This window comes from Aurantimonas sp. E1-2-R+4 (assembly GCF_036549515.1).
Classification (GTDB): Bacteria; Pseudomonadota; Alphaproteobacteria; order Rhizobiales; family Rhizobiaceae; genus Aurantimonas; species Aurantimonas coralicida_A.
In genome coordinates this window covers 1-54,342 of record NZ_JAZHLK010000018.1, presented here as the reverse complement: position 1 = coordinate 54,342, position 54,342 = coordinate 1, and the positions used below count along the sequence as shown (strand labels likewise).

The 54,342-nt window shown below is 65.4% G+C and carries 59 protein-coding genes and 1 tRNA gene (1 of these 60 only partly in view); 16 read left to right on the top strand and 44 right to left on the bottom strand.

Features of this window, described 5'->3' with window-relative positions; all coding sequences use genetic code 11:
- The 3 genes in view from cbiB to VQ045_RS10365 are tightly spaced (each overlapping or abutting the next) and all read right to left on the bottom strand, a layout consistent with a single transcriptional unit that may run on beyond the window.
- Window positions 1-925: the 5' portion of an adenosylcobinamide-phosphate synthase CbiB gene (gene cbiB, locus VQ045_RS10375; RefSeq protein ID WP_331830041.1), read on the bottom strand. The gene continues 53 nt to the left of window position 1, outside the view; only the first 925 of its 978 coding nucleotides appear in the window; the start codon lies at window positions 923-925; its stop codon lies beyond the left edge, outside the window.
- Window positions 925-1,956 (bottom strand): threonine-phosphate decarboxylase CobD, encoded by a 1,032-nt coding sequence (gene cobD, locus VQ045_RS10370; protein ID WP_331830040.1) that lies wholly within the window; start codon window positions 1,954-1,956, stop codon window positions 925-927. Before cobD ends, cbiB begins: the two co-directional genes overlap by 1 nt.
- Window positions 1,956-3,257 (bottom strand): cobyrinate a,c-diamide synthase, encoded by a 1,302-nt coding sequence (locus tag VQ045_RS10365; RefSeq protein WP_331830039.1) that lies wholly within the window; start codon window positions 3,255-3,257, stop codon window positions 1,956-1,958. The genes cobD and VQ045_RS10365 overlap by 1 nt, the downstream gene beginning before the upstream one ends.
- A gap of 50 nt (window positions 3,258-3,307) precedes the next feature.
- Between VQ045_RS10365 and VQ045_RS10360 the strand changes: the two genes are divergently transcribed.
- The gene (locus VQ045_RS10360; protein WP_331830038.1) at window positions 3,308-4,441 is read left to right on the top strand and encodes a cobalt-precorrin-5B (C(1))-methyltransferase; all 1,134 of its coding nucleotides are present in this window, start codon (window positions 3,308-3,310) and stop codon (window positions 4,439-4,441) included.
- Window positions 4,425-5,183, top strand: a complete 759-nt coding sequence (locus VQ045_RS10355) for a cobalt-precorrin-6A reductase (protein ID WP_331830037.1) — start codon at window positions 4,425-4,427, stop codon at window positions 5,181-5,183. Before VQ045_RS10360 ends, VQ045_RS10355 begins: the two co-directional genes overlap by 17 nt.
- Before the next feature lies 1 nt (window position 5,184).
- Here VQ045_RS10355 and cobM read toward each other — a convergent pair whose 3' ends face one another.
- The 10 genes from cobM to VQ045_RS10305 all read right to left on the bottom strand — a co-directional run bounded on the left by cobM (window position 5,185) and on the right by VQ045_RS10305 (window position 14,166).
- Window positions 5,185-5,964 carry a precorrin-4 C(11)-methyltransferase gene (gene cobM, locus VQ045_RS10350; protein ID WP_331830036.1) on the bottom strand — a complete coding sequence of 260 codons (780 nt, stop codon included), beginning with the start codon at window positions 5,962-5,964 and terminating at the stop codon, window positions 5,185-5,187.
- The gene (locus tag VQ045_RS10345; protein ID WP_327650854.1) at window positions 5,961-6,326 is read right to left on the bottom strand and encodes an HVO_A0114 family putative DNA-binding protein; all 366 of its coding nucleotides are present in this window, start codon (window positions 6,324-6,326) and stop codon (window positions 5,961-5,963) included. The genes cobM and VQ045_RS10345 overlap by 4 nt, the downstream gene beginning before the upstream one ends.
- Complete coding sequence (locus tag VQ045_RS10340) at window positions 6,319-6,606, bottom strand: toxin-antitoxin system TumE family protein (protein ID WP_327645488.1); 288 nt, start codon at window positions 6,604-6,606, stop codon at window positions 6,319-6,321. Before VQ045_RS10340 ends, VQ045_RS10345 begins: the two co-directional genes overlap by 8 nt.
- A gap of 32 nt (window positions 6,607-6,638) precedes the next feature.
- A complete protein-coding gene (gene cobJ, locus VQ045_RS10335; RefSeq protein ID WP_331830034.1) occupies window positions 6,639-8,462 on the bottom strand; it encodes a precorrin-3B C(17)-methyltransferase in 1,824 nt (607 codons plus the stop codon).
- Window positions 8,459-9,286 carry an SAM-dependent methyltransferase gene (locus tag VQ045_RS10330; protein ID WP_331830033.1) on the bottom strand — a complete coding sequence of 276 codons (828 nt, stop codon included), beginning with the start codon at window positions 9,284-9,286 and terminating at the stop codon, window positions 8,459-8,461. The genes cobJ and VQ045_RS10330 overlap by 4 nt, the downstream gene beginning before the upstream one ends.
- The gene (gene cbiE / locus VQ045_RS10325; protein ID WP_331830032.1) at window positions 9,283-10,506 is read right to left on the bottom strand and encodes a precorrin-6y C5,15-methyltransferase (decarboxylating) subunit CbiE; all 1,224 of its coding nucleotides are present in this window, start codon (window positions 10,504-10,506) and stop codon (window positions 9,283-9,285) included. Before cbiE ends, VQ045_RS10330 begins: the two co-directional genes overlap by 4 nt.
- 2 nt (window positions 10,507-10,508) lie before the next feature.
- Window positions 10,509-11,186: a precorrin-8X methylmutase gene (locus VQ045_RS10320; RefSeq protein ID WP_331830061.1), complete on the bottom strand. Its 678-nt coding sequence runs from the start codon at window positions 11,184-11,186 to the stop codon at window positions 10,509-10,511.
- An 881-nt stretch (window positions 11,187-12,067) separates the two neighbouring features.
- Window positions 12,068-13,219 (bottom strand): sirohydrochlorin chelatase, encoded by a 1,152-nt coding sequence (locus tag VQ045_RS10315; RefSeq protein WP_331830031.1) that lies wholly within the window; start codon window positions 13,217-13,219, stop codon window positions 12,068-12,070.
- A 255-nt stretch (window positions 13,220-13,474) separates the two neighbouring features.
- Window positions 13,475-13,915 carry a type II toxin-antitoxin system VapC family toxin gene (locus VQ045_RS10310; RefSeq protein WP_327645493.1) on the bottom strand — a complete coding sequence of 147 codons (441 nt, stop codon included), beginning with the start codon at window positions 13,913-13,915 and terminating at the stop codon, window positions 13,475-13,477.
- Window positions 13,915-14,166 (bottom strand): type II toxin-antitoxin system Phd/YefM family antitoxin, encoded by a 252-nt coding sequence (locus VQ045_RS10305; protein ID WP_327622830.1) that lies wholly within the window; start codon window positions 14,164-14,166, stop codon window positions 13,915-13,917. Before VQ045_RS10305 ends, VQ045_RS10310 begins: the two co-directional genes overlap by 1 nt.
- A gap of 107 nt (window positions 14,167-14,273) precedes the next feature.
- On the opposite strand from VQ045_RS10305, the gene VQ045_RS10300 reads away from it, so the two are divergent.
- Entirely contained in the window at window positions 14,274-15,788 is a 1,515-nt protein-coding gene (locus tag VQ045_RS10300; RefSeq protein WP_331830029.1) for a cobyric acid synthase, read from the top strand.
- On the opposite strand, the gene VQ045_RS10295 is transcribed toward VQ045_RS10300, so the two are convergent.
- The 7 genes from VQ045_RS10295 to VQ045_RS10260 form a co-directional block, all read right to left on the bottom strand.
- On the bottom strand, window positions 15,763-16,608 hold the full coding sequence (locus tag VQ045_RS10295; RefSeq protein WP_331830028.1) for an SDR family NAD(P)-dependent oxidoreductase: 846 nt from the start codon (window positions 16,606-16,608) through the stop codon (window positions 15,763-15,765). The two genes, VQ045_RS10300 and VQ045_RS10295, sit on opposite strands and share 26 nt — an antisense overlap.
- Before the next feature lie 111 nt (window positions 16,609-16,719).
- Window positions 16,720-16,881 (bottom strand): DUF3096 domain-containing protein, encoded by a 162-nt coding sequence (locus tag VQ045_RS10290; protein WP_327622836.1) that lies wholly within the window; start codon window positions 16,879-16,881, stop codon window positions 16,720-16,722.
- 44 nt (window positions 16,882-16,925) lie between these two features.
- The gene (locus tag VQ045_RS10285; RefSeq protein ID WP_331830027.1) at window positions 16,926-17,705 is read right to left on the bottom strand and encodes a 3-hydroxybutyrate dehydrogenase; all 780 of its coding nucleotides are present in this window, start codon (window positions 17,703-17,705) and stop codon (window positions 16,926-16,928) included.
- A gap of 528 nt (window positions 17,706-18,233) precedes the next feature.
- On the bottom strand, window positions 18,234-20,183 hold the full coding sequence (locus VQ045_RS10275) for a methyl-accepting chemotaxis protein (RefSeq protein WP_331830026.1): 1,950 nt from the start codon (window positions 20,181-20,183) through the stop codon (window positions 18,234-18,236).
- Window positions 20,174-20,389 carry a hypothetical protein gene (locus tag VQ045_RS10270; protein WP_327625649.1) on the bottom strand — a complete coding sequence of 72 codons (216 nt, stop codon included), beginning with the start codon at window positions 20,387-20,389 and terminating at the stop codon, window positions 20,174-20,176. The genes VQ045_RS10275 and VQ045_RS10270 overlap by 10 nt, the downstream gene beginning before the upstream one ends.
- Window positions 20,390-20,690: 301 nt before the next feature.
- Window positions 20,691-21,623 (bottom strand): C40 family peptidase, encoded by a 933-nt coding sequence (locus VQ045_RS10265; protein WP_331830025.1) that lies wholly within the window; start codon window positions 21,621-21,623, stop codon window positions 20,691-20,693.
- A gap of 13 nt (window positions 21,624-21,636) precedes the next feature.
- Window positions 21,637-23,037 carry a leucyl aminopeptidase family protein gene (locus VQ045_RS10260; protein WP_331830024.1) on the bottom strand — a complete coding sequence of 467 codons (1,401 nt, stop codon included), beginning with the start codon at window positions 23,035-23,037 and terminating at the stop codon, window positions 21,637-21,639.
- 130 nt (window positions 23,038-23,167) lie between these two features.
- On the opposite strand from VQ045_RS10260, the gene VQ045_RS10255 reads away from it, so the two are divergent.
- Window positions 23,168-23,986, top strand: a complete 819-nt coding sequence (locus VQ045_RS10255) for a tetratricopeptide repeat protein (RefSeq protein ID WP_331830023.1) — start codon at window positions 23,168-23,170, stop codon at window positions 23,984-23,986.
- Window positions 23,987-24,115: 129 nt separating this feature from the next.
- Here VQ045_RS10255 and VQ045_RS10250 read toward each other — a convergent pair whose 3' ends face one another.
- The 9 genes from VQ045_RS10250 to VQ045_RS10210 form a co-directional block, all read right to left on the bottom strand.
- Window positions 24,116-25,108: a type II secretion system F family protein gene (locus VQ045_RS10250; protein ID WP_327625653.1), complete on the bottom strand. Its 993-nt coding sequence runs from the start codon at window positions 25,106-25,108 to the stop codon at window positions 24,116-24,118.
- A gap of 66 nt (window positions 25,109-25,174) precedes the next feature.
- Window positions 25,175-26,185 carry a type II secretion system F family protein gene (locus VQ045_RS10245; protein WP_331830022.1) on the bottom strand — a complete coding sequence of 337 codons (1,011 nt, stop codon included), beginning with the start codon at window positions 26,183-26,185 and terminating at the stop codon, window positions 25,175-25,177.
- On the bottom strand, window positions 26,185-27,681 hold the full coding sequence (locus VQ045_RS10240; protein ID WP_327625655.1) for a CpaF family protein: 1,497 nt from the start codon (window positions 27,679-27,681) through the stop codon (window positions 26,185-26,187). Before VQ045_RS10240 ends, VQ045_RS10245 begins: the two co-directional genes overlap by 1 nt.
- A 34-nt stretch (window positions 27,682-27,715) precedes the next feature.
- On the bottom strand, window positions 27,716-28,993 hold the full coding sequence (locus tag VQ045_RS10235; RefSeq protein ID WP_327625656.1) for an AAA family ATPase: 1,278 nt from the start codon (window positions 28,991-28,993) through the stop codon (window positions 27,716-27,718).
- Window positions 28,987-29,709 (bottom strand): CpaD family pilus assembly protein, encoded by a 723-nt coding sequence (locus tag VQ045_RS10230; protein ID WP_331830021.1) that lies wholly within the window; start codon window positions 29,707-29,709, stop codon window positions 28,987-28,989. The genes VQ045_RS10235 and VQ045_RS10230 overlap by 7 nt, the downstream gene beginning before the upstream one ends.
- Window positions 29,710-29,729: 20 nt before the next feature.
- Window positions 29,730-31,334, bottom strand: a complete 1,605-nt coding sequence (locus VQ045_RS10225) for a type II and III secretion system protein family protein (protein WP_442872946.1) — start codon at window positions 31,332-31,334, stop codon at window positions 29,730-29,732.
- The gene (gene cpaB / locus VQ045_RS10220) at window positions 31,331-32,152 is read right to left on the bottom strand and encodes a Flp pilus assembly protein CpaB (protein WP_331830020.1); all 822 of its coding nucleotides are present in this window, start codon (window positions 32,150-32,152) and stop codon (window positions 31,331-31,333) included. The genes VQ045_RS10225 and cpaB overlap by 4 nt, the downstream gene beginning before the upstream one ends.
- A 123-nt stretch (window positions 32,153-32,275) precedes the next feature.
- Entirely contained in the window at window positions 32,276-32,797 is a 522-nt protein-coding gene (locus VQ045_RS10215) for an A24 family peptidase (RefSeq protein ID WP_331830019.1), read from the bottom strand.
- Between the two features lie 154 nt (window positions 32,798-32,951).
- A complete protein-coding gene (locus tag VQ045_RS10210) occupies window positions 32,952-33,122 on the bottom strand; it encodes a Flp family type IVb pilin (protein WP_327648533.1) in 171 nt (56 codons plus the stop codon).
- A gap of 234 nt (window positions 33,123-33,356) precedes the next feature.
- On the opposite strand from VQ045_RS10210, the gene VQ045_RS10205 reads away from it, so the two are divergent.
- The 7 genes from VQ045_RS10205 (at window position 33,357) to VQ045_RS10175 (ending at window position 40,087) form a co-directional block, all read left to right on the top strand.
- Window positions 33,357-33,821 (top strand): pilus assembly protein N-terminal domain-containing protein, encoded by a 465-nt coding sequence (locus VQ045_RS10205; protein WP_331830018.1) that lies wholly within the window; start codon window positions 33,357-33,359, stop codon window positions 33,819-33,821.
- A 302-nt stretch (window positions 33,822-34,123) separates the two neighbouring features.
- Window positions 34,124-35,317 (top strand): phosphopentomutase, encoded by a 1,194-nt coding sequence (locus VQ045_RS10200; protein ID WP_331830017.1) that lies wholly within the window; start codon window positions 34,124-34,126, stop codon window positions 35,315-35,317.
- A gap of 53 nt (window positions 35,318-35,370) precedes the next feature.
- Window positions 35,371-36,366, top strand: a complete 996-nt coding sequence (locus VQ045_RS10195; protein WP_331830060.1) for an adenosine deaminase — start codon at window positions 35,371-35,373, stop codon at window positions 36,364-36,366.
- 36 nt (window positions 36,367-36,402) lie between these two features.
- A complete protein-coding gene (gene upp / locus VQ045_RS10190; protein WP_331830016.1) occupies window positions 36,403-37,032 on the top strand; it encodes a uracil phosphoribosyltransferase in 630 nt (209 codons plus the stop codon).
- 190 nt (window positions 37,033-37,222) lie between these two features.
- Complete coding sequence (locus VQ045_RS10185) at window positions 37,223-38,008, top strand: hypothetical protein (RefSeq protein WP_331830015.1); 786 nt, start codon at window positions 37,223-37,225, stop codon at window positions 38,006-38,008.
- 273 nt (window positions 38,009-38,281) lie between these two features.
- Entirely contained in the window at window positions 38,282-38,812 is a 531-nt protein-coding gene (locus VQ045_RS10180) for a retropepsin-like aspartic protease family protein (RefSeq protein WP_331830014.1), read from the top strand.
- 198 nt (window positions 38,813-39,010) lie between these two features.
- Window positions 39,011-40,087, top strand: a complete 1,077-nt coding sequence (locus VQ045_RS10175) for a tellurite resistance/C4-dicarboxylate transporter family protein (RefSeq protein WP_331830013.1) — start codon at window positions 39,011-39,013, stop codon at window positions 40,085-40,087.
- Between the two features lie 298 nt (window positions 40,088-40,385).
- Here the strand turns inward: VQ045_RS10175 and deoA are convergent, their stop codons facing one another.
- From deoA to VQ045_RS10135, 8 genes are read right to left on the bottom strand one after another with little or no spacing between them, the layout of a single operon-like run.
- Window positions 40,386-41,702: a thymidine phosphorylase gene (gene deoA, locus VQ045_RS10170; RefSeq protein ID WP_331830012.1), complete on the bottom strand. Its 1,317-nt coding sequence runs from the start codon at window positions 41,700-41,702 to the stop codon at window positions 40,386-40,388.
- On the bottom strand, window positions 41,702-42,463 hold the full coding sequence (gene deoC / locus VQ045_RS10165) for a deoxyribose-phosphate aldolase (protein WP_331830011.1): 762 nt from the start codon (window positions 42,461-42,463) through the stop codon (window positions 41,702-41,704). Before deoC ends, deoA begins: the two co-directional genes overlap by 1 nt.
- The gene (locus tag VQ045_RS10160; RefSeq protein WP_442879847.1) at window positions 42,456-43,262 is read right to left on the bottom strand and encodes a purine-nucleoside phosphorylase; all 807 of its coding nucleotides are present in this window, start codon (window positions 43,260-43,262) and stop codon (window positions 42,456-42,458) included. Before VQ045_RS10160 ends, deoC begins: the two co-directional genes overlap by 8 nt.
- Entirely contained in the window at window positions 43,259-43,654 is a 396-nt protein-coding gene (locus VQ045_RS10155; RefSeq protein WP_327625672.1) for a cytidine deaminase, read from the bottom strand. The genes VQ045_RS10160 and VQ045_RS10155 overlap by 4 nt, the downstream gene beginning before the upstream one ends.
- Window positions 43,655-43,657: 3 nt before the next feature.
- A complete protein-coding gene (locus tag VQ045_RS10150; protein WP_331830010.1) occupies window positions 43,658-44,626 on the bottom strand; it encodes an ABC transporter permease in 969 nt (322 codons plus the stop codon).
- On the bottom strand, window positions 44,626-45,768 hold the full coding sequence (locus VQ045_RS10145) for an ABC transporter permease (RefSeq protein ID WP_331830009.1): 1,143 nt from the start codon (window positions 45,766-45,768) through the stop codon (window positions 44,626-44,628). Before VQ045_RS10145 ends, VQ045_RS10150 begins: the two co-directional genes overlap by 1 nt.
- Complete coding sequence (locus tag VQ045_RS10140) at window positions 45,765-46,214, bottom strand: VOC family protein (RefSeq protein ID WP_331830008.1); 450 nt, start codon at window positions 46,212-46,214, stop codon at window positions 45,765-45,767. Before VQ045_RS10140 ends, VQ045_RS10145 begins: the two co-directional genes overlap by 4 nt.
- On the bottom strand, window positions 46,211-47,743 hold the full coding sequence (locus VQ045_RS10135) for an ABC transporter ATP-binding protein (RefSeq protein WP_331830007.1): 1,533 nt from the start codon (window positions 47,741-47,743) through the stop codon (window positions 46,211-46,213). Before VQ045_RS10135 ends, VQ045_RS10140 begins: the two co-directional genes overlap by 4 nt.
- 144 nt (window positions 47,744-47,887) lie before the next feature.
- On the opposite strand from VQ045_RS10135, the gene VQ045_RS10130 reads away from it, so the two are divergent.
- From VQ045_RS10130 to VQ045_RS10120, 3 genes are all read left to right on the top strand, one after another.
- Window positions 47,888-48,349: an acyl-CoA thioesterase gene (locus VQ045_RS10130; RefSeq protein ID WP_442879846.1), complete on the top strand. Its 462-nt coding sequence runs from the start codon at window positions 47,888-47,890 to the stop codon at window positions 48,347-48,349.
- Entirely contained in the window at window positions 48,346-48,567 is a 222-nt protein-coding gene (locus VQ045_RS10125) for a SlyX family protein (protein WP_327625677.1), read from the top strand. The genes VQ045_RS10130 and VQ045_RS10125 overlap by 4 nt, the downstream gene beginning before the upstream one ends.
- Before the next feature lie 96 nt (window positions 48,568-48,663).
- Window positions 48,664-48,879, top strand: a complete 216-nt coding sequence (locus tag VQ045_RS10120; protein WP_331830006.1) for a hypothetical protein — start codon at window positions 48,664-48,666, stop codon at window positions 48,877-48,879.
- A gap of 183 nt (window positions 48,880-49,062) precedes the next feature.
- On the opposite strand, the gene VQ045_RS10115 is transcribed toward VQ045_RS10120, so the two are convergent.
- The 4 genes from VQ045_RS10115 to VQ045_RS10100 all read right to left on the bottom strand — a co-directional run bounded on the left by VQ045_RS10115 (window position 49,063) and on the right by VQ045_RS10100 (window position 52,392).
- The gene (locus VQ045_RS10115) at window positions 49,063-50,004 is read right to left on the bottom strand and encodes a nucleoside hydrolase (RefSeq protein WP_331830005.1); all 942 of its coding nucleotides are present in this window, start codon (window positions 50,002-50,004) and stop codon (window positions 49,063-49,065) included.
- A gap of 174 nt (window positions 50,005-50,178) precedes the next feature.
- The gene (locus VQ045_RS10110) at window positions 50,179-51,174 is read right to left on the bottom strand and encodes a BMP family lipoprotein (protein ID WP_331830004.1); all 996 of its coding nucleotides are present in this window, start codon (window positions 51,172-51,174) and stop codon (window positions 50,179-50,181) included.
- Between the two features lie 208 nt (window positions 51,175-51,382).
- A complete protein-coding gene (gene msrA / locus VQ045_RS10105; protein ID WP_331830003.1) occupies window positions 51,383-52,054 on the bottom strand; it encodes a peptide-methionine (S)-S-oxide reductase MsrA in 672 nt (223 codons plus the stop codon).
- A gap of 44 nt (window positions 52,055-52,098) precedes the next feature.
- Window positions 52,099-52,392, bottom strand: coding sequence for a hypothetical protein (locus VQ045_RS10100; RefSeq protein WP_331830002.1), 294 nt, complete (start codon window positions 52,390-52,392; stop codon window positions 52,099-52,101).
- A gap of 354 nt (window positions 52,393-52,746) precedes the next feature.
- Here VQ045_RS10100 and VQ045_RS10095 point away from each other — a divergent pair.
- Both VQ045_RS10095 and VQ045_RS10090 read left to right on the top strand, forming a co-directional pair.
- Window positions 52,747-52,836 (top strand) — tRNA-Ser (locus VQ045_RS10095).
- Between the two features lie 265 nt (window positions 52,837-53,101).
- Window positions 53,102-53,293 carry a DUF7697 family protein gene (locus VQ045_RS10090; protein ID WP_331830001.1) on the top strand — a complete coding sequence of 64 codons (192 nt, stop codon included), beginning with the start codon at window positions 53,102-53,104 and terminating at the stop codon, window positions 53,291-53,293.
- On the opposite strand, the gene VQ045_RS10085 is transcribed toward VQ045_RS10090, so the two are convergent.
- The 3 genes from VQ045_RS10085 to VQ045_RS10075 form a co-directional block, all read right to left on the bottom strand.
- Entirely contained in the window at window positions 53,283-53,663 is a 381-nt protein-coding gene (locus tag VQ045_RS10085; RefSeq protein ID WP_331830000.1) for a type II toxin-antitoxin system VapC family toxin, read from the bottom strand. The two genes, VQ045_RS10090 and VQ045_RS10085, sit on opposite strands and share 11 nt — an antisense overlap.
- Window positions 53,663-53,875 (bottom strand): AbrB/MazE/SpoVT family DNA-binding domain-containing protein, encoded by a 213-nt coding sequence (locus VQ045_RS10080; protein WP_327626411.1) that lies wholly within the window; start codon window positions 53,873-53,875, stop codon window positions 53,663-53,665. Before VQ045_RS10080 ends, VQ045_RS10085 begins: the two co-directional genes overlap by 1 nt.
- Window positions 53,876-53,885: 10 nt before the next feature.
- On the bottom strand, window positions 53,886-54,342 hold a 457-nt coding region (locus tag VQ045_RS10075; protein ID WP_331829999.1), incomplete at its 5' end, for a hypothetical protein.

Genomic DNA, 54,342 nt, shown 5'->3' with positions numbered 1-54,342 from the left:
CGGCGGTCCGGAACAGCCCGATCGCAGCCGCGATGTCGGCCGGGCGCGCCCTGCGCCGGCCCGCCGGATTGAGCATCGGCGCCTCGACTTCGAGATTGCCGTAGCGGCGCGGGCCGCCGAGCGACAGGCCAAGGGCGGCGGCCATCGCCGACTCCGGCCAGCCGGCATTGGGCGAGCGATGCAAAGGCGCATCGCGCCGCGCGATTGACAGGGCGGCGCGGACTTCGGCCAGGCCGCGATCGCGCATCCCCGCCGAAAGCGCGATCAAGAGCGCCGTCAGCCGGGCGGCCGGCCAGTTCATCCAATCGTCCAGCTTCGCCGAGGCCCAGCCGAAGGCGCGATAGCGATCGTTCATATGCCCGATCATCGAATCGGCCGTGTTGACGGCCTTGTAGGCAAGCAGGCCCGGAAGGCCCAAAATCAGATACCAGAGAAACGGCGCGACGACGCCGTCGGAGGCGTTTTCCGCCAGGCTCTCGATCGCCGCGCGGCACACGCCGGCCTCGTCCAGCGCCTCAGGATCGCGGCCGACGATCATCGCGACGGCGCGGCGCCCTGATTCCAGTCCCTTTTCGCCGACCGCGCGTTCGATCGCGCGAACATGGTCGATGAGGCTTTTTTGAGCCAGGAACACGGCGAGCACGAGTGCCTCGAGCAGCCCGCCCAAAAGACCCAGGCTGGCGAAGATCGTCGACAAGAGAAGGCCCGCGAGTAAAGCGCCGACGACGAACAGACCGGCGGCGATGATCCCGTTGCGCCACCGGCCCGATTCCCCGAGCCCTGGCCGGTTGAGAGTCCGGTCGAGCCGGTCGATCACCCACCCGAACAGCACCACCGGATGCGGCACCCGACGCCAGAGCCAGTCGGGGTCGCCGATAAGGCGGTCAAGGGCCGTGCCCAGAAACAGGATCGCGACGCGCGACATCACCGTTCGCCGCCGATCTCGTCGAGCGCTTCCGCCAGCGCGGCCCGCAGCCGCGCGGCATCGTCGGGGCCGGCCGGATTGCCGATCCGCAACCAGTCGGGCCGCTCGGCGAAAGGCCGCGTCAAGATGCGCCGACGGCAGAGCGCTTCGAACAGCGCGCCGGCTCGCTCGTGGCGGATCGTCGCGAACAGGGCGGTTCGCCCGATCAGCGGCGTCCGACGGTCCAGCACCGCCTCGAAAAGCCTTTCGGCCTGACGGCGAATACGCTGGCGGGTGGCCTGGATCGCCGCGTCATTGCCGAGAAGCGCCTCGGCGCAAACCAGCGCCGGCCCCGACACCGCCCACGGCCCGAGCCGCTCGGACAATTGCTCGGCGAGGTCGAGCGTGGTCAGCGCGAAGCCGAGGCGAAGCCCGGCAAGGCCGAAGAACTTGCCAAAGGAGCGATGGATCAAAAGGCCAGGCCGGCCGGCTTCCGAGGCCAGACTCATGTCGGGCGTGACGTCCATGAAGGCTTCGTCGACCACGAGAAGGCCGCTGCGCGCCGCCATTCGCTCGTAAAGCTCGAACAGTTCGGCCCGCGAGAAAACCCGCCCGTCCGGATTGTTCGGATTGACGACGACGGCGATTTTCACGGTGTCGGCGATATCGTCCGGCCGGTCGATTCCCACCACGCAATGCCCCGCCGCGGCGAAAGCACGCCGATGCTCGGCATAAGTCGGCTCGACGATCGCGACTTCGGTCGGCGGCAGGAGGAACGGCAGCAGCGAGATCAGCGCTTGCGAGCCCGGCGCGGCGACGATTCCGGCGTCGGCCGGCGCGCCATAGGCCAGGCGCGCGGATTCGAGAACGGTGCGTTCCAGGCCGGATTCCGGCAGGCGTGAGACCGCTTCGGGCGGAAACGCCGGCAGTTCCGCCGCGACCGGATTGATGCCTGTGGACAAATCCAGCCAGTCCTTGCGACGCCCGCCATGCCGGGCGATCGCGGCGTCGAGGGCGCCGCCATGGCGAAGGGCGCTGGCGTCCGGCCGCATCAGGATTCCCTGTCGATGACGTGGAGAAAGGAGCCGCTGACACGCCCCCGGCGAAGGCCGTGACGGCCGAGATCGAGGCCGCGCGCGTCCGACGCCTGGAACAACGCCTCGCCGGGCCCTTCGGCGACGATCGACGCATAGTGAAACTCATGCGCCCGCAACGGACCAGCCCAAGGCGCGCCATCGACCGGCTCAAGCCGGCGATAGCCGAGGTGCAGCTTGCGCCGGGCGAAGCTGGTTTCCAGCGGCAGCAGGCCGAGCATCGGATGAGGCGTGCCGTCGGAGTTGGTGAGTGTCTCGCCGAGCACCATATAGCCGCCGCACTCGCCATAGATCGCGACGCCGCGCTCCGCCGCCGCTCGTGTCCCTGCCAGGAAAACGGAGGCCGCCGCAAGACGCCCGGCATGGAGCTCCGGGTAGCCGCCCGGCAGATAGATCGCGTCGGCCGACGGGTCCGGTGCCTCGTCGGCCAGCGGCGAGAAAAACGACAGCGCGGCGCCGGCATCCCGCCAGCCGGCGAGAAGATGCGGATAGGCGAAGGCGAAGGCTGCGTCCCGCGCGACGGCGATCGTCTGGCCGAGCGGGGCGGCGGACCCCGTCGGGGGAGCGGCCACCGCCGCTTCCGGGCCTGCACCCGCGAGCGCCGTCAGCGCGGGCTGGTCGCAGCCTTGCGCGATCCAGTTCGCCGCGCGCTCGATAAAGGCCTCCAGATCGCCGTGTTCGCCGGCCTGGACGAGGCCGAGATGGCGCTCGGGCAGCGCGAGATCGGGCTGGCGTGGAAGCACGCCGAGAACCGGAATGGCCAGCGGCGCCAGCGACTCGCGCAGCAGGCTTTCATGCCGGTCGGACCCGACGCGGTTGAGGATCAGCCCGGCAATCGCGACGTCGGCGCGATGGGTCGCGAACCCCCGGACCAGCGCGGCGACCGAATGGGACTGTTTGGCGCAGTCGACGACGAGGACGATCTTGAGATCCAGCATCGCCGCCAAATCGGCGGCCGAGCCGCTGCCGTCCGCGGCGCCGTCGAACAGCCCCATCATCGCTTCGACGACGAAGGCCTCGCCTTGCTGGCGTGCCTCGCCGGCAAGGCTGGCGATCAGCGCCGGTCGCATCGCCCAGGGGTCGAGATTGACGCAAGTGCCACCGCTCGCCGCGGCGTGAAAGGCCGGATCGATGTAGTCGGGACCGGCCTTGGCCGAGCGGACGGCGACGCCCGCGCGCCGCAGCGCGCGCAGCAGCCCGAGCGTCACCGTCGTCTTGCCGGCGCCCGAATGCGGCGCCGCGATCAAGAGCCCCGTCATCGGCGGGCCTCCGGCTTCCCGTCACGGCGGACGACGCCTATAAGCCGGGCATGGGCTTCAATCTCGGTGACGACAGGGCGGAAGGACGCGGCGAAAGCAAGCCGGCCGGCGAATTGCGCCGCGGCTGGACGACGGGCGCCTGCGCCACCGCCGCGACCAAGGCGGCGCTTTCCGCGCTTTTGACCGGGGACTTTCCCGATCCGGTGGAGATCGTGCTGCCGAAGGGCGAGACACCCGCCTTCGCGCTCAACCGGACCGTTCTTGAAGCCGGCCGGGCGATGGCCGCAATCGTCAAGGACGCCGGCGACGATCCGGATGTGACGCATCTCGCCGAGATCGTTGCAACTGTCCATTTCGGCGCGCTGGGTTCCGGCATCGTCTTTTCCGCCGGTCTCGGCGTCGGCACCGTAACCCGCGCCGGGCTGCCGATTCCGCCCGGCGAGCCGGCGATCAACCCGGTGCCGCGCCGGATGATACAGGCCGTGGTCGAAGGCCTCTGCGCCCGTCACAATCGCCCGGCCGACGTCGCCGTCGAAATTTCCGTCACCGACGGCGAGGCGCTGGCGCGGCAGACCTGGAATCCAAGGCTCGGCATCGTCGGCGGGCTGTCCATCCTCGGCACCACAGGCATTGTTCACCCGTTCTCCTGCTCGGCCTGGATCCATTCGATCCATAGCGGTGTCGACGTGGCCCGCGCGGCCGGGCTCACCCATGTCGTCGGCGCCACCGGGTCGGCCAGCGAGGACGCCGCGCGGGCACTCTATCCGGAGCTGTCCGACATGGCATGGCTGGACATGGGCGATTTCGCTGGCGGCTTGCTCAAGTATTTGCGCGCCCATCCGGTCGACCGCGTCACCATCGCCGGCGGCTTCGCCAAGCTGACCAAACTGGCGCAGGGCGCGATGGACCTTCACTCCGGCCGCAGTCAGGTGGATTTCACCTTCCTCGCCGACCTCGCGGGGGATCTTTCGCCGGATAAGGCCGACGCGCTGCGTCCAACGATCCTTGCCGCCAACACCGCCAAGGCGGCGCTGGAGCTTTGTACCGACGAGGGGATCGATTTGTCCGCCGCCATCGCCGAGCGCGCGCGCCAAAGCGCCACCGGTATCCTGCGCGGCGCGCCGGTGACGCCGCACATCGTCGTCGTCGATCGGGAGGGCACGGTCCTTGCCCGCACCGACTGAGACCATCCTCATCCTCGGCGGCACCGCCGAGGCCAACCAGCTGGTTAGCCGGATTCGCATCATGCGACCGGATGCAAGAATCGTGCTGTCGCTCGCCGGCCGAACCGCAACACCGGTCCTCCCCGAGGGCTGTGCGGTCCGCGTAGGCGGCTTCGGTGGCGCCAACGGTCTCGCGACATTTCTCACCCAGGAAGGCATCACCCATCTCGTCGACGCGACGCATCCCTTCGCCGCCGGCATCTCGCGCAATGCGGCACGGGCGGCCGAAGTCGCCGACGTGCCGCGTGTCGCGCTGGTCCGTCCTGCTTGGGAGCCGCGAGTCGGCGACCGCTGGACCCGCGTCGCCTGCCTTGGCGATGCCTGCGATGCTTTGCCGGCAAAGGCGCGGCCGCTTCTGGCGCTGGGCCGGCAGCATCTGGCGCCCTTCGCGCGCCGGTCCGATCTCGACCTCGTGGTACGGATGATCGATCCGCCGGACCCTCTGCTGCCATTTCCGGCCGAGATCGTTCTGGGTCGGCCTTCGCCGGACGCCGACGAGGAGGCGGAATTGCTCCAGCGGCTCGGCGTCACCCATCTCGTCTGCCGCAATTCCGGCGGCGCGGCCTCATACGCCAAGGTCGAAGCCGCGCGACGGCGCGGCCTGCCGGTGATCATGATCGAACGGCCGCCCAGCGCTCCGCCGCCGGTCGCCGGTTCCATCAACGAAGTGCTGACCCTCCTCGGCATACCCCTCTCCGCCTAGATCACGAGGCGAGCGTCTTGCGCTTCGGCCGCAGCACATGGACGTGGCCGGCGTCGTAAAGCTTGGAATCGATGAAATCCTTGGCGCCCAGCGCCCGGCCGACGAAGATCAGCGCGGTGCGCGTCAGCTTCGCCGCGCGCGCCTTTTTGTGAATGTCGCCGAGCGTGCCGTGGATGAAGGCCTCGTCCGGCCAGCCGACCCGGTAGGCAATAACCGCCGGGCAATCTTCGCCATAGGCGGGCAGCGGCACGAGCTCGCGCTGGATGTGCGGGATGTTGCGCACCGACAGATGGATCACCAGCGTCGCGCCGCTCCGCCCGAGGGTCGACAGTTCCTCGCCTTCCGGCATCTTCGACGATTTCATCGCGGTGCGGGTAAGGATCACCGTCTGGCAGATTTCCGGGACCGTCAGCTCCTTTTGCAGAGCCGCCGCCGCCGCCGCGAAGGCCGGTACACCCGGCGTCACGTCGTAGGGAATGGCGAGCGCATCCAGCCGGCGCATCTGCTCGGCGATCGCCCCGTAGAGCGACGGGTCGCCGGAATGCACCCGCGCAACGTCGAGGCCAGCCTCGTGGGCCGCCCGCATCTCGGCGATGATCTCGTCGAGCGTCATCGGGGCGGTATCCAGCACCCGCGCGCCCTCGGGCGCCGCCTTGACGACCTCCTCCGGCACCAGCGAGCCGGCATAGAGGCAGACCGGGCAAGTCTCGATCAGCCGCAGGCCGCGAACGGTGATTAGGTCCGGCGCGCCGGGTCCTGCGCCGATAAAGTGGACGGTCATGCGGCCTCTTCGATGGATAGTTCGGCCGTAATTTTCGACCAGGGAACGCGGATCAGGCCCTTGTCGTCCCGATCGATCAAGCCAAGCTCGAGAAGCGCCGAGACGTCGGAATGGACCCCGCGATAGTCACGCCCGAGCAGTCGGGACAGAGCACGGATCGACGTCGGCCCGCCTTTTCGAAGGGTGCGGAGCAGAGTCCACCGGTTGGGCGTCAAAGCCTTTAGCAGCGTTTCGGCATCCTCGAATCCGAGGTGAGCGGCAGGCGACGGCGTGAAATCGCCAGCGTCAATGCGGCGAGCGGCGGACCTTGCCTCGTCGAAGAACTCATCGAGAGACGAAACCTTGATGATGACTTCATCCATGTTTCAGCTCCTTCTCGATGTCTCGCTGGAAATCCAAAAGCAGTGTCGCGATATCGATGAAAACGTAAGGTTCTTCACGGCCTCGATAGTGTCGGTGATCCCCCTTACCGCGTTCATTGTCGTAACCGATGATCCGTTCGTTCGGCCGTCCGTAGAAGAGCGAATATTTAAGTCCATGCGGCCGCTCGGATGTGGGCGCCGGCAGGCGCCAGATGGTGATTTCAACGATGGCGCCGCTCCGCAAGGTCTCCTTGCGGCGATCGAGTAGCCGCGCCTTCATGATGCTATTTCTGACATATGCTTGAATTCACATCAAGCCGCATCGATCTGCATCCCCGTTCCGGCTTTTCCCGCATAGCCGCGCGGCGTATAGGCCCATTCGCGCCCGTCACCGGTGGTCACCAGCCGCGTCTCGGACGAGCCGACGATGACCACGGTCAGCATGTCGACATCGTCGATGTCGAGCTCAGCGAGCGGCACGAAACGCACCCGCTCGCCCTCACGCCCGAGATTGGTCGCCAGGATCACGGGCGTTGCGGCGGGGCGATGCTTCAACAGTTCGTCGCGGGCGAAGGCAAGCTGCGTGCGGCGCTTTTTTGACACCGGATTGTAGAAGGCGATGACGAAATCGGCCGCCGCCGCCGCGCGCACCCGCCGCTGGATGTCGTCCCAGGGCGTCAAAAGGTCCGACAGCGAGATGGTGCAGAAATCATGGCCGAGCGGCGCGCCGGCGCGGGCGGCCGCCCCTTGCAGGGCGGAGATGCCCGGCGAGCACTGGATGGCGATCCGCCGCGCCGCGTCCGACACCCCGCCCTTGTCGATGAGTTCGAAGACCAGCGTCGCCATCGCATAAATGCCGGCGTCGCCGGAGCAGACGAGGGCGACGGCGCGGCCTTCGCCGGCCAGCTCCATCGCGTGGCGCACCCGCGCCTCTTCCTTACCGAGGTCGAAATCGTGCCGCGTCTTACCATTCGTCAGCGGTCCGAGCAGGTCGAGATAGAGCGAATAGCCGACGAGATCGCTCGCCGTCTCGACCATGCGGCTGACTTCCGGCGAGCGCCATTCCTCGCCGCCAGGGCCGATGCCGACGACGAACAGCGTGCCGCGCGCGCGGCCGATCCGCGCCGGATCGAGGGGCCGTGGCGCCCGGCCGAGCGCCGCCGTCACCCGCCGGCTCTTGCGCTTGGCGACGACGAGCCGGCCGTCGGCGCCAGCGGTGGCGAGCGCCGCGCCCTCGGCGACGCCATGGCAGCCGGTCTCGGCGAAGACGATGTCGGACGGATTTTCCAGGCGCCCGGCTTCGGCTTCAAGCTCCAGAGCGGTGAAGAAGCGCGCGGGAACGCCGTAATGCTCGGCGACGGCGTGGATGGCCGCTTCGTCGGCCTTGAGATCGATCGAGGCAACGGCGGCGAGCGATAGCGGGCTGATACCGGCCTCGGCGAAAACGCTATCCGCCAGATCGATGGCCTCCTCGGTCGGCGCGCCGCGTTCGCTGCCAATGCCGAGGATGTGCGTTTGCGGACGATAGAGCAGTTCGCCGGCGGCGGGCGCGCGCGCTTCTTCCATGACCGTCAGGCGGACGGTGCCGTCGGGCGCGAACGGAAGGCGCGAGCCGGACAACCACTCCGCCTCGCCGTCGAGCCGCGCGGTGGCGCCGGCGACGAGATCGGCCATCGCCGGTTTGGCGCCTTCGGGATTCTCCAGCCGCCAGCCAGGCGGCGGCGCGTCGAGCGCGACACCGAAGCGCAGGTCGCCGGCGGTGGTGATCGCGGCAACGCCGCCCAGATCGTCGGCGATCGTGCGGGCCAGATCGTTGGCGCCGTGATGGCCGCCGAGCAGCGGCACGGCGACCGAACCGTCCTCTGCGAGGGCGACGACCGCGGGCTCCGCCTGTTTGTCGGCGATGAGCGGCGCAAGGATGCGGATCAGCGCCCCTGTCGCCATCACCGCGACGATGGGCCGGCCCTCGCGAAACAAGGCGCGCAGATGTGGCCCCGCCTCATCGAAGACGATTGCGGCGTCCGGGCAGCGCCTGGCCGGGCCATGCACCGCGCCGCCGATCAAGTCCGCTACCCGCTCGGCCAGCGCGCGGGGTGCTTCGGAAAGAATGACGATTGCGGCGGTCTTGTCGGTCATCGGATGGGCTCCCGGCAAAGGGCCGCGTCGCGGATCGCCGGCTCGCTGCCGCGATACCCGAGGATCATCGAAAAATACGGGGCATCGCCCGAGACGTCGCGAAGCGGCAGCAGCCGCTCTTCGGGCAGCGACACCCGTTCGGCATAGGCGCAGCGGTCGAGCAGCCCCAGCGTCTCGATCAGCGCCTTCACACGGGAAAAATGCCGCCCGAGCTTCATGATGGCGAAGGCCTCCGCCGCTTCGATCCGGGCACTGAGCGCGACATCGTCGAGCGGTCCGGGAATCACGGTCAGGACATCGTTGCGGGCCGCGAGCGGCCGTTTCAGCGCCGCCGAGGCGGCCATCACCGAGGACACGCCGGGGACCACCTCTGTGGGGAAACGGCCAGCAAGGCGCTCGAAGAGATACATGAAGGAGCCGTAGAAGAACGGGTCGCCCTCGCACAGGACGGCGACGTCGAGGCCTTCCGCAANAAGGCGCTCGAAGAGATACATGAAGGAGCCGTAGAAGAACGGGTCGCCCTCGCACAGGACGGCGACGTCGAGGCCTTCCGCAAGCCGTGCGCCGATCCGCTCCGCCGCCGCGTCGTAGATCGCGGCGGCGGGAAACCGCTCGACGCGCATCGGCACGATGATCGGGACTTCTTCCTGTTCGGCCGAAAGATACGCCGCGACGATGGCGCGCGCGAAGCTCGTGCCGTGATCGGGCGCCGGATAGGCGACGACCGGTGCCGCCTTGAGCAGGCGCAGAGCCTTCAGCGTCATGAGTTCCGGGTCGCCCGGCCCGACGCCGAGACCGTAGAGCGTGCCGGTCGCCGCGCTCATGGCGCATCGCCCTTGGTGACGTGCCAGTGGACGACCGGCATCGCCGGCTTGAAGCCCCGATAGGGACCGACCTTTTCGGCCCGCTCGACCCCGATCCGCATCAATTCCCCGCCCAGCTTGGCATGCAGCGCGATCAGGATCGCTTCCGATTCCAGCGTCACCGCATGGGCGACCATCCGGCCGCCCGGCGTCAGCGCGTCCCAGGCCGCGTCGAACACGCCGTCGGTGAGGCCGCCGCCGATGAACACCGCGTCGGGCGGCGCCAGCTCCGCGAAGGCGGCCGGCGCCTCGCCCGCGACGATCGCGAGTTCCGGCACGCCCAGCGCGGCGGCGTTCTCGGCGATCATCGCCCGACGTTCGGCCACCGGCTCGATCGCGACGGCCGACATGCCGGCGTCGGAACGCAGCCATTCGATCGAGATCGAGCCCGACCCCGCCCCGACATCCCAGAGTTGTTGGCCCGGTAGCGGTTCGAGCGCGGCGATAGCGAGCGCCCGCAGCACCCGCTTGGTCATCTTGCCGTCATGCACGAAGGCATCGTCCGAAAGCCCCGCCATCAGGGATCGCGACGTCGCCGCCCGGCCCGTCACGCACTCGACCGCGACGGTGTTCAAATCGGCGATATCGGCGAGGTCGAAGCCGGCGGCGGTGGTCGCACGGACGCGTTCGCGTTCGCCCCCAAGATGCTCCAGCACGACGATCCGGCTCGGCCCGAAACCTCGTCCGGTCAGGAGCCGCGCGATGGCCTGCGGCGAGGACGCATCCTCGGCATAGATCAGCAGCCGCGCCGAGGGGGCCAGATAGCGATTGACGGTCTCGACCGGCCGGCCATGCACCGTCAGGCAGCGGCAGTCGGCCAGCGGCCAGACCAGGCGGGCCGCCGCGAGCTGAAACGCCGACGGCGCCGGGATGACCCACATGTCCTCAGGCGAAAAATGCCGCGTCAGAGTCGCGCCGACGCCGAACCACATCGGGTCGCCGGTGGCAAGCACCACGGTCGGCGTGCCGGTAGAGGCTTTCAGCGCCGCAACCGAATCCGCGAAGGGCTTAGCCCAAGCGACGGTCCGGGCAGGCGAATCGCCGAGCATCGCCAGATGTCGCTCGCCGCCGAAGACGGTTTTTGCGGCCTCGAGCGTCGCGCGCGCTTCGCCGGGGAGCGTGGCAAGCCCGCTGTCCCCGATACCGATCACCGTCAGCCACGGCCGGGCCGTCTCCGCCATCGTCAGTTAAGACCGCTTGCCAGCGCGTTCACTGCCGCCGCCGCCATGGCGCTGCCGCCGCGACGCCCCGTCAGCGTGACGAAGGGCACGCCGTGGACGTCGCGCGCAAGCTCGGCCTTCGATTCTGCCGCACCGACGAAACCGACCGGCAGGCCAATGATCAGGGCGGGTCGGGGCGCGCCTTCCTCCAGCTTTTCCAGCAGGCGATAGAGCGCCGTCGGCGCGTTGCCGATCGCCACCACCGCCCCTTCCATCAAATCGATCCACAGATCGACCTGCGCGGCGGAGCGGGTGGTGCCCTCGCGCTCGGCGATACGCCGGGTGCGCGGGTCGCCCAGCCGGCAGACGATCTTGTTCTGGCGCGGCAGCTTGGCGGAGATGATGCCGTGCGACACCATTTCGGAATCGCACAAGATCGGCGCCCCACTTTCGAGCGCCGCGCGCCCCGCCTCGATCGCGCCTTCGGACAGAACCAGATTGGAGAGAATGTCCGGCATGCCGCAGGCGTGTATCAGGCGGATCGCCAGATCATGACCGACCTCCGGAATGGGCGACAGGTCTGATTCCTGGCGGATCAGCCGAAAGCTCTCGGCGTAGATCGCGGCCGGGTTGCGGATGTAGGAGAGGCGCGCGCCGGGGGCGAGATAGGGGTCGGACTCTTCGGCGGTGGTCTCGACCAGCCGATGTCCCAGCCCGGCGATCCAGCCCTCCTCGGACAACACCGCGGCGGACTCGGCCTCGGAGAGATCGGCCGGTGCCGACAAGACTTCGCCGAGGCGCCCTTCCGCGTCGAAGCGCGCGAAGATGTCGGCGAGCGCTTCGACCTGCGCCTCGTCGAGGCAGGACTTGTCGCCCTGCTCGACCGGCACCAAGCCGGGATAGATCTCCGCCAGCACGATCGGCGCGGCGAGATCGTCCGCAAAGCCCGTCTCGAACGGCCAGACGGCCAGAAGTTCCGCGAATTCCGGATCGCGCCTGAGATGCTCCAGCCGGGCGAGGCCAGTGATCACCTGGCTGCCGACACTGCCGGCAAAGGCGAGCTTCCACACCGGCTGCGCCTTGATCGCCCGGCGTTCGGCGAGACGCCGCTCGGCGAGCCCGGTCGGATAGGGCTCGGGCTTGGCGACCGGCAGGCCCGGAATCTCCTGATGCATCGGCCGCCCCCAATACATCGGCGCCGTGGCCAACGCCTCGCGGTTCAGCCGGCCGGCGACCTCGAAGCGGTTGGAAAAATTGTCGTCGCGATCCTTGAGCGCGTCGGCGAAGAAGCCCCACAGTGCCCGCCAGTCCGGCGCACCGGCGATCGCGGCGGTGGCGCCGGCCGGATAGCCGAAGGGAAAATCGAAGCCGGCGAAGACCCGCTTGTCCTCGGCCAGCGCGTCGCGGAAGAACTGGCGCAGCTTCGCCATCGCGGCACTGCGGGTCGGCGGGTTCACCGTCTCGATGAGGCGCGTCTCGGCCCCGTCGCGCTCGGCAAACGCGATCCAGATCGAATCCTTGCCGGTGGTCGGCGTGTTGGACGCGGACCAGTCGACGATCGCGTAGCGGTCGAATAGCGGCTTCATGGCTTGCTCACCGCCCTCTGCATCGCCCCGGCTTTCATAGACTGCGGACCGAGCGGATGGTCGGCCTGCGGATAGGGATGGTGGTGATGGCCGGCGTCACCATGCGAATGGCCGTGGTCATGATCGTGATGATGGGCCTGCCCTCCTTCATGCGTATGGTCATGGTCGTGATGGACATGGCCGCCCGCACGGGCGATTTGATGACCGTGGTCATGCCCCTGCGCCGCCGCGCGGCAGGCGCCGGTGCAGACGGTGTCGCAAAGCGGGCAGTCGGCCGAGGAGCCAAGGCCCTCGACGTGATGGTGATGGCTTTCCTGGGCGAGCCCGACCTCCGCCTCGAAGCCGAGCACCTGCTCGCGATATTTGCACATCTGGCAGTTCATGTTGTTGGTGCCTTCGAGGATCTCGTTCAGGCGATCGACGAAGGTTTCCACCACAAGGTCATGGGCGGCGAGATAACCAGCCTTGAGGAACCGGATTTCGGGATGGCGGGCCGCGACATTGTCGGTCTGGTCGTAGATCCGCCGCACCAGCACGCCGGTGAACAGGAAATAGGGAAAGACGACGATACGCCGGTAGCCGAGCCGGCTGGCATGGTCGAGGCCGGGTTCGACCAGCGGGAAGGTGACGCCCGAATAGGCGGTCTCGCCCCAGCCGAAGCCGAGACCTTCCCACAGCATCCGCATGACCTTGGAAACGTTGGAGTTGGCGTCGGGGTCCGAGGCGCCGCGCCCGACCACGACCAGCATGGTGTCGTGCAGCGGCTCGCCCTCGCGCCAGCCGTCGGCGACGAGGCACGCCTTGATCCGATCGCCGGCGGCCCGGATCATCTTCGGATCGATGCCGAGTTCGCGGCCATATTCGATCTGAAGGCCGTGGGCGGCCGCATAGGTGTTGAGGACCGAGGGAATATCGTTCTTGGCGTGACCGGCGGCGAACAGCATCCCCGGCAGCGCCAGGACGGTGTCCGCGCCGCTTTCCCGCAGGCGGTCGAGACCGTCGCGAATGACCGGCTTGGCGAATTCCAGATAGCCGTGTTCGACACGCCAGTCCGGCAGGCGCGCGCGGAGCTTGTCCGCCAAGCCGCCGAACTCGGTCATCGCGCCCTGGTCGCGGCTACCATGGCCGCACAGCATCAGAGCCTTCATGATCGGCCTCCGTTCATCTCGTTTCGACGCCGGAGGAGCCGGGCCCGGCGAATCCGGAGCACGGTTCGGTCCGACAGTTCCGTCTTGGCCCCCTGCTTGGGTCGGCCGCACCGGAATGTGTTTCAGCCCGTAACCGGGCACCGTCAGTTTCGTCAAAACCGGTAGACCGGGAGGGCCACACGGTCAAACGGAGTCTGCGAAAGCGGGTGTCGCCCGGCAACCGCCAAATCGATCTGGGCACGCGCGGCAAGCCGCTTATCGCGGGCGCGGACCGGAGCGATCCGCCTGCCAGGGATCGATGATCTCGACGCCGAATGGTACGAAATCGCCAATATTGCGGGTGACGACAGGAAGTTTCAGCTCCAGCGCCGTTGCCGCAATGAGCGCGTCGTTCGTGGACGCGCTGTTCGGCGTCGGAAGTGTCGCGCAGCGACGCGCGATCGGCAGCGTCACATCGATGACGCGGTTATCCAGCAGCGGCAGAACCAGCGCCTCGAGCCATTCGCGCAGCAGTCGCGCGAAGTTCGCGTCCCGCCTCTCCTGGCGCAGGATGCCGAACTCGATTTCGAGGATCGTCACGACCGACACGCCGAAATCCTCCGGCGCGATTGCCGCGATGAAGCCCCTGAAATGATCGTTGGTCCGCTCAGGCCGCCGGCTGTCGGAAATAACGTTGGTGTCGAACAGATAATGCATCAGCCAAGATCGACGTCCCGGGTCGCGATGTCCACGCGCTCGGGGGAGAAATCGAAGTCGGCTTCGGGACGAGGATCGGCCAGGAAGTCGAGAAGCGTCGGCCGCTGGCGTGATAGCCGCCGGTATTCCGCCTCGGACATCAGGACGAAGGCCGGCTCTCCGCGCTCGGTGATGCGAACGGGAGCCTTCCGCGCCGCTTCCTTGACGCGGCCATGTTGCTGATTGAACGCGCGACTGCCGAAGGTCTGCATGGCTGCCCCATCTGTATTACGTTTTCTCAAATGTAATACAGACATCCCGGACGATCAAGCTCGGGCCGGGCACTGGACTTGTGCCGCGCGTCGGGCGAGGAGGGAACATGCGCCAGACCGCCGCCATCATGCTGCAGGGCACCGGCTCCGACGTCGGCAAGACGGTGCTCGTCGCCGGGCTCTGCCGACTGTTCGCCCGGCGCGGCCTCGCCGTTCGCCCGTTCAAGCCGCAGAACATGTCGAACAACGCGGCCGTCGCCGCCATTCCCGGCACGGCGGACTTCGGCGAGATCGGCCGTGCACAATGGCTGCAGGCGCTGGCCTGCGGCACGCCGCCGACCGTCGACATGAACCCGGTGCTGTTGAAGCCGCAATCGGAGACCGGCAGCCAGATCGTGGTTCGCGGTCGCGTCGCCGGCGAGGCCAGGGGCCGCGACTACCAGCGGCTGAAACCCGCACTCCTTCAGCACGTGCTCGACAGCTTCGCGGCGCTCTCGGCCGAGGCCGATCTGGTCATCGTCGAGGGCGCCGGCTCGCCGGCCGAGATCAATCTTAGAGCCGGCGACATCGCCAATATGGGCTTTGCCACCGCCGCCAAGGTTCCGGTGATCCTCGTCGGCGACATCGATCGCGGCGGCGTCATCGCCTCGCTCGTCGGCACCCATGCGATCCTGACCGAAGACGACCGGGCGATGGTGGCGGGCTTCCTGATCAACAAGTTCCGCGGCGACGTCTCGCTGTTTGACGATGGGCTTGCCGCGATCACCCGGTTTACCGGCTGGCCGTCCTTCGGCGTCGTGCCGCATCTGAGCGCCGCCGCAAAACTGCCGGCCGAGGATTCCGTCGCGCTGGAACGGCTGTCGCGCGGCGGCCAGTCAGGCAAACTCAAGATCGCCGTCCCGCTGCTTGGCCGGATCGCCAATTTCGACGATCTCGATCCGCTGGAGGCCGAAGCAGGCGTCGAGGTCGCGTTCATACGACCCGGCGAAAGCCTGCCGACCGACGCGGCGCTGGTGCTGGTTCCGGGCTCGAAATCGACCATCGCCGACCTTGCCGGCTTCCGGGCCAATGGTTGGGACCGGGACCTTGCCACCCATCATGCGCGCGGCGGCCATGTCGTCGGCCTGTGCGGCGGCTACCAGATGCTGGGGCGCCTCGTCCGCGATCCGGACGGCATCGAGGGGGCGGTGCGCGAAGCGGAAGGGCTCGGCCTCCTCGACGTCGAAACCGTGATGGAGCCGGAAAAGACCGTGCGCGAGGCCCGCGCGACAACCCCCGACGGCGAGCCACTGGAAGGGTACGAGATCCACCTCGGTCGAACGAGCGGCCCGGACTGCGCCCGGCCGGTGTGCCTCATCGACGGGCAGCCGGACGGCGCGACATCGGCCGATGGCCGCGTCTTCGGCACCTATCTGCACGGGTTGTTCGGGGCCGACGACTGGCGCCGGCGCTATCTGTCGCGCTTCGGGCTGGAGGCCGCCGGACCCGGCTACCGTGCCGGCGTCGAGGCCGCGCTGGATGAGATCGCCGACGCGTTGGAACGGGTGGTGGATGTGGAGGCGCTGCTTACCATAGCGAAAGCCACAGCTGGCCGTCCTACGTCCGCACCGTCCAAGCCTTGAACTTCTCGGCCCAGTCCTGGTGCCAGCGCGACAGCGGCGGGCGGTTCTCGACGAGGTCACCAGCCGCCCAGGCGATGCGCTTTTCGTCCATCTCCCGCGTCACCTCACCATCCGGGCAGAGGATGTAGAAATCCTCGGTCCCGAGCCTTTCCAGCATGAACTCGACGGTCTGCTCAGCCGTCCATGCCGCATCCGGCTTCTCGGCGCGGCCCTTTTGGGTCAAGGGCGTGAACACGAAGCCGGGGATCATCAGGCGCGCCTCGATCCGGCAGCCTTCGCGGTTGCGCAGATCATGCTGCAGCGCCTCGGTAAACGCCTTCACCCCGGCCTTGGCGACATTGTAGGCGGGGTCGCCCGGCGGCGTGGTGATGCCCTGCTTGGAGCCTGTGACGACGATCAGTCCCGGCTCGCCCTCCGCGACCATCCGCTCGCCGAAGATTTGAGCGACATGGATGACCCCGTGCAGATTGGTGCGCAGCACCATGTCCCAATTGGCGACTCGCCCGAAGATGTCGCTGCCGGGCTGGATACCGGCATTGTCGAAGACGAGGTGAATCGTCCCGAAGCGCCCGAACAGGTTCTTCGCCAATGCCTCGACCGCCGCGCGGTCGCCGACGTCGGTGTTCGAGGTCAGCACGCTGCCGGACGGGCTCAGCGCCGAAACCGATTCCTTCGCCTCGGCCAGGCGCTCGGCCGCCCGGTCGACGAGGCAGACCGTCATGCCGGCTTCGGCGAAGCGCTTGGCTGCGGCCAACCCGATACCGGAGGCGCCGCCGGTGACGACGGCGATCCGGCCTTCAGCGATCACGGGATGGGTCATCACGATCTCCTTTCGCGTGAGTTCGCGGCGAACGGCGACGGCGTTCCGTCTTCCGCCCGTCAGTTTCGCCGTATCATCGCAGATGACCTGCCGACGCGCTGGCGCCGCACCTCAGCCGGCTGTGCCGAAGCGGGTCAAGAAGTCGGGGAACATCGCGGTCAATCCGACGAAGATCAGATAGAACGCGACGATGTAGCTGAGCAGCCGTGGCATGATCAGGATCAGGATGCCGGCGACCAGCGCGACGATCGGCTGGAGGGTGATGATTTCCATGGGAGACTCCTTCTTTCGGCGAGAGAGATAGGACGCGCATCGCGTCAGGCCATGTGCCAGCCATGGCTCGGCACGATCGACTGGCCGGTGAGGGCGTTCGAGGGGAAAGCGGCGAGGAACACGGCGACCGCGGCGACATCCGCCATCGTCGTGAATTCCTGGTCGACTGTTTCCCCGAGCATGATCCGGTCGACGACCTCCTGCTCGGAAATGCCAAGATCGCGTGCCTGCTCGGGGATCTGCTTTTCCACGAGCGGCGTTTTCACAAAACCGGGGCAGATCGTGTTGGCGCGCACCCCATGTTTGGCGCCCTCCTTGGCCATCACCCGGGACAGTCCGAGAATGCCGTGTTTGGCCGCGACATAGGCGCTTTTCAGCGCCGAGGCCTCGTGGCTGTGGGCCGAGCCCATGTAGATCAGCGCGCCGGATTGTTGCGGATACATGTGTTTCACGCAGGCCTTGGTCAGCAAGAACGACCCGTCGAGATGGATCGCCACCAGCTTGCGAAACTCGGCATAGGGAAAGTCCTCGATGGGGTGGACGATCTGGATGCCGGCGTTGGAGATCATCGTGTCGATGCGGCCGAATCGGGCCGCGACGTTGTCGACGCCAGCGTTCACCGCGCTTTCGTCGGTGACATCCATCGTCACCGCCATCGCTTCGGCGCCGGCCGCTTCCAGTCCCACGACAACCGCGTCGGCCCCGGCCCTATCGATGTCGCAGACCGCGACCCTGGCCCCCTCCCGCGCAAAGGCGAGGGCGATTTCCTTGCCGATGCCCGAGCCGGCACCGGTGATGACGGCGACATTGCCTTCCAATTGCATGACCGCGCTCCCTGCTTGTCAGTCCGCGGACATGGAAAGGCCGGCGAGAACTTAAAGGCCCCGCCGGCCCGCTAACCGAATTTATCGATGATCCGACCAGGCGGTCCCGGCCGGGATCAGAACTCTTCCCAGCTGNGCCCATCAGCGCCAAAATGCCGAAAAGTTCATTGCCCCTGCATCGAGGGCCGCGTAACGTTCAACCCGGCATCGCCGCTCAACGAAGTTCAACAAACTTCGGGACATCCCCCACGCCGCCGCCATCTCCGATCCCGATGCGTTGGCCCCGGAGGTCATGCGTCAGATCGCGGCGCATGAGCGCGGCGAGACGCTGCGCGGCGTGGTCGATCGCGCGGCGGGCTACTGAACCCGCGCCGCGGCGGCGGCGTCATGTCCGCTCGATCCTGGATCCAGAAACAGCCGAGGACCCGATCGGGTGATCGGATCCTCGGCATCGCTCATTGAGGAATTGGCCCTTCGAACCAGGGGATGACCGACGGACGCCGCCGATCATCCAGGTTGGAAAGAGGATCAGAACTCCTCCCAGCTGTCGGATTCGGCCTTGGGGGCACGGGCGGCGCCGCCCGTTCCGGTGGTCTTCATCTGCGGCACGCCCCGCGACGCGGTCGCCGGCCGTGCCCGGTTGGCGGCAGGGGCGGCGTTGCCACCCGACCGCGATGCCTGACCCCGCCCAGAGCCGGCCGAGCCGGCGGTCTTGAACTGCGCCATCGCGCTCGCCAGTTCCTCGGTCTCGTTGGTCAAGGTCTGGCTCGCCGCCGTCGCCTCTTCCACCATCGCCGCGTTCTGCTGCGTCACCTTATCCATCTGATCCGCCGCGCCCGACACCTCGCGCAAGCTCGTCGCCTGTTCCTTGGCGCTCACCGCGATGCTCGCAATCAGCTCGGCCATCGAACTGACCTCCGCGACGATCTCGTCCAGCGACTTGCCTGAGGCCGTCACCAGCTCGACGCCGCTTTCCACCTGGCTGCGCGACGTCGCGATCAGCGTCTTGATCTCCTTGGCCGCTTCGGCCGAGCGCTGGGCCAGTCCACGCACTTCCTGGGCGACCACCGCAAAGCCCTTGCCGGCTTCGCCGGCCCGCGCCGCCTCGACGCCCGCGTTCAGCGCCAGAAGGTTGGTCTGGAAGGCGATTTCGTCGATCACCGAGATGATCTGGTTGATCTGCTCGGAGGACTTTTCGATCTGGCTCATCGCCGCCACCGCCTGGCCGACGATCTCGCCGCCCTTTTCGGCTTTGCCGCGGGCGGTACTGGCCGCCGTCTGCGCCTTGCCGGCGCCCTCGGCGGTCTGGTTCACCGCCGTCGTCACCTCGCCCAGCGCCGCCACCGTCTCTTCCAGGCTCGCCGCCTGCTGCTCGGTGCGCTGCGACAGGTCGTTCGAGGCCGTGTTGATCTCCTGCAGGCCAGACCGGATCGAGCCGATCGAGGTCACCACATTGCCGATCGCATCCTCCAGCTTGCCGACACTAGCGTTGAATTGATCACGTACTTCGCTGAAGTCGTGGCCGATGCTGTCGTCCAGTCTGACCGTCAGGTCGCCGTCGGCCAGCCTTTCGAAAGCCGGCCCGAGGTTCTGGATGAGAAGGTTACGCGCATTCGTCGCGGCATTTTCTGAGGTCGTCGCGAGTTCCAATTTGGAGCGACGTTCAGTCTCCAGCGCATCGGCCTGGAGCTGACGCTTCTCGATCTCCGCTGACTTGAAGATTTCAAGCGCCCGCGCCAGATCGCCGATTTCATCAGGACGATCGGCTCCCGTCACGACCACATCGAGATCGCCCGAGGACAGCTCGTTCATAGCCGTCGACATGGCGGCCAACGGGCGCACGACCCGCCGAATGATAAAGAAAATACCGCCGGCCAGAATCAGGAGCGCGAGAAGCCCGCTAACGATCTGTCCCGTCGTGCCAAGCGTGCTTTCCGACGCCGCTTCATTCTCCAACTCGACGCCTCTGGCATTCGCGGTTGCGACGAGTTCATCGATGATCGCCCGATGCGCATGATACGCCGCCGACACAGCCTGGAACGCCTTGTCCCGAGCCGACACGTCCCGAGCCGCCAGCGCAGGAAGAAATTCGCTATCGACGGTATTCCAGAATTCCTGTGCGTAGCGGTGCGTATCGACGGTGATCAGCTTCTTGATATCGGCGCGAAGGTCGGAGGCCAGCCAATACTCATGCCGCTCGTCGTAGACCTTCTTCAGGTCGGACAAGCGCTGTTCGACGCCGGCAGGTTGGGTATAACCGGCGTTCGCCGAGACGACCTCCAGATAGGGCTCGATGATATATTCCGGCGGTGGCAGGATATCGGCAAGGAGATCCTTGCTTTGCACAATATGTCCGTAGAGAGGACCATTTACCTTCAAACGCTCGAGAACGCCGAAGCTGATCAGCGATGAAATGATGAACGCACCGCCGACCACGGCCGCGAAGACGTATAGCGTGCTTCCGATTTTCAAGCGCATGGGAAAATTTCCTTACGAGGGATAGAGATCCGGCTGTGAGTTCCAAATTTATGCGCCGTATTCTGCGCGATCTCGATCGCGCCAGCGTAGCCCGCGCGAATCCTCTGGTTGACGGCGAAGATGGCGACGAGGTTCAGCATGCCAGAAATACAGATCGCGTCGATTATTCCTATTCGCGAGGAAAACTTCATATCCGAAAGTTTCATTATTTTCAGTCTCCCTTAGAATACCATATTTCTCGGATTTACTTTCTGAAGCGCAGTTAATCGACGCCCGATCTCGCAAGAACAGATTATGAGGGATTACGCATAGGTGCCTAACAATTCCTTACCTGGAGAGGTGAAGCCCCCAGCGCTCCGGCAATTTCCCCGCGGTAGTTTGACGCAGGACCACCTCAGCAAATTTTTTTGAACTCCTCGGAATCGCTTCCCGGATTACTGAGGGGAATTTGAATCATGATCCGGATCGCCCATCGGGGGGGGATAACTGGTTGAAAGCATATTGCAATTACGCAGCGGGGCTCGTGTCCATCCGCCTGATGCTGGTCACCGCCGCCCCCTTCGCCTCCAGCCGCGCGATCGCGGCGGCCAGCGGCTCGATCGCGGTCAGCATGTGATGGGCGTTGGCGTGGAGGAGCCGTGTGCCGTCCAGCATGATGCCGACATGGCCCTTCCAGAAGACGAGGTCGCCGCGTTCCCGTGCGGAATGGGAAAAAGTGGAAACCGGTTTTCCGCTCGCATCCTGCGCCGACTGACCTAACTCGCAGCCGGCGATGTGGGTGCCCAGCGCGCGCCCCTGCATGTCGGTGTCGCGCGGCGCGGCGATGCCGGCCATCTGGCACGATATCTGGACAAGACCGGAGCAATCGATGCCCGACGCGCTCTTGCCGCCCCACAGATAGGGCACGCCGACAAACCGCTCGGCAACCGCCACGAAATCCTGCTCCATGGTTCCGAGCGGCTTCAGATGCTGTTCCACCACGGCGCCATGGGGCTGGGTCATCGCGTAGCGCGCGTTGTGATCCTCGGCCGCGCCGGTGACGGTGACCAACGCGCCCATCGGAAGATCGTGCAGCGGCGGCAGCTTGATGTCGGGACCGGGAAACAGCAGCGTCCGGGGCACGCAAACTCGGTGGGTCGGTGCGGCGCCGAGGTGGCCGATCGCCACGCTCGGAACGTAACCGACATAGCCGTCCGTGCCGAGCTGCACCCAGGACCAACCCTCGGCGTCAATCTCGAAGACCGTCACCGGTTCGCCGAACAGCGCCTCGGTGTCGAGCGGCGCGTCGGGCGAGGGACGACGGCGCACCGGCGCCAGCGGAGTGAGGATGCGGCATTCCTCGCCGCGGACGAAGCGCGTGGCTTCCACCCGCCCCTGCAATCGGACATCGGCGAGATCATCGCGGAACGCGTTGAGACGGGAATCGAGAGGCGATGTCATGGCGTCAGTTTCCTCACCGTGCCGGAAAGCGCGTCTTGAGAACCGCGAACAGCGCCCGGATCGCCTGCGCCTCACCGCCGACCGGCCCGATCGGGCTTGGCTTCGGCCGCCAGCCATAGACGTCGAAATGCGACCAGCTATTGGCCTTTTCGACGAAGCCTTGCAGGAACAGCGCCGCGGTCACCGATCCGGCGAAGGCGTCGCTGGTGATATTGTTGGTGTCGGCGATCTTGGAGGCAAGGTTCGCCGCATAGGGTTGCCAGAGCGGCATTCGCCAGACCGGGTCGGCGACATCGAGGCCGGCTTGCGCGATCTCGCCGGCGAGCGCGCTATCGTCCGTATAGAACGGCGCGATGTCGGGTCCGAGCGCCACCCGCGCCGCGCCGGTCAGCGTCGCCATGTCGATCAGGAGATCCGGCGCTTCCTCGTCGGCCAGCGCCAGCGCGTCGGCCAGCACCAACCGCCCCTCGGCGTCGGTGTTGCCGATCTCGACCGTCTTGCCCTTGCGGCTGGTCAGGACATCGCCCGGCCGGAAGGCATCGCCCGAAATCGCGTTCTCGACAGCCGGGATCAGCACGCGCAGGCGCACCGGTAGCTTGGCCGCCATCACCATGCGGGCGAGGCCGAGCACGTTGGCGGCGCCGCCCATGTCCTTCTTCATCAGCAACATGCCGGACGCGGGCTTGATGTCGAGGCCGCCGGTGTCGAAGCAGACCCCCTTGCCGACCAGGGTCAGCTTCGGATCCTCCGGCCGGCCCCAGCAAAGATCGATCAGCCGCGGTGCCGACGCGCTCGCCCGGCCGACGGCGTGGACCATCGGAAAGTTCAGCTCCAGCAGCGCGTCGCCCTCGATCGTGTCGACGCGCGCGCCGAACCCGTCGCCGAGCGAGCGCACGGCGCCCTCCAGTTCGGCCGGTCCCATGTCGCTGGTCGGCGTGTTGATCAGATCGCGCGCGAGAAAGACGCCCGCCGCGATGCTCTCGATGTCCGCCTTGTCGGAGCCATCGGCGGCAAGAAAGCGGACGTCGCCGCCGTCATCCGCTTTCGACGACCGGTAGCGGTCGAAGCGATAGCCGCCGAGAATGAGCGCCAGCGAGGCGAGCGGCCCGCCGACGGCGGTCTCGTCGGCAAAATACCACTCCCCTGCCGGCAGCTTGCCGGCGAGCGCCCCGCCCAGCAGCGCGCGGCGTTGCAACGCGCCCTCTCCGGCGCCGCCTTTGCCGAGACCGAGAACCGCACCGGCGACGTTGCCTTTCGTGTCCGGCACGATCAGCACGGCTCCCGCCTCGGCCGAGAACCGCGCGGTTTCCGCCCAATGGGCGGTCGCGGCCGGCAGGGCTGCAAGCCCGGCCTTGTCCGCGGTCCAGACGGGCAAGGCGGCGGCGGTCCTGGCGCTGACGAGGGTAACGGTCATGGGGCCGGGTTCCTTGTTTCGGCGGCGACGGATTAACCGGCCGTTAGGGTTAACAAATTATTCTCTCCGCCACGGGCCGTAGCATCAATGCCGGCCAAACAGTCATCCGCGGGCGAAACGGGAGCAGTTCATGGTCGGGCGCGAAACTAGACCGATTCGTCGATCGAGACAGGGGCTTCTCGTCGGTGCCGCCCTGGTTCTCGCACTCACCCAGGGGTGCGCGTCGGTTTCCAACGAGATTACGGGCTCCGTCAGCAAGCCGGCGTCCGGCCGCACGGTGGCGCAGATGTCGTCCGGCGAACTGCAGAACGCGGTGGCCTCCTATGGCCAGGCCTATGAAAAGAATTCCAAGGACAAGGCGACGGGCCTCTCCTATGCCGCCACCCTGCAGATGGCCGGTCGCAACGACCAGTCCCTGGCAGTGATGCAGCAGGTGGCTATCGCCCACCCCAAGGATCGCAACGTGCTGGCCGCCTATGGCAAGGCGCTGGCGGCAGCGGGCGATCTGCCGAAGGCGCTGGAGACCGTGCGCCGTGCCCAGACGCCGGACTATCCGGACTGGCGGCTTTATTCGGCGGAGGGCGCCATCCTCGACCAGCTGGGCCAATCGGACGAGGCCAGGGTGCTGTATCGCAAGGCGCTGGACATGGCGCCGGACGAGCCGACAATTCTGTCCAATCTGGGAATGTCCTACCTCTTGGCGAACGATCTGCCGGCGGCCGAAAAATACCTTCGCGCGGCGGCCGCACGGCCCGGCAGCGACAGCCGCGTGCGCCAGAACCTGGCGTTGGTCGTCGGCCTGCAGGGCCGCTTCGCGGAAGCCGAGACGATCGCCGCGGCGGAGCTTTCGCCCAAGGAGGCGCAGGCCAACGTCACCTATCTCAAGGAGATGCTGGCCCAGCAGAACACCTGGTCGATGCTGAAGGACAAGGACGGCGGCAAGAGCTGACGCCGCTCCGCCACGTACAAGAAAATGCAACGAAAGGGCGGAGCGCGGGCTTCGCCCTTTTTTCGCGTCGTGGACCGCCAGTTGCCGGAAAGCGCGACGCGACGATGGCGGCGCCTTGCCGCGCCTGGCCTATTGCGTCTCCATCACCTGGATGATCGCCGGGCCGATAATGACGGCGAACAGCACGGGCAGGAAGAAGATGATCATCGGCACCGTCAGCTTGGGCGGCAGCGCGGCGGCCTTCTTCTCCGCCAGGTTCATGCGCATGTCACGATTTTCCTGCGACAGCGTACGCAGCGCGGTGCCCAGCGGCGTGCCGTAGCGCTCGGCCTGGACGAGCGCGGTGCAGACGGAGCGCACGCCCTCGAGGCCGGTCCGGGCGGCGAGGTTGTCGTAGGCGACCTTGCGATCCGGCAGATAGGACAACTCGGCGCAAACCAGAACGAGCTCTTCTGCCAGCGCGATCGACTGGATGCCGATTTCCTCGGCGACCCGGCGGAAAGCGGCCTCGATGGAATTGCCCGATTCCACGCATATCAACAGAAGATCGAGCGCGTCCGGCCAGGCGCGGGTAATCGAAAGACGGCGCTTGGTCGCCTGGTTGCTGACGAACAGGATCGGCGCGTAAAATCCCAAATAGGCGACGCCGATACAGCCCAGGACGCGAAACATCGTCGGCTGCGTCGCAAAAAGCCCGAGACCGAAAACGTAGAACACGGCAAGGGCCAGCATGAGCAGGGGCATGATCGCGCGGGCGAAGAGGAAGAGGGTTAGCGGTCGCTGGCCCCGATAGCCGGCGACCCGCAGATTGGCGACCGTCTTGTCGTCGACCAGCGCCTTGCGCAGGTTCAGGCTGCTGACGACCAGCGCGACGATGCCGGTGCTGTCCTGGTGCCGCAAGCCGCCGCTACGGCCCTGTTCCTTTTCGATGGCCAGCCGCGCGCGCTCTCGCGCCCTCACCTGCTCGCGCTCCAGCGCCACCGCCTTCATACGGCTTTTCAGCTGGTTACCGGCGAGCAGCGGCAGGGTGATCGTGACGAGGGTAGTGAACACCGCGACCGCGATCACCACGCTGACGACGAGCGACCCCGAGACGCCGAAATATTGAAACACCGATTCCATCGTCGGATGCTGCCTTTCTACCGGTCTCTTGTGGCCCATGGCCAGGCGCCGGCGATCGGTCGCCGGTCAGAAGTCGAAATTGATCATTTTCTTCATGGTGAAGATGCCGAGCGCCATCCAGATCGCCGAAGCAAGGAGAATGATCTTTCCGGTATCGGTGGTGAAGAGGATCGAGATGTAGTCGGGGGTCGTTAGGTAAACGAGACCGCCGACGATGATGGGCAGGGAGCCGATGATACCGCCTGAGGCCTTCGCCTCCATCGACATCGCCTGAATCTTGCCCTTCATCTTCTTGCGGTCGCGCAGCACCTTGGACAAATTGCCCAGCGCCTCGGACAGATTGCCGCCGGCCTGCGCCTGGATGGTGATGACGATCGAGAAGAAATTGGTCTCCGGGATCGGCACGCTTCGATAGAGCCGCTCGACGGATTCGGAGATCGAAACGCCCATTTGCTGCGTCTCCATGATCTTCTGGAACTCGCTGCGCACCGGTTCCTGCATTTCGCTGGCAACCATCTTCAGCGTGTCGTTCAACGGCAAGCCGGATTTGACACCGCGCACGATGAGATCGACGGCGTTCGGAAATTGGTCGACGAATTTCTGCAGGCGCCGCTTTCGCGCGCGGGCGAGCATGAAGCGGGGAAGTCCGAGCCCCGCGAAGATCGCGACCCCCAGCGTCAAAATCCACGACAGGCCGAAGAGTAGCGCGGCCAAGACGCCCAGGATCGCCAGGGCGACGCTGATCGCCGCGAAATGCCCGACCGTCAACGGAAGTCCCGCCTGCTCCAGCCGGCGCTTCAAGGTGAGCTTGCCGGTATGCTTGTCGCGCTCCTTCTGACGGTCTTCCAGATCCTTCAGCGAGGACTGGATCGTCTTGCGTCGCTTGGATTGCTCCTGAAGCCGGTCGCGCGCCACTTTCAGCGAGGCGCGGTCGCCTTCGTCGCGCGTATATTGAGAACGCCGGATCTCGACCTTCTTCTCGGCCGCGATGCGAGGCTGCAGGAAGGCATAGGCGAGACCGCCGGCCGCGACCATCGACAAAAGAATGAAGAGGAGACCCGCCGCCGACGTCAGCATCACGTGTCCCTCGCCGGCTCGGCGGCGTTACTCGCGTCGAGCGCCGCCGCGAGGCGTTGTTCCTCGTTGTAGTAGCGCGCGCGATCCCAAAATGCCGGCCGTCCAACCCCGGTCGAACGATGGCGGCCGAGGATTCGGCCCTGCGCGTCCTCGCCGACCATGTCGTAGACGAACAGATCCTGGGTGGTGATCACGTCGCCCTCCATGCCGAGCACTTCGGTGATGTGGGTGATCCGGCGCGAGCCGTCGCGCAGCCGCGCGGCCTGGACGATGACATCGACGGAGCCGACGATGATCTCCTTGACCGTCCGCGAGGGCAGTGAAAAGCCACCCATGGCGATCATCGATTCCATACGGTTGAGACATTCGCGCGGCGAGTTGGAGTGGATCGTGCCCATCGAGCCGTCATGGCCGGTGTTCATCGCCTGCAGGAGATCGAAGACCTCGGGTCCGCGCACCTCGCCGACGATGATCCGCTCGGGACGCATGCGCAGACAGTTCTTGACCAGATCGCGCATGGTGATCTCGCCCTCGCCCTCGATATTGGGCGGGCGGGTTTCCAGCCGGACGACATGCGGCTGCTGCAACTGCAGTTCGGCCGAATCCTCGCAGGTGATGATGCGCTCGTCTTCGTCTATGTAGCGGGTCAGGCAGTTGAGCAGCGTCGTCTTGCCCGAGCCGGTGCCGCCGGAAATGACGACGTTGCAGCGCACCCGGCCGATGATCTGCAGGATCTGCGCGCCCTCCGGCGAAATGGCGCCGAAATTGACGAGCTGGTCGAGCGTCAGCTTGTCCTTCTTGAACTTGCGGATCGTCAGGGCCGCGCCATCGATCGCCAGCGGCGGCGCGATGACGTTGACGCGGGAGCCGTCCGGCAGGCGCGCGTCGCAGATCGGCGAGGTTTCGTCGACGCGTCGGCCGACCTGGCTGACGATCCGTTGGCAGATGTTGAGCAGCTGCTGCGTGTCGCGAAACCGCACATTGGTCTGCTGGACCTTGCCCGCGACTTCGATGAAGGTCTGGCGAGCGCCGTTGACCATGATGTCGGAGATGTCATCTCGGGCGAGCAGCGGCTCCAGCGGTCCGTAGCCGAGCACATCGTTGCAGATATCGCTGAGAAGATCCTCCTGCTCGGCGATCGACATCGCGAAATTCTTGATCGAGACGATGTCGTTGACGATGTCCCGGATCTCCTCGCGGGCGCTCTCGACATCCAGCTTGGCGAGCTGCGAAAGGTCGATCGTATCGATCAGCGCCGCGAAGACCTGGGTCTTGCGCTCGTAATAATTGTCGGATCGCGCCATCGGCGCGCTCTCGGCATGTCGAGGCGCCTCGACATGCGTCCCGGCCGGCGGCGTTTTCGCACGTGCGGGTGGTTCGGCCGGCCGAGCGCTGTCTGCCGGCGGCGCGGCCGGCTTCGGAGGCGCCGGCTTCGGAGGCGCCGCCACGGCGGCCGCGCCGTCGAGCGGCTTGTCGTTCCCGCGCTTTCCAAACATGATGATGCTGCTCCAGAAGGTGGTTTGGCTGCGCCTATTTGCGACGGAGACGGTCCAACAGACCCGATTTTCTTTGTTTCTTTGGCTCGCCGCGCCCGGTCAGGACATGGGCAATCTGATGGAAGGCCTCGACGGCGGCGTGCTTGGCGTCGATCTCGGCGATCATCTGACCGTTATTGGCGGCATTGCCGAATGCCAGCGGATCGAACGCAATCTGGGCGATCGGCTCGAGCCCGAGCGGCTCGGAGAATTCCTCCGGCGAGATTTCGGGCCGCTTGGGGATCGCCAGCTGGTTCAGGATGAGATGCGGCGCAGGATCGTTCGGCCGCAGCTTCTTCAGCATGTCGACGAGGTTTTTGGCATTGCGCAGATTGGCGAGATCCGGCGTCGCGACGATGACGATTTGGTCGGCATCCGCCAGGACGCTCCGGGTCCAGTCGTTCCAGACATGCGGCACGTCGAGCGCGACGATGGGCGCGCCTCGCTGGGCCGTTTCGATCAGCGCGGTGAAGGCATCGGCGGAAAAGTCGTAGGTCCGGTCGAGAACGGACGGCGCCGCCAGCAAAGACAGGTGTTCGGCGCATTTCGACAGCAGCCTGTCGAGCAGCACATCGTCCATTCGTTCGGCAGAAAACACCGCTTCCGCGATACCCTGGGCCGGGTCCTGGTCGAAATTGATGTTCGCCGTGCCGAACGGCAGATCCAGATCGGCGAGCACCACATCGTTCGAAAACAGCTTGGAAATGGACCAGGCGACGTTATGGGCGATCGTCGAAGACCCGACACCGCCCTTGGCGCCGACAAAGGCGATCGAACGGCCGAGCGGCTCGGCGTCGGGGGCGGTGAACAGCGCCCCGATTACGGTCATGACGTCGGCGATCGAGATCGGTGCGACGAGATATTCCGAGATGCCCCGGCGCACGAGATCGCGATAGAGCGAGACATCGTTGTAGTGGCCGATGATGACCACCTTGGAGCCGGGGTCGCAGACCTCCGACAAGGCCTCGAGTTCGACGAGAAGTTCACCCGGCGGCAGCTTCGATTCAAGCAAGACCAGATTGGGCGTCGGCGCCCCGGAAAAATGCTCGACCGCCGCGCGAATGCCGCCCATGTTGACGCGCAGATGCGTCTTCGCCATGCGGCGATCCTCGCCGGCCTTTTCGATCGGCTTGGAGACCCCGTCGGTTTCGCAGAAGGCCTGGATCGATATCCGCGGCATCGGCCGGACCTTGTCCAGCCCGACGCTCGCGTCCTCCACGTCGTCCGGTGCGTCGAACGACACGTCGTCCCTGATCGTCTCCGCGGTTACCATTGGTAGTCAGCCTCCGTGTCGTTCGGCTGCGCCATCGTCCGCTCGCCCTTGCGATATTTCTCGAGAATCGTGGTCCGCCGTTCGGCGTCGCTCGAATCCATGCCGCGCGGCGACAGAAGATCGCGCGGATCGGCGATCTGGGCGGCGAGATTCTGCTGGCTGGCGCAACCGAAATTGAAATAGTTCTTGTTTTCGGAGGTGTTCCCGAGATCCTCGGGCCAGCGGCCACAGGGACCGGTCTTGGCGACCAGCGACGAATAGGCGAGGCGGATCGGCGTCGGTCCGCTCGCCCCCGCCGCCGAATAGGGCTGAACGAAGATCCGGTCGCGGGCGATCTTGCGTCCGCGCAAGGCCTTGACGATGCCGTCCGACAAACGGTCTGCGGCGTATTGATTGGCCGATCCCATCGGCAGCAGCACCTGGATCGTGTCGGCGCCGGAAGCGCGGAACCGGTCGGCGAAATCCTCGACGCGGCCGCGATCGGCATAGGATAGGCTCGCGTCGGAGGCGACGACCGGAATATCGACCGCCGTCTGGGCCTCCGAGACCACGATCGGATGGCGCGTGCGATAGTCGTCCGGGATGGAACCGACCTCCACATGCTGCACATTGGCGCATCCGCCGGCGATCAGCAGCGCGCCGAGCGCCAGGATCGTGCTCGCACGCAGACGGACCGACCGTCGGTCACCGCCCCGGCATTCGAAAAGGTCTTTCATCTGCGATCTCCTCGAACCGGTCATTTGTAGATAAAGCCGACGACGCCGTGATACCGGCCGGGGGGCAGCTTGGTTTCCATATGGCCGTAGACGCGATTGATCCGACCAAGGAAGTTGCCGGCCCCGTCGCTGGAAAAGCCGAGGCCATCGTCGGGCCGCGCCAGCGCCTGTCGCGCCACCGGCCGCACCAGATAAGGCGTCACGATGATGACGAGTTCGGTCTCGTAGCGCTGGAAGTCACGGCTGCGGAACAAGCTGCCGAGGATGGGGATCTTGGAAAGGCCCGGCGTTCCCGAAATGACCTGGCGCACTTCGTCGCGGACGAGGCCGGCGATGACCAGCGAGCCGCCCGAGGGAAGCTCGACCGTGGTGTCGGCGAGGCGCTTGCGGATGCCGGGCGGCGTCACCCCCGGCGCGACCCCGCCTGGAAAGCTGAACGGGCTCTCGAAGGTCGGCTCCGACACGCTGGTGCGGATCTTCAGGCTGATGCGACCGGCGGAGAGCACCACCGGGGTGAAGTCGAGGCCGATGCCGTAATCGATCTTCTCGGTGTTGTATTCGACCGAGGCCGCCTCGGTGTCGTACCCGACGATATTGCCCGCCGCGTTGAGGATCGGCGTCCGCTTTTCCGCCTTCTCCGACTTGCCTTGGGGGATATTGAACTCGCCACCGACCTTGAAGCTCGCCTTTTCGCCGGAAATCGCGGTCAGGCTGGGTTCGGCCAGCGTGCGCATCACACCGGCCTGTTCCATGGCGTTGATCTGACTGGTGATGTCGAACCCGCCGATGCTGCCGGCGGTTTTCGCTAACGTGTTGCTGATCGCCTTACCCAGGCCGAAAGGATTGTCGATGTTGGCATAGGAAATGCCGTCCGACGCGCTGCCGCTGAATCCGAGCTGCTTGACGACCGAGCGCTGCACCTCGGCGACCGTCACCTTCAGCGTCACCTGATCCTGACCCTGGATCTGCAATAGATTGACGATCTGGCTCTGGCGCCGGTCCTCCTGGGCGAAGGCGACGTCGCTGTTGCCGCCACCGGCGCCGCCGGTCGCGGTTGCCGACTGGATATACTGGCCCGTCGTACCCTCGCCGCCGGTGACGAAGATGCGCGCCAGCCGTTCCACCTTGGCCGCGTCCTGGGGCGTCTGGACCATACCGGTGAGGACGACATTGTCGTTCAGCATTTCGATCGTGACGTCGGAGGACGGCACATATTTGCGGATCGACGCCTCCAGTCCGCTGATATCTCGCTCGATTTTCAGGTCGATCGAGGCGATCTGGCGATTCTGGCGATCGAAGACGACGATGTTCGTCTGGCCGATCTGCTTGCCGAAGATGTAGATGCGGCGCGCATCCCTTGTCACCGCGTCGGCCACCGCCGGATTGGCGACGAGGATATCGTGGGCGTCGGCCGCCAGCACGATGACCTTGGTCTTGTTGAGACCGAGATTGATTGTCTGGCTCGCCTGCCGGACGTTGACGACGGTGGGTTCGGCCGACGCGGGGAGCGGCGCGAAGACGGGCGTCAATGCGGTCGAGACGCCGGCAAGTCCCACGACGGCCCGGCGGAGCAGGGCAAGCAAGATGTCGGATCGGTTGGAAGAGCTCATCGACCTGCCTGTCATTTGGACGTTGTGATGTCGGTGGACTGGCCGTAGCGCACGACCTTGATCTTGCCGCGCTGGGAGTTTTCCTGGGCCAGCAGGAAGGCGGCGTAGCCGGGTGAGCCGGGCACCGAATCGGCGAGGGAGCGCAGCGACAGCACCAGCCGGTCGGCGATCTGCTGGGCGGCGGTCAGCGCTTCGGCCTGATCCGGATCGACCTCGAGCGTTGCCGTCGATCCGACGACGACTTTCTCCCCGTCCTTCTCCTCGATCGTCTGATCGATCGCGAGAACACGGAGGTTGCGCAGCACCGTTTCGGTCGTGACTTTCTCGGCGCGACCGTCCGAACTGGCTGTCCGGCGGGTCATGATGATGTCGACATGGTCGTTCGGGAGCACGAAGCCGCCGGCGGATGTATCCGCCGCGATCTGGATGGCGACGGCGCGTTTACCCGCCGGCAGAATCGCCGACATGAAGCCGCGATCGGCGCGGATCAGCTTGGATTCGCGCACCGGTTCGCCGGCGAAAAAGGACTGTCGGGCGATCGAGCCTTCGAGCTCCTCGATCGCGTCCGGGCGATCTGATCGCACGATCAGCGTCGGCCCGATGCCTTCCTCCGGCCACTTCTGCCAGCCGAGGACGGCATTGATCGACCCACCCATCGCGACCTCCGTCGTGGTGACGAGCACGTCCGCAAGCTTGATCGGAGGTTCGGCCGGAGCGGCCGTAATGATCACCGGTTCGGCCGGCGCAGGCTGTGCGAGATTGAGAGCGACGAAGCCGGCACCTGCAGCCGCGACAAGGGCGACCGCCACGACCGCGATGCGTGCAAGATTCATCGGACAACTCCCGCCAACTGGGCCGCACATTCGCGGCTGTTCGCATCGGTTATCGCCGACAAACCCTCAATGTATGGTTAACGAACTCTGACAGCGCGGCGTGGGCCGGCGTCTGTGGCCCGGTCAGAACGGATTGCGTGCCCATCCGCCGAGCGCGATGTCCATCCAGACGCTGTCGGAATAGACCGTGAGGCCGGCGGCGCCGAGGGCGATGCCGTAGGGAACACCTGTATCCCGCTCAAGCAGGCGGTCGATGAAGTCGACGCCGGTGACCGGAGCGAAGACCACCCGGGACAGCAGCAGTCCCAGGGTCAGGAACCCGCCGAAAATCGAACCCAGAAGGAGATACTCGATGAGATCGGCCGACGGGCCGAACCACATGGCCGTCACGGCCATGAGCTTTGCGTCGCCGCCGCCGATCCAGCCTGCCGCGAACAATCCGAATGTGACGGCAAGGCAAATCAGCCCGACACCGAGATGCAGTGCAATTTGGCCGAATGGCATGCCTAGCAGCAGCGCGATCGCCAAGAATCCCAGAACGAGCGCCACCGAAACGCGGTTCGCGATCGTCATCGAGACGAGATCGGAACTGGCGGCATAAATCATTGCGAAGGGGAATAAGGTCAGAATGGCGACTGTCAGCATTCCTAACCCCAATCTTGCGTTGGAATCCCCGCTTGCGGAGACCGGCGACCATCGGGAACCAGGAGGTTTATCAACCTGCGAAGGCCCGGGTCGCTCCCTTAAATGGAGACGGGGACCGGACGTCCCCGTCTCGCATTCAGGTAGCGCATTGCACTTACTTCGGCGCGATGTTCGTGCCGATGGTCGTGAAGGTGCTCGTCAGATTGGTGCCGACCGTGGTGACGGCGGCGATGATGGCGGTACCGATCAGAGCGGCGATGAGGCCGTACTCGATCGCGGTAGCGCCGGACTCATCGTTGATGAAGCGCATGAAATGCTTGGACATGGGAACTCCTTAAATCCGATTGGCAGCAAACCCGCCGACTGTTTTCGTCGATCGGATAGGGGGACGTTACCCCCACGATGTTGCAATCGGCTTAAGGTTTTTGGTTGATTTTTTATTACATTCGTTTTCCTAAATAATACTTAAAAAAAGCTTACGAAGCCTAATTAATCCTCCGTTTACCGCATTGTCGTATAGATCACGCTGATGGTAATCCGAGTAACCGGGACACGTCTCATGAATCGCCTTCTCCGCCTCGTGTTGCCTGCCATGATCCTGGGCCTTCTCTCCGTCGGAGCGCATGCCAACGATCACGGTGCGATCCTCGGCGTCGCTGTCGACCATGCCAGAATCATCGAAATCGACCGTCCCGCCGCGACGGTCATCGTCGGCAACCCGGCGATCGTCGATGTCGAGGTGCTGAGCTCGGAACGCCTCGTCCTGACCGGACGCAGTTATGGCATTACCAATATCGTCATTCTCGACCAGGCCGGCGACATGATCCTCGATGAACAGGTCGCGGTGCAGACCTTCGAGAACAACACGGTCCGCGTCTATCGTCAGGCGAGCCGGATCACCTACGCCTGCGCGCCGAAATGCGAGCCGACCGTGACGATCGGCGATGATGCCGGCAGCTTCCAGCAGGCGAACGAGCAATACGTCACGCGTCAGGCGATGGCGAACGAAGCCGCCGCGCGCTAGTGGATTGAATTTGACATTCGATACCCATGTGCGGCGGGCTCGTAATCAAATGTCAAATTTGAAAAATCCACTAGAGTCGTAAATTTGCTAGTGGTCCTTTGATTTCGACATTTGCTGCCAGGGTGCTCCGAGCGGGATGCAAATGTCGAAAGCGGATCACTAGGCAGCGGATCGACAAAGACCCAAGACCAGTCTCCTGATGGAATTTTCGGGGCGCCTCGGCGCCCCTATCCAATCGAGCCCGACGAACTATCTTCGCCACGGAAGGATTCACGGACATCCACCGCAGCGGAGACAGGCCTTTGGCGCGCGCGATTCTCATGGTTCTCGATTCCTTCGGCATCGGCGGCGCGCGCGATGCGGCAAGCTTCGGCGACGCAGGGGCTGACACGTTCGGCCATATCCTCGCGGCGGCGAAGCGCGGCGAAGCCGATCAGGACGGCCTGCGAAGCGGCCCCCTCGCCCTTCCCAACCTTCGCCGGCTCGGCCTCTACCGCGCCGCCGGTCAATCATCGAGCGAGGCATGCATCGGCCTTTGGGGCTCCGCAGGGGAAGTTTCACACGGCAAGGACACGCCTTCCGGACATTGGGAGATCGCCGGGGTTCCGGTGCTCTTCGACTGGGGCTATTTCCCGCAGGAGATTCCCGCCTTCCCGGCGTCCCTCATCCAGCAGATCGCCGATGATAGCGATATCCCCGGCGTTCTCGGCCAATGCCATGCATCGGGCACGGAGATCATCGGGGAACTTGGCGAAGACAGCATCCGCACCGGCAAGCCGATCTTCTACACCTCGACCGACAGCGTTTTGCAGATCGCGGCGCACGAAACCCATTTCGGCCTCGACTGCCTCTACGACCTCTGCGCCAACGCGCGCCGGCACGTCGATCCCTTGAATATCGGCCGGGTCATCGCCCGGCCCTTCGTCGGCGAAACCTCGGACAGCTTCCGCCGCACCGCCAACCGGCGCGACTATTCCGTGCCGCCGCCGGAGCCGACGCTGCTTGACCGCGCCGTCGACACCGGCCGGCGGGTGATCGCGATCGGCAAGATCGGCGACATCTTCGCCCATCAGGGCATTTCGGAAGTGCGGAAAGGCGACGGCAATAGTGCACTGTTCGATGCCATGCTCGGCGCCCTCGACGACGCGGCGGACGGCGATCTGATCTTCGCCAATTTCGTCGATTTCGACATGCTCTACGGCCACCGCCGCGACGTCGCCGGCTATGCCGCAGCGCTGGAGGCCTTCGACGCCCGCCTGCCGGAACTGGAGGCCAGGCTCCGGCGCGGCGACATCGCCATCGCCACCGCCGACCATGGCTGCGATCCGACCTGGCGCGGCTCCGACCACACCCGCGAGAACGTGCCCGTGCTGGTCTTCGGCCCCGACGTCGCCCCGGGCAGCATTGGCCATCGCGAGACCTTCGCCGATATCGGCGAAAGCATCGCCGCCCATCTCGGCCTGCCGGCCGGCCGCTACGGAACCAGCTTCCTTTGAGCAACGACAACGCCCCGGCGGTCGCCCACGCCGGCCGGGGCGGCACAGTGCCCATGGCGGAATTGCACTGCCATATCGAGGGCACGGCCGATCCCGCGCTGGTCCTCGAATTGGCGCAACGGCACGGCATCGCCCTTGGCGGCATCATCCGCGACGGCGCCTATGTCTGGCACGACTTCACCAGCTTCCTCGCCGCTTACGACCGCGCCGCGACGGTGTTTCAGAGCGAGGACGACTTCGCCCGGCTCGCCGAGGATCATCTGACGCGGCTCGCGGGCGCCGGGGCGATCCATGCCGAGTTCTTCATTTCGCCCGATCATGCCGAGGCCGGAGGAACCGCGCCGGAGACCTATCTGGCGGGCCTCGGCGAAGGCGTTCGCCGCGCCAGCCGTGCCACCGGCATCGAAGCCCGGATGATCGTCGTCGGAGTCCGGCATCTGGGCGCCGAGCGGGTTGAAGCCGCCGCGCGCTTTGCCGTCGCCGGCGCCGTGTCGGAGCCGCTTCTGACCGGCTTCGGCCTGGCCGGCGACGAGCGCAGCTTCGCGCCGCGTGACTTCGCCAAAGCCTTCGACATCGCCCGCGATGCCGGTCTCGGCCTGACCGCCCATGCCGGCGAACTGTGCGGCGCGGACAGCGTGCGCGAGACCATCGCGGCGCTGAAACCGCAACGCATCGGCCACGGCGTCCGTGCCATCGAGGACGACGATCTCGTCAGGCGGATCGCGGCGGAGGGCATCGTGCTCGAAGTCTGTCCGGGCTCCAATCTGGCCCTCGGCATCTTTCCCGACGCCGCCGCGCACCCGCTTCGCCGCCTGGTCGAGGCGGGCGTCAAGGTGACGCTGAACTCCGACGATCCGCCCTTCTTCGCCACCGATCTTGGCGCCGAATACCGCTTTGCCGAAGATGCCGGGATCGGCCGGGCCGGGCTGCTCGCCTTGACCCGCAACGCCATCGAGGCCGCCTTCGTCGATGCGGAGACCCGCCAGCGGCTTCTCGACAGGCTGATGCTTGCGGCCATTTCGCTTGGCGCGCCGCCGTCAAACCATTAGAGCTTCGGCCAATCCGCAGGCAGAAAGCGAGGCCCCATGAACGGCGTCACCGTCATTGACCACCCGCTGGTCCAACACAAACTCACCATCATGCGCAAGAAGGAGACCTCGACGGCAAGCTTTCGCCGGCTGCTCCGCGAGATCTCGACGCTGCTCTGCTACGAGGTGACGCGCAATCTCGACCTCACCACCATCCGCATCGAAACGCCGATGGAGGCGATGGACGCGCCGGTGCTGGAAGGCAAGAAGCTGGTCTTCGCCTCGATCCTGCGGGCCGGCAACGGCCTCCTGGAAGGCATGCTCGACCTCGTGCCGGCGGCGCGGGTCGCCCATATCGGCCTTTATCGCGACCATGAGACGCTGCAGCCGGTCGAATATTACTTCAAGGCGCCGGACGATCTGGCCGACCGGCTGGTGATCGTCGTCGATCCGATGCTGGCGACCGCCAATTCCGCCATCGCGGCGATGGACAAGCTGAAAGAGCGCGGCGCCCGCAACATTCGCTTTCTCTGCCTTCTCGCCGCGCCCGAGGGCGTCGCGCGGTTTTGCGCCGCGCACCCGGATATTCCGGTGTTTACCGCGGCGATCGACAGCCATCTCAACGACAAGGGCTATATCGTTCCCGGCCTCGGTGATGCCGGCGACCGGATGTACGGCACCAAATAGCGGACCTGGGCTCCGGGAAGCCGAAGACTACGGATTTATCCCCTTCAACCATGTATGCGACATTGGTGCTGTACCAAGTTTCTTGAAGACATGGATTTGGGGCAAGCGTATGGACTTCTGGAAGGTGGTGGCAGCGAGAGCAACGCAAAACTCAGCGCACTTGCTTGGCCTTGGGTCGCGGGACGCGATCATGATCAAAGTCATTGGATTGATCGCCATTCTTTTCGCGCTTGCGTTCTTAGGATCGGAAGGAGCCTCACGCGACGAAATCATCGTTCGAACGACGTTAGCGGCTGTGGCTGCCGGCCTATTCCCAGTGCTCTTCGTTTGGAACATGGTAACCGTGCCACCCGGATTGATGAGGGAACAAGAGACCAAAATCGAGGAAACAGAAGTACGCGCTGCCAGCTTAGCTTCTGAGATGCGGTCGCTTGAAGCCCGCATTCATGAACTAACGAAACCGGACTTCGACATTTCGATCAATTTTGCAGTGCTTGGCAGCATTGAGGAAGGCGGCACACATTGCCTGTTGCATCTGGTGCTAGCAAATCGCGGCACACCATCAGCCGCAGTCGAGACGACGTGGAGACTCATTTTCGCTACCTCCAATCCTACAACGGTGCACGAAGCGCACCCAAACACCCTGACGAAAGATGAAGTTTTCGATATGGGTGACGGAACCGGGCGCAAATATGTTCGAGATGATGGCATTGATAAGAGAGCATCTTATCCAATTCCCCGCCTGGGGTACACCAGTGGCGTACTTAGATTTATTATGCCTACCCTTACAATACAAAAACTGATGGAAGAAAAAACACTTCTGACAATCAGTGTTTGCGATGTAAATGGTACGAGGTTTTCGAATTCAATACCCGTATCAGACTTACATGGGCGAAGCGGTTATAAGTTTATGCCAAATTTGGCATTCCCCCTTCCGATTTCCCTAGACAGGATTGAGGAGGGTGCCCGAAAATAAATAAACTGAACATATATGAGCTGCTTGAATGGCTTATAAGCGCGATGCTTACCAGAAAATCCCATGAAATTATCTGTTTAGGCGTCATCATCATGGTTGCGTTAGAATAAGCGTTTCAGCATCAGCAGTCTGGGCGAGTTACAAAATTCTGAGGCGTTAACGTTTTCGCAACCGCGCCGACGAATTCCGCGGGCAGGCCACCAAGCCCTTTCGCGGATGTTAACGGCGATGATCTACGCTGGTCCGGTTTCCCGAAACGGTGCGGATCGGCCGATGCAGAAATTCGTATTCCTCCTCGTCCTGTCCTCGATGGTCGCGCTGGCGGCTCCCTCGGCCTTCGAGGAATACCGCTCCCGCATGCTCACCGGACAGGTCGAGACGATCGACGCCCCACCCGAGGTGATCGACGCTGCGGTGGAGGCACCGCCGTCTGGCCGCCTGGCGCTGCTGCGCGCCGACGCCAGCGGTCATTTCCGCGCCGACGCGCGGATGAACGGCCGGCCCGTCCCAGTGCTCGTCGACACCGGCGCGACTTACGTCGCGATCGACCAGACCACCGCGCGCCAGCTCGGCATCGTCCCCGGCATGGCCGACTATCGCCACAGGGTGCAGACCGCCAATGGCGAGACCAGAGCGGCACTCGCCAGCATCTCCCGTCTCCAACTCGGACCGATCGATCTGCGCGACGTCGAGGCGCTGGTCACTCAGGATGGCACCCTGCCGGTTACCTTGCTCGGCATGAGTTTTTTGAGCCGCCTGTCGAAATTCGAGATTGAGGACGGCCGATTGACGCTCAGCCAGTAGTCCGCTCGTCGGGGTCATGCCCGCAAACCATATTGGTCCGCTGTGCGGACAAAGTGAGCATGCTTGAATTACTGTGCGCCCGAAATGCGACATGACTCGCATCTCGAGGCTGGCCAGAAATATCTTTCCACGGATCTTGTTGAATTAATAAGAAACCGGACGTGATTGAGCAAACAATGGTCATTTGTGGGGGTTGTCATGCCGGGCAAGCTGGAAACACCGCAACCGACATCGTTGTTGAATAGATTGTGGCATCCAGATTTAACCACACTTTCACCAGCCTATTTCGGGATGGTAATGGCAACAGGCATAGTTTCGCTCGCCGCAAATCAGATCGATCTGCCTGTAGTGGCGTGGGGACTTTTTCTGATCGCGATTATCGCCTATATTGTCTTGTGGTGGCTGACAGTTCTGCGCATAATTCACCATCACAAACGTTTTTTTACGGATATGACTGATCATTTGCGCGGGCCGGGGTTTTTCACCATGGCCGCGGCATCAAGCATTCTGGGTAGCGAGTTCGTAATTCTCGCACAGAACCCGGTCGCTGGCTTCACACTCTGGTTTGTCGCTCTGGTTCTTTGGCTCGGTCTAACCTACACAATTTTTACTGCATTCACCATCAAGGAGGACAAGCCTCCACTTGATCGAGGTATCAGTGGTGCTTGGTTGCTCGCTGTTGTGGCGACGCAATCGATTGCGGTGCTAGCATCTTTGCTGGCAGTGCAAATCGAACAACCATATCGGCTTGATTTGAATTTCTTGGCGCTTTCAATGTGGCTATGGGGTGGCATGCTTTACATATGGATGATGTCGTTGATCTTCTATCGCTATACATTTTTTCGATTTTCTCCTAGCGATCTTTCACCACCTTATTGGATCAACATGGGAGCAATGGCGATTTCGACACTCGCCGGTTCGTTGCTGATTATCAACTCAGAAGATGCCCCATTTTTGAACTCCATCGTACCATTCATGAAGGGGTTCACGGTTTTTTACTGGGCAACCGGAACCTGGTGGATCCCGATGTTGATTATTCTCGGCGTTTGGCGACACATCTACAAACGCTTCCCGCTGAAATACGACCCGCTTTATTGGGGGGCGGTGTTCCCACTCGGAATGTACGCGGTCAGTACGCACCAGATGGGGCGCGCAATGGATTTTCATTTTCTCACGTTCCTGCCCACCGCATTTTCCTGGATAGCGATGGCTGCCTGGCTCGTGACTTTTTGTGCCTATCTTTTGACGCTCTACCGCGGAGCGGAAACGTCATAACCAGCTGGTTTTTCTGCCTGCTTTTCCATCATCCAGGGCGAAATTTCCCGTTTCCCGTTGGTATTCGCCGCACAGGGGTGACGCATATCTCCTCCCGGTTTCGCAGGCAGGAATATTTTTCCTGATTTCCAAGCTCATGACAGCTTCAAGCATATTGTGCGCGACCGCAACGGGCCATCAGAACTTGAAATTGCAGTAGCTGTAATCCAGTAGCGACCACCCATCAGATCGTAGAAATGGGCTCAAGGCAGACCAACATTTTTTGCGGACATGTCCCGCCCGGAACCGGTTGCCCGACTCAGCCGAAGCGGTCCAGGACAGCCGAGGCATCCCATTCGACCGCTTCGTCGGACAGCCCATAGGCCTCGCGGAGCGCCGCCTCCACCCTCTTCGCAGTCATCTCGTCGCGCGCATGCACGCGGGCGAGCGGCTCGCCGCGCATCAGCCGGCGGCCGATCGGCGCCAGATCGCTCAAGCCGACAGCGTGGTCGACGGCATCCTGCGGCCGGGTCCGCCCGCCGCCGAGTTCGACCACGGCAAGGCCGAGCCGGCGCGCGTCGACCGTCGCGATAAAACCGTCCTCTTCCGACAGGACGTCACGGACAACCGGCGCCGCCGGCAGATAGTCCTCCATCCGCTCGACGAAATCAGCGGGACCGCCCAGCGCCGCGACCATTTTGGCAAAAGTCTCGGCCGCCCGCCCGTCGCTCAGCGCGGCTTCCGCCTTTCTCCGCCCGTCGGCAAGATCCGGCGCGAGGCGGGCCGAGAGCAGCATTTCGGCCGCCAGCGCCAGCGTCACCTCTTCGAGCGCGGCATCGCGCTGCGCACCGGTCAGGAAGCGGACGGCATTGCGGACCTCGACGGCATTGCCGGCGGCCGACGCCAGCGGCTCGTCCATGCGCGTCAGCAAGGCGGTCGTGCGAAGGCCGGCGCCGTTGGCGACCGCGACGAGGCTCGCGGCCAGCGCCCGCGCATCCTCATGCGAGGTCATGAAGGCGCCGGCCCCCGATTTCACGTCGAGCACGAGGCCGTCGAGCCCCTCGGCCAGCTTCTTCGACAGGATCGATGCGGTGATCAGCGGGATCGATTCCACCGTCGCCGTCACGTCGCGGATCGCATAGAAGCGCCCGTCCGCCGGCGCCAGTCGCCCGGTCTGCCCGATGATGGCGCAGCCGATATCCGCGACGGTCCGGCGGAAGGTCGCGTTGTCCGGCGTGACGCTATAGCCGGGGATCGCCTCCATCTTGTCGAGCGTGCCGCCGGTGTGGCCGAGCCCACGCCCCGAGATCATCGGCACGGCGGCCCCGCAGCTTGCGACGATCGGCGCCAGCATCAGCGAGACATTGTCGCCGACGCCGCCGGTCGAATGCTTGTCGACCACCGGCCGGTCGAGGCCGGCCCAATCGAGGATATCGCCGGAGTGGAGCATCGCCTCGGTCAGCGCCACGGTCTCCGGCCCGGCCATGCCGCGAAAGAACACCGCCATGGCGAAGGCCGCGACCTGGCCATCGGTGACAAGCTCGCCGGCAAAACCGTCGATGAACGCCTTGATGTCGGCCGCATCCAGCGTTTCGCCGTCGCGCTTGGCCCGGATGATCTCCTGCGGCAGACGCATCAATAGCCGGCCTTCGCGCCCGCCCGTGCCGCGCCGGCCGCGACCGCCAAAAGGTCGCCGAGAACGCTGGAGGCGCCGATCCGGAAGCGCCCGGGCGTCGCGTAGCCGGTCCCGCAGATCGCCTCGGCAAGCTGGTAGTAACCGTCGGCGTCCTCGAAACTCTTGATCCCGCCCGCCGGCTTGAAGCCGACATGGCCGCCGGCCTCCGCGATCGCCTCGAGCAACAGCCGGGCCGACGCCGGCGTGGCGTTCTCCGCGACCTTGCCGGTCGAGGTCTTCAGGAAATCCGCGCCGCCCTTGAGCGCCGCATGGGCGGCCTGCCAGATCGTCTCGGCCGCCTTGAGCTCGCCGGTTTCCAGGATCGTCTTCAGCCGCGCGGTGCCGCAGGCGGCCTTCACGGTTCGTACCTGTTCCTCGACGAAGGCGGGATCGGCCGGCAGACGGCGATAGGCGATGACCATGTCGATCTCGTCGGCCCCGTCCGCCACGGCCTGTTCGGTTTCGCTCACCGTCGCCGCGATGTCGTCGCCGCCTTGCGGGAAATTCACCACCGTCGCGATCTTGATGCGGGGATCGAGGCGGGGCTTGGCGAAGGCGACGAAGCGCGGCCAGATGCAGATCGCCGCCGTCGGTCCGGCGGGCGTCGCGGCCCGCTCGCAAAGCGCCGCGACATCGGCTTCCGTGCAGCCCTCGTCGAGATTGGTGAGATCGAGACAGGCGATCAGATCCGACGCCCTTCGGCGCCGCGCGGTTTCATCCATCGAAGCCTCCCGATTCCAGCATTTCGCGGACGATGCGGGCCAGCCGCGCGCCACCCTGCGGCGCCATCTCCTTGGTCTCCGCGTGGGAGAGTTCGGCGCCGGTCATGCCCGCACCGTAATTGGTCACGACCGAGGCGGCCAGCACCTTGAGGCCGAAAAACCGGGCGAGGATCGTCTCGGGCACGGTCGACATGCCGACGGCGTCGGCGCCGAGAATGCGGGCCATGCGGATTTCCGCCGGCGTTTCGAAGGACGGGCCGGAAAACCACATATAAACGCCGCCGAACAGCGTTTCGCCGGTGGCCTTCGCCGCGTCCGCGAGCCGGCGCCGCAGTTCGGCATCGTAAGCGCTGGTCATGCCGACGAAACGGGCATCGGACGCTTCGCCGATCAGCGGATTGCGGCCGGAAAAGGCGATGTGGTCCTCGATGATCATCACCGAGCCGGGCGGGATATCCTCGCGCACCGATCCGGCGGAATTGGTGAGGAAGAGGGTCTTGACCCCGAGATCGCGCACCGCCGCGATCACCGGCCGCATCACCGCCGCGTCGCCCGTCTCGTAGTAATGCACGCGCCCCGAGAGGATCAGGACGTCGCGGCCGCCGAGACGTCCGGCGACCACCTCCCCGGCGTGACCGGTGACGCCGCTGACCGGAAATCCGGGAATGTCGGCGAAGGCGATACGCACGGCGTCCTCGACCGCGTCGACCAGCGCGCCAAGACCAGAGCCGAGCACCATCGCCGCGACCGGGCGCCGCGACCCGAGCCGCTCGCGCAGGAATGCGGCGGCCGGCGTCACGACAGGCTTTCCGTCGCGAAGGCGCGCGGCAAGAGTTCCGCCATGGTCACCGTTTCCTGGACGCCGCTGTCGATGTCGCAGAGATGCACCTTCGTCTCGGGCGAGGCGAATTCGGCGATGCGCTGCCGGCAGCCGCCGCAGGGGCTGCACAGCGGCAGCTTTTCGGCGACGACGGCGATCTCCGCGATGCGCCCGCCGCCGTCCATCACCAGATGGCCGATGGCGGTGGTCTCGGCGCACCAGCCCTCGGGAAAGCTGACGATCTCGACGTTGCAGCCGGCGAAAATGCGCCCGTCGGTTGTCCTGAGCGCCGCGCCGACCGGAAACCGGGAATAGGGGGCGTGGGCGCGCCGCATGGCGGACTTCGCCAGGGCGAAGAGATCGTCCGCCATCGTCTATCGTTCCTTCACATAAGGCACGCCGCCGGCCTTGGGCGGGGTCGCCTTGCCGACGAAGCCGGCGAGCAGCACCACGGTGAGGATATAGGGCAGCGCCGACACGAATTGCGCCGAGATCTCGCCAATGATCGGCAGTTCCACGCCCTGAATGCGGATCGAGATCGCGTCGAGAAAGCCGAACAGCAGACAGGCGAACATCACCGGCACCGGCTTCCAATTGGCGAAGATCAACGCGGCGAGCGCGATGTAGCCCTTGCCGGCGGTCATGTCGCGGGTAAAGCCCGCCGCCTGCGCCACCGCCAGATAGCTGCCGGCAAGGCCGGTGAGGATGCCGCAGATGATCACCGCGCGGTAGCGCAGCCAGGCCACCGAGATGCCGGCGGTGTCGACCGCCGCCGGGTTCTCGCCGACGGCGCGCAGCCGCAGGCCGAAGCGCGTGCGGAACATCACCCACCAGGTGATTGGCACCATCGCGAAGGCGACATAGACCAGCAGCGTGTGCCCGGAGAGAATGTCGGCGTAGATCCGGCCGACGAACGGGACATCCCGCAGCGCCGCCGCGCCCGGCAGGTCGATCGCCTCGAAGCGGCCGCCGCCGAACAGGCTCGGCGTGCGCCCGCCCTGGCCGAACCAGCTCTGGCCGAGAATGATGGTCAGCCCGGCGGCGATGAAGTTGATGGCGACGCCGGAGACGATCTGGTTGCCGCGATAGGTGATCGAGGCGAGGCCGTGGACGAGCGAGAAGCCGACCGCCGCGAGAATGCCGACGAGGAGCCCGACAAACGCCGACCCCCACACCGCGGCGGCCGAGGCCGAGGCGAAGGCGGCAATCAGCATCTTGCCTTCCAGGCTGATGTCGAAAATGCCGGAGCGTTCCGAATAGAGCCCGGCGAGCGCGGCGAAGAGCAGCGGCGTCGACAGACGGATGGTCGAATCGAGGACGTTGATCCAGGCGCCGAAATCCATCACCGCGCCTCCTCCACGTCGGCGCCGGCCGGCTCACCGGTGCGGAAGCGGATCCACTGATAGGCGGCGCCGACCCCGGGGCGGAACATGTTCTCCAGCGCGCCTGCGAACAGGATGACGAGGCCCTGGATGATGACGATCATGTCGCGCGAGATCGTCGGCATGTCGAAAGAGAGTTCCGCCCCGCCCTGATAGAGCACGCCGAACAGGAGCGCCGCGAGCACGATCCCGACCGGATGGCCCCGGCCCATCAGCGCGACGGCGATGCCGACGAAGCCGGCGCCCCCCGGAAAGTCGATCAGCAGGCGATACTGGTCGCCCATCACCGGGTTGAGCGCCATCAGCCCGGCAAGGCCGCCGGAAATCGCCATGGCGACGACGATCAGTCGCGTCTCCGACATGCCGGCGTAGCGCGCCGCACGCGGCGAAAAGCCGAGGGTGCGGATTTCGTAGCCGAGCCGGGTGCGCCAGATCAGCACCCAGACCAGGAAGGCGGCGAGAAGCGCGACGAACAGCGAGACGTTGAGCGGTGCGCCGCCGAGCGACACGCCGAACAGGTCGAACAGGCCGCGCAGCTTGGGCAATTGCGCGCCGGCCTCGAAGGTGCGGGTTTCCGGCGCCATCGTGCCGGCCGGCTTGAGGACGTTGACGAGCAGATAGACCATCAGCGCGGCGGCGATGAAGTTGAACATGATCGTGGTGATGACGATGTGGCTGCCGCGCCGCGCCTGCAGCCAGGCGGGAATGAACGCCCAGGCCGCCCCGAAGGCGAAGGATAGACAGACGGCGAGCGGCAAATTCAACCACCAGGGCAGCGTGCCGCCAAGCGCCAGCGCCACCGTGGCAACGCCGAGGCCGCCCAGATAGGCCTGCCCCTCGCCGCCGATATTGAACAGCCCGGCATGGAAGGCGACGGCAACGGCGAGGCCGGTGAAGATGAAGCTGGTCGCGTAATAGAGGGTGAAGCCGATTCCCTCGCCATAGCCGAAGGCGCCGCGGATCATCAGCGCCGCCGCCTCGACCGGGCTTTCGCCGACGATCAGCACGACGAGGCCGGCGACCGCGAAGGCAACGATCAGATTGACCAGCGGAATCAGCCCGTAATCGATCCAGCCGGGCAGCTTGGCGTAGGGGCGGCTCATCGCGGTTGCTGGTCTCCGCTGTTCAGAAGGTCGAGATGGCCGCGCGCGTCGAGCTTGAAGAACGGGTTATGGGCAAGTTCCCACAGATGGCCGTCCGGGTCGCGGAAATTGCCGGAGAAGCCGCCCCAGAAGGTTTTCGCCGGCGGCTTGACCGCCCGCGCTCCCGCCGCGACCGCCTTCTCGTAGGCCTCGACGACCGCTTCCTCGGACGAAAAGTTCACTGCCAGGCCGGCGGAACCGGAACCAGCCGGCAAGTCGCCCTCGCCGCCATCGGCGATCATCTCGCTGCGCTGCCAAAGCGCCAAGACGATCGCCTCGCCGACCATGAAAGCCGTGGATTCCACACTCTGCGGCGCCTTTGTCCACCCGAGCGCCTCATAAAAGGTGACGGAGCGGGCGACGTCCTCGACGCCGAGCGTGACCAGACAAATCCGCGCGTCGTTCACTCTGCCGCCTCCCGCTGTTCGACGCCCGCCATCAGGCAGCCAAGATCGCCCTCGTCCGCGTCCGGGCTGCGTTCGCCGACGATGCGGCCGGAAAACATCACCAGCACCCGGTCCGACAGCGCCCGGATCTCGTCGAGTTCGACCGAAACCAGCAGGATCGCCTTGCCGGCGTCGCGCATCTCGATGATCCGCCGGTGGATGAACTCGATCGCCCCGACATCGACGCCGCGCGTCGGCTGGCCGATCAACAGCAGGTCGGGATCGCGCTCCATCTCCCGCGCCAGCACGATCTTCTGCTGGTTGCCGCCAGAAAAGCTCGCGGTCTTCAACCGGCAGTCCGGCGGGCGGATATCATAGGCGGCGATCTTCTTGGCCGCGTCCCGGCGCATGGCATTGAGATCGAGCAGCCAGCCCTTTTGAAAGCTCGGATCGCGCTGATAACCGAGAATGGTGTTCTCGTTCTCCTCGAAGGCCAGCACCAGCCCGGTATTGTGGCGGTCCTCCGGCACATGGGCGCAGCCGATCTCCCGGATCGCGGCGGGGTCCGCGTCGACGGTCGGATCGATGGTCCGGCCGAGCATCTCGATGCGCCCGGCTTCCGCCTTGCGGATGCCGGCCAGCGCCTCCAGCAGTTCGGACTGGCCGTTACCGGCGACCCCGGCGATGCCGACGATCTCGCCCGCGCGCACCGTGAAGGAGACGTTGTCGACCATGACGACGCCGCGCCGGTCGCGCACCGTCAGCCCGTCGACCTTGAGCTTCACGTCCTTCGGCGCCGCGTCGCCCTTGTCGACGGTCAGAAGCACGCGCCGGCCGACCATCAGCTCGGCGAGTTCTTCCACCGAGGTCTCGGCCGTCGTTTTCGTCGCCACCATTTCGCCCTGCCGCATCACCGATACCGCGTCGGTGATCGCCATGATCTCGCGCAGCTTGTGGGTGATCAGGATGATCGTCTTGCCGGCGTCGCGCAGCTGTTTCAGCACGGTAAAGAGATGATCGGCCTCGGCCGGGGTCAACACGCCGGTCGGCTCGTCGAGGATCAGGATATCGGCGCCGCGATAGAGCGCCTTCAGGATTTCCACCCGCTGCTGCCGGCCGACCGGCAGTTCCTCGACGATCGCGTCCGGGTCGACGTCGAGCGAATGGTCGGCTTCCAGACGCTTCAGTTCGGCCCGCACCTTGGCGATGCCGGCGGCCAGCAACGGCGACTGTTCGGCGCCGAGCATGACGTTTTCGACGACGGTGAAATTCTCGACCAGCATGAAATGCTGGTGGACCATGCCGATACCGGCGGCGATCGCCGCGTTCGGATCGGTGATTTCGACCGTCTTCCCGCCGACGCGGATTTCACCGGAATCGGCCTGGTAGAAGCCGTAGAGGATCGACATCAGCGTCGACTTGCCGGCGCCGTTCTCGCCGATGATGCCGTGGATCGTGCCGCGCGCGACAGTGAGGTTGATGCGCTTGTTGGCCCGGACGATGCCGAAGCTCTTGTCGATGTCGATCAGTTCGATCGCCGGATCGGGCATACGCTCACTCTGGACTGACGCTGATCGCGCGAGCCTATAGCATCGCTTTGAAAAGTGGGAACCGGTTTTCGGATAAAACAATGCCGGGTATGGAAGAGCAAAGAAACCGCGCAAGGACCGTCGCCGAATGACCCGAGGAGAGACATGACCGCTTCGATCGACATCAAGGCGGCAAGGCGCCCCGAGCCCGGCAAGCGCGGCGCCTACCGCGCTTTCATGCCGCTCACCACGCGCTGGGCCGACAACGACGTCTATGGCCACATGAACAATGTCGTCCATTATTCCCTGTTCGATACGGCGGTGAATGGCTGGCTCATCGCCAACGGCCTCCTCGATATCCATGCCGACGCGCAAATCGGCCTCGTCGTGGAGACCGGCTGCCGCTATCATGGCGAACTCGCCTTTCCGGACCCGGTCATTGCGGGCATTCGGGTCGCGAGACTGGGACAGTCGTCGGTGCGGTACGAGGTCGGTCTGTTTCGCGGCGAGGCAAAGATTGCGTCGGCCGAGGGCTTCTTCGTCCATGTCTATGTCGACCGGGCGACGCGGCGGCCGTCGCCGATCGCGGGCCGGTTGCGGGCCAAACTTGCGGAGATCGCGGCATGAGCGAGAAACAGGCAGAAATCAGCGAGCGCATCCAGGATCTGGAGATCATGGTGGCGCATCAGGCGCAGACGATCGAGGAATTGTCGGAGGAGCTGCGCCGCGCCTTCGAGACGATCGAGCGGATGCAGCGCTCGCTCAAATCCCTCGGCCATCGCTTCGATACCCTGGAAGAGGTCGCGACGCCCGGCCCCGAAAACACCAAGCCGCCGCATTACTGAGGGGGTAGGCCGGCTTTTGGTCGCTGCACACGCCAAAGAGCGGCGATTGGGCGCCGAGCGGCGGTTTGCTAAGCTGCTGTCACGGGAGGAGACGGTATGGCGACCTATAAACAGATCCAGCAGTACGTGAAAGCTACCAATGGCTTTACCCCTAAGACGTGCTGGATTGCGCACGTTCGCTCGGATCACGGTATGACGACGCGCCAAGCAGCGAACCGGTATGCTGCCAACCGCCGCGCTCATCCCTGCCCACCCGAGAAGCGGCAGGCGATCGAGGACGCGCTTCGCGTCCTTGGTGCATTTGATACATAAGGGCGCGAAAAGGCCTTCTTTCCCACAAGGGGCGAGAAGGCGCCGAGCCGCTATACCGCGCGTCATCCCCAGGCGTCGATCATTGGCGAAACCGTCCAATACAGTCGTCATCCCGGCCTTGAGCCGGGACCCATTCCAAACCGCCGCAACCGCCGATCCATCACCGGACCGGGTTTCCCCCCCCTACGGCAGCCGGGCGATCCGCTCGGTGAGCAGCGCAAAATAGGCGTCGGCATCGCCGGAGCGCACCCAGACGGCGTTTTTCGGCCGGTCGGTGACGCCCCAGTAATCGCAGACGGTCATGCCCCGCGTCAGCGGGCTGGCGGTTTCGATCGCCACATTGACCGACCGGCCGGTAAAGATCTCCGGCTTGAGCACGAAGGCGGTGACGCAGGGATCGTGCAGCGGCGCGCCCTCCCAGCCGTATTTCTCCACGTCGAACCGCTCCGAAAAGCCCAGCATCGCCGCCACCGCCGCGCCGGAGCGGTTGCCGAGATCGCCGAAGGCGGCGATCCGCGCGCGAGTCGAGCGCATCTGGTGGGTCACGTCGAGCGGCAGGACCGTGATCGCCGCGCCGCTGGCAAAGACGATCGCCGCTGCCTCCGGGTCGACGAAGATGTTGAATTCGGCTGCCGGGGTGATGTTGCCGGCCTCGAAACAGCCGCCGCCCATCAGCACGATGTCCTTCAGCCGCGCCGCGATGTCCGGCGCCTTGGTCATGGCAATGGCCACATTGGTCAGCGGCCCGAGCGCCAGCAGCCGGATCGTGCCGGGCGGATGCGCGCGGATCGTCTCCACCAAGAAATCGACCCCGTGAGCCTCCCGGGCGGCAAGCGTCGGCTCCGGCAGATCGGGACCGTCGAGCCCGGTCGGGCCGTGGACGTGCTCTGCGGTGACCAGATGGCGCAGCATCGGCCGCTCGCATCCGGCGTGGACCGGCACCTCGGTTCGCCCGGCGAGTTCCAGGAGCCGCAGCGCGTTGCGGGTGGTGTGGTGCAGCGGGATGTTGCCCGCGACGGTGACGATGCCGAGGATGTCGATCTCGTCCGGCGAGGCCAGCGCGGTCAGGATCGCCACCGCGTCGTCCTGCCCCGGATCGGTATCGAAGATCACTTTTTCGGCCATGCGACGTCACTCCAGCGCGTTGTTCCGCGTCCCGATATCACCGGGATCGTCGGGCAGAAAGAGCTTGTATGGGTGCCTGCTCGCGTCGCACCCGGTCGGCGCGATGCAACCCGGCACCGCAGAAAAAAGGCGCCCCGGAAGGGACGCCTCGCTACGGTGATGTTTCACAACACGTCAGTAAGGGCAGGACGAATCCGTCGAGTAATCGTGGACCTCGATCTCGCCGGCGATGATCTTCGCCTTCGCCGCTTCGGCCGCGGCCTTCATCTCCTCGGTGACGAGCTCGGCGTTGTTCTCGTCCATGGCGTAGCCGACGCCATCCTGTTCCAGCCCGAGCGTGACGGTGCCCGCCTTCCAATTCCCCTTCGCCGCGTCCTCGAAGGTCGAATAGACGGCGTTGTCGACGCGCTTGACCATCGAGGTCAGCACCTTGCCCGGAAACAGGCCGTTCTGGTTGGAATCGACCCCGATGCCGTATTTGCCGGCGTCCGCGGCCGCCTGCATCACGCCGATGCCGGTACCCCCGGCGGCGTGGAAGACGACGTCGGCGCCCTGGTCGATCTGGGACTTCGCCAGTTCGCCGCCGCGCACCGGATCGTTCCAGGCCGCGCCGGTGCTGCCGGTCATGTTCTCGATGACCTTGGCGTCGGCGGAGACCGACTTGACGCCACCCTTGTAGCCGCAGGCGAATTTGGAGATCAGCGGGATATCCATGCCGCCGACGAAGCCGACGGTGCCGGTCTCCGACTTCATCGCCGCGAGGATGCCGACGAGATAGGAGCCCTCTTCCTCCTTGAACAGGATCGATTGCACGTTCGGCGCGTCGACGACGGCGTCGATGATGGCGAATTTCGTGTCCGGATATTCCTTCGCCACCGCTTCCAGCGCTGCGGCCTGGCTGAAGCCGACGGAGATGATCGGGTTCGCTCCGTCGCGGGCGAACCGGCGCAGCGCCTGCTCGCGCTGGGCGTCGTTGACGATCTCGAATTCGCGGTATTCGGTGCCGGTGTCGGCCTTGTATTTCTCGGCGCCGTCATAGGCGCCCTCGTTGAAGGATTTGTCGAACTTGCCGCCGAGATCGTAGAGGATCGCCGGGGCGAATTCTTCGGCCGACGCTGCGGTAACCGACAGGAGGGAGGTGGCGAGGAGTCCGGCCAGGAACTGTTTCATGGAGTGTCCGATCCCTGTTGCAGATGATGGGTCTCAAAACCGCCGATCGTCGGCGGAGGGACGCCACGGCCGCAAGGCGGGCCGTGCCTGCCGAGAGACTGGCACGGCCCGCGCCGAGAATCATCTGAAATCCGCGACGATGGAAAACGGGCTCATCCGCGTTTGATATCACCCTGCCTTGTCCGCCGAGGTCTCGCCGCAGGGAGTGCTATTCCGCCGCCTCGGTCTTCAGCCCGATCGGGCAGGAGATTCCGGTGCCGCCGACGCCGCAATAGCCGCTCGGGTTCTTGGCGAGATATTGCTGGTGGTAGCCCTCGGCGTAATAGAATTCGGTCGCGGGCTCGATCTCGGTGGTGATCGTGCCCTTGTGCCCGGCCTTGGCGAGCGCCTGCTGATAGGCCGCTCGCGACGCGGTCGCGGCATCGAACTGCGCCTGCGAGGATGTGTAGATGCCGGAGCGATACTGGGTGCCCATGTCGTTGCCCTGGCGCATCCCTTGCGTCGGGTCATGGCCTTCCCAAAATGTCGTCAGCAGGCTGTCATACGAGACCACCGCCGGATCGAAGACGACCAGCACGACCTCGTTCTGCCCGGTCTGGCCGGTGCAGACTTCCTGATAGGTCGGGTTCGGCGTCGCCCCGGCCGCATAGCCCGCCGCCGTCACATGGACGCCGGGCAGCTGCCAGAACTTCCGCTCCACGCCCCAGAAGCAGCCCATGCCGAAGATCGCCGTTTCGGAGCCATCCGGGAAGGGCGGCTTCAATGGGTGGCCGTTGACGAAATGGGTCTCGGCGGTCTCGATCGGCTCGGCCCGTCCCGGCAGCGCCTCTGCGCCCACCGGCAGCTTCATCTTCTTGGAAAACATATCGAGAATATACATGAACTACTCCTTGTTCGGCGCCCAGGGCGCCAGCGGACCAGGCGTCAGCGGACCAGGCGGCGGCGCGTCTTGCGCTCGCGGCCGGCGAGCAGCAGGGCCAGCCCCGCGACACCGGCGGTGATCGAAACCGACCAGCGGCCGATTTCGGCGAGCATGGCGGCCACCGTCGCGCTCTGGACACCGGACGGCTCCAGGCTCCCGCCCATCATCGCCAGCGCCTCCGTCACGCTCATCAGACGCGTCGCCTGATCGGCGAGCGAGCGGGCGATGTCGCCGACGGCGAACACGACGGCAATGGCCAACAGGAGGCTGCCGATCAGACGCACCAAAAACCGCATGAACCTGTCGCTCCCATCCTGTTATCTGGCGACCCGTCGCGCCACGGCGCCGCCCTCCGCCCGCGCAGAGATCGGACTGGCCGCGGGACCGCCGTCACCTGCTTCGATATCATGTGGGGATTGCCCCCGTCGGCGGCAATGTAGCGCCCTTGCGACCATCCCGGAAGTTTGCTGAATTCGCGGGTTGAACCGCGGAGCGTTCTGGCTATAGTCCGCGGCTGTTCGAGACAGGGCATCGACCCCGGCGTTTCGCTTCGCCGGCCTGTCCGGCGCGGATGAATTCCGGAAAGAGATGTGGTTGCCGAGAGGCGACGAGAGCGGGACGCAACCTCCCGCTTGTCGGCTCGAATGCACGGAGAGGTGGCCGAGTGGTTGAAGGCGCACGCCTGGAAAGTGTGTATACGGGAGACCGTATCGAGGGTTCGAATCCCTCTCTCTCCGCCATTATCCCCTCAGCGAACATCCTCCCGTGCAAGAGTGGGCTGAGCACAGGCCCTTGCTCTGCAGGCTTCAGCTCTGTGACCTCTTGCTCTGGAACAGGAAAAAACGTCTCCGTGCCCTTGCCGAATGGCCCTTCGGCGGGGGCGGACGCTACTGCGGGGGTTGCGAACCCCGCGGAGCCGACCAAGGGCCGTGCGCGGACTGCCCGGCGCGGCCGCACCGGCCGGAAACCCTGGAGGTTTGGCAGATCCGGGACCTCCTCGGCCGCTTGGGCGGCCAGCTTCGAGTGCTGCCGGGTGCCGTGATCGGCTGGGATCTAAATGCAGCGCTCAGGTTGGGCGATGCGCTTGGCTTGGCGTCCGCCGCCATGGCCGAGCTTCTGCCCGTCATCGAAGCGGTGATGGTGCACAAGCTCAATGAGGAAATGGCCACCGATGGCGGTCCTGCGATCAGTCCTTGATCTTCTCGATCAGTGTGACGCCGGGCAGGCCCTCGAAATGCGCGTCGCAGGTCAGCAGCCCCGCGCCCTGCGCGCGAGCGCTTGCGTAAATGATGGCGTCGGCGGTTGCGAGCTTGTGAGCGCTGCAGGCCTCGGCGGCGGCGAGCGCGATCTCGGTGTCGAGCGGGACGACCCGGCAGACCTGCGTAAAGGCGATCACCTGATCCGCCCTGTCCTCGCCGACCTCGCGGGTGAGCCACTTTGCGAGTTCCAGTTGCACCATGGTCGGCACCAGCCAGTCTTCCTGCTCCGGAAGCTGTTCAGCCACCTTGTGTCCCGTGGCAGAGCCGATCAGCCATTCGATCCAGGCCGAGGTGTCGACGAGCACCATCAGACGCGGTCCGAGCGGTCCCGATGGTCGGTGGCGGAGGCGCCTCGTGCGAGGCCTGCAAGGCTCTCCCGCGTCGGGACCGGGACCAGCAGGACGCCGGTGCCCTTGGGGATGAAGGCGAAGGTCAGCCCGGCTTCCCAATGGTGGGCGCGCCGAATCGCTTTGGGGATCGAGATCTGGAACTTCGAGGACAGGGTCGCGGTCTCGGACATGATCGTACTTTCAATGGATCGATGGCGGGAACGTAAGACGCAACTCCCGGTAAATCAAGCAAGCCGACCCATGGCCGAGAAACGCGTCTCCGTCCGCCTCGCGGCCGAGATCGCCTGTCGGGGCACCGCCAAACTGCTGATCAATGAAGCGGCGCTCGACAAGCTGCAGTCGCGGCACGACCGACCGGTTGGGAAAGCCGCTGATCGTGCGCTCGGACTCTCGCAGCCCCAAGCAAAACAGGGCCGTCGGCGGCGCAAGCCGCTCCAAGCACCTCGACTGCGCCGCCTTCGACGTCGTCATGGCGAACCACGATCCCGCTGCCTTCGAGGTGGCCGACGTGAGGTCGGGTTCCTGGGGATGTCCCGAAGTTTGTTGAACTTCGTTGAGCGGCGATGCCGGGTTGAACGTTACGCCGCCCTCGATGCAGGGGCAATGAACTTTTCGGCATTTTGGCGCTGATGGGCAA

What these genes read in the sequence shown, in the direction of transcription:
- cobD (WP_331830040.1), bottom strand. Translation starts at nt 1,956, where the DNA reads ATGCGGCCGGACGCCAGCGCCCTTCGCCATGGCGGCGCCCTCGACGCC.
- VQ045_RS10365 (WP_331830039.1), bottom strand. Translation starts at nt 3,257, where the DNA reads ATGACGGGGCTCTTGATCGCGGCGCCGCATTCGGGCGCCGGCAAGACG.
- VQ045_RS10360 (WP_331830038.1), top strand. Translation starts at nt 3,308, where the DNA reads ATGGGCTTCAATCTCGGTGACGACAGGGCGGAAGGACGCGGCGAAAGC.
- cobM (WP_331830036.1), bottom strand. Translation starts at nt 5,964, where the DNA reads ATGACCGTCCACTTTATCGGCGCAGGACCCGGCGCGCCGGACCTAATC.
- VQ045_RS10345 (WP_327650854.1), bottom strand. Translation starts at nt 6,326, where the DNA reads ATGGATGAAGTCATCATCAAGGTTTCGTCTCTCGATGAGTTCTTCGAC.
- VQ045_RS10340 (WP_327645488.1), bottom strand. Translation starts at nt 6,606, where the DNA reads ATGAAGGCGCGGCTACTCGATCGCCGCAAGGAGACCTTGCGGAGCGGC.
- cobJ (WP_331830034.1), bottom strand. Translation starts at nt 8,462, where the DNA reads ATGACCGACAAGACCGCCGCAATCGTCATTCTTTCCGAAGCACCCCGC.
- cbiE (WP_331830032.1), bottom strand. Translation starts at nt 10,506, where the DNA reads ATGGCGGAGACGGCCCGGCCGTGGCTGACGGTGATCGGTATCGGGGAC.
- VQ045_RS10315 (WP_331830031.1), bottom strand. Translation starts at nt 13,219, where the DNA reads ATGAAGGCTCTGATGCTGTGCGGCCATGGTAGCCGCGACCAGGGCGCG.
- VQ045_RS10310 (WP_327645493.1), bottom strand. Translation starts at nt 13,915, where the DNA reads ATGCATTATCTGTTCGACACCAACGTTATTTCCGACAGCCGGCGGCCT.
- VQ045_RS10305 (WP_327622830.1), bottom strand. Translation starts at nt 14,166, where the DNA reads ATGCAGACCTTCGGCAGTCGCGCGTTCAATCAGCAACATGGCCGCGTC.
- VQ045_RS10300 (WP_331830029.1), top strand. Translation starts at nt 14,274, where the DNA reads ATGCGCCAGACCGCCGCCATCATGCTGCAGGGCACCGGCTCCGACGTC.
- VQ045_RS10295 (WP_331830028.1), bottom strand. Translation starts at nt 16,608, where the DNA reads ATGACCCATCCCGTGATCGCTGAAGGCCGGATCGCCGTCGTCACCGGC.
- VQ045_RS10290 (WP_327622836.1), bottom strand. Translation starts at nt 16,881, where the DNA reads ATGGAAATCATCACCCTCCAGCCGATCGTCGCGCTGGTCGCCGGCATC.
- VQ045_RS10285 (WP_331830027.1), bottom strand. Translation starts at nt 17,705, where the DNA reads ATGCAATTGGAAGGCAATGTCGCCGTCATCACCGGTGCCGGCTCGGGC.
- VQ045_RS10275 (WP_331830026.1), bottom strand. Translation starts at nt 20,183, where the DNA reads ATGCGCTTGAAAATCGGAAGCACGCTATACGTCTTCGCGGCCGTGGTC.
- VQ045_RS10270 (WP_327625649.1), bottom strand. Translation starts at nt 20,389, where the DNA reads ATGAAACTTTCGGATATGAAGTTTTCCTCGCGAATAGGAATAATCGAC.
- VQ045_RS10265 (WP_331830025.1), bottom strand. Translation starts at nt 21,623, where the DNA reads ATGACATCGCCTCTCGATTCCCGTCTCAACGCGTTCCGCGATGATCTC.
- VQ045_RS10260 (WP_331830024.1), bottom strand. Translation starts at nt 23,037, where the DNA reads ATGACCGTTACCCTCGTCAGCGCCAGGACCGCCGCCGCCTTGCCCGTC.
- VQ045_RS10255 (WP_331830023.1), top strand. Translation starts at nt 23,168, where the DNA reads ATGGTCGGGCGCGAAACTAGACCGATTCGTCGATCGAGACAGGGGCTT.
- VQ045_RS10250 (WP_327625653.1), bottom strand. Translation starts at nt 25,108, where the DNA reads ATGGAATCGGTGTTTCAATATTTCGGCGTCTCGGGGTCGCTCGTCGTC.
- VQ045_RS10245 (WP_331830022.1), bottom strand. Translation starts at nt 26,185, where the DNA reads ATGCTGACGTCGGCGGCGGGTCTCCTCTTCATTCTTTTGTCGATGGTC.
- VQ045_RS10240 (WP_327625655.1), bottom strand. Translation starts at nt 27,681, where the DNA reads ATGTTTGGAAAGCGCGGGAACGACAAGCCGCTCGACGGCGCGGCCGCC.
- VQ045_RS10235 (WP_327625656.1), bottom strand. Translation starts at nt 28,993, where the DNA reads ATGGTAACCGCGGAGACGATCAGGGACGACGTGTCGTTCGACGCACCG.
- VQ045_RS10230 (WP_331830021.1), bottom strand. Translation starts at nt 29,709, where the DNA reads ATGAAAGACCTTTTCGAATGCCGGGGCGGTGACCGACGGTCGGTCCGT.
- VQ045_RS10225 (WP_442872946.1), bottom strand. Translation starts at nt 31,334, where the DNA reads ATGACAGGCAGGTCGATGAGCTCTTCCAACCGATCCGACATCTTGCTT.
- cpaB (WP_331830020.1), bottom strand. Translation starts at nt 32,152, where the DNA reads ATGAATCTTGCACGCATCGCGGTCGTGGCGGTCGCCCTTGTCGCGGCT.
- VQ045_RS10215 (WP_331830019.1), bottom strand. Translation starts at nt 32,797, where the DNA reads ATGCTGACAGTCGCCATTCTGACCTTATTCCCCTTCGCAATGATTTAT.
- VQ045_RS10210 (WP_327648533.1), bottom strand. Translation starts at nt 33,122, where the DNA reads ATGTCCAAGCATTTCATGCGCTTCATCAACGATGAGTCCGGCGCTACC.
- VQ045_RS10205 (WP_331830018.1), top strand. Translation starts at nt 33,357, where the DNA reads ATGAATCGCCTTCTCCGCCTCGTGTTGCCTGCCATGATCCTGGGCCTT.
- VQ045_RS10195 (WP_331830060.1), top strand. Translation starts at nt 35,371, where the DNA reads ATGGCGGAATTGCACTGCCATATCGAGGGCACGGCCGATCCCGCGCTG.
- upp (WP_331830016.1), top strand. Translation starts at nt 36,403, where the DNA reads ATGAACGGCGTCACCGTCATTGACCACCCGCTGGTCCAACACAAACTC.
- VQ045_RS10185 (WP_331830015.1), top strand. Translation starts at nt 37,223, where the DNA reads ATGATCAAAGTCATTGGATTGATCGCCATTCTTTTCGCGCTTGCGTTC.
- VQ045_RS10180 (WP_331830014.1), top strand. Translation starts at nt 38,282, where the DNA reads ATGCAGAAATTCGTATTCCTCCTCGTCCTGTCCTCGATGGTCGCGCTG.
- VQ045_RS10175 (WP_331830013.1), top strand. Translation starts at nt 39,011, where the DNA reads ATGCCGGGCAAGCTGGAAACACCGCAACCGACATCGTTGTTGAATAGA.
- deoA (WP_331830012.1), bottom strand. Translation starts at nt 41,702, where the DNA reads ATGCGTCTGCCGCAGGAGATCATCCGGGCCAAGCGCGACGGCGAAACG.
- deoC (WP_331830011.1), bottom strand. Translation starts at nt 42,463, where the DNA reads ATGGATGAAACCGCGCGGCGCCGAAGGGCGTCGGATCTGATCGCCTGT.
- VQ045_RS10155 (WP_327625672.1), bottom strand. Translation starts at nt 43,654, where the DNA reads ATGGCGGACGATCTCTTCGCCCTGGCGAAGTCCGCCATGCGGCGCGCC.
- VQ045_RS10150 (WP_331830010.1), bottom strand. Translation starts at nt 44,626, where the DNA reads ATGGATTTCGGCGCCTGGATCAACGTCCTCGATTCGACCATCCGTCTG.
- VQ045_RS10145 (WP_331830009.1), bottom strand. Translation starts at nt 45,768, where the DNA reads ATGAGCCGCCCCTACGCCAAGCTGCCCGGCTGGATCGATTACGGGCTG.
- VQ045_RS10135 (WP_331830007.1), bottom strand. Translation starts at nt 47,743, where the DNA reads ATGCCCGATCCGGCGATCGAACTGATCGACATCGACAAGAGCTTCGGC.
- VQ045_RS10130 (WP_442879846.1), top strand. Translation starts at nt 47,888, where the DNA reads ATGACCGCTTCGATCGACATCAAGGCGGCAAGGCGCCCCGAGCCCGGC.
- VQ045_RS10125 (WP_327625677.1), top strand. Translation starts at nt 48,346, where the DNA reads ATGAGCGAGAAACAGGCAGAAATCAGCGAGCGCATCCAGGATCTGGAG.
- VQ045_RS10120 (WP_331830006.1), top strand. Translation starts at nt 48,664, where the DNA reads ATGGCGACCTATAAACAGATCCAGCAGTACGTGAAAGCTACCAATGGC.
- VQ045_RS10115 (WP_331830005.1), bottom strand. Translation starts at nt 50,004, where the DNA reads ATGGCCGAAAAAGTGATCTTCGATACCGATCCGGGGCAGGACGACGCG.
- VQ045_RS10110 (WP_331830004.1), bottom strand. Translation starts at nt 51,174, where the DNA reads ATGAAACAGTTCCTGGCCGGACTCCTCGCCACCTCCCTCCTGTCGGTT.
- msrA (WP_331830003.1), bottom strand. Translation starts at nt 52,054, where the DNA reads ATGTATATTCTCGATATGTTTTCCAAGAAGATGAAGCTGCCGGTGGGC.
- VQ045_RS10100 (WP_331830002.1), bottom strand. Translation starts at nt 52,392, where the DNA reads ATGCGGTTTTTGGTGCGTCTGATCGGCAGCCTCCTGTTGGCCATTGCC.
- VQ045_RS10085 (WP_331830000.1), bottom strand. Translation starts at nt 53,663, where the DNA reads ATGGTGCTCGTCGACACCTCGGCCTGGATCGAATGGCTGATCGGCTCT.
- VQ045_RS10080 (WP_327626411.1), bottom strand. Translation starts at nt 53,875, where the DNA reads ATGTCCGAGACCGCGACCCTGTCCTCGAAGTTCCAGATCTCGATCCCC.